Genomic DNA, 56,130 nt, shown 5'->3' with positions numbered 1-56,130 from the left:
TCTCGCGGTCGCTAAGAAGCTTGTGAAGGTTCATGGGGATCTCTCTGATTGATGTCTGACCGAAGAGGGCCAACCTCCACCGTGGGGGCGGACCAACCTCTTCGTCGCAGCTAAACGTGATCTGGGTAACCGAGTGGAACCGGTTCCACTTTTGTACCAGTCAGTGTTAGGCTGTGTCAACAGATGTCGGTGAACACCACCGGCCGCAAGGAGGAGCATTGAAGAAGGCGCCCACTATCCGCGACGTGGCGGCCGCGGCGGGGGTCTCGGTGTCCGTGGTTTCGCGGGTGCTGAACCCGGAGTCCGGCCCGGTCGCACCGGCCAAGCGCGAACAGGTGCTGAGTGTCATCAGTGAGCTCGGGTACCGTCCCCGCGCCGCGGCCCGTGAACTCAGCGCCGGCCATGCCCTCACCGTCGGCCTGGTGGTCACGGACCTCGCCAACCCGTTCTTCGCCCAACTGGCGGACCGCGTGGTGTGGGAGGCCCGCAGCCACGGCGTGCAGGTGGTGGTCATGACCACGCAGGAGGACCCGCACCTTGAGGCCGAATCCCTGGACACGCTCCTGGACCGTTCGGTGGGTGGCGTCATCGCCACGCCAACCGGCGGAAACGTCGAGAAATGGGACCGCCTGCGGGACCTCGGGGTGAACGTGGTTTTCGTGGACCGCGCCATTGCGGAACTCAGCGACGTCGACGTCGTCAGCATCGAAAACTCCGACTCGGCCCGGCGGGCAACGGATCACCTCATAGCCCTCGGCCACGAGCGGATCGCCCTCATCACCGGCCCCGCCAGCACGTCCACCGGGCGTTCCCGGATCGGCGGCTACCGGGCTGCCCTCGAAAGCGCTTCAATAAGCCCCGACCCCATGCTGGTCCGGGACGTTCCCTTCCGCGGAGACGGCGGGGGCGACGCCGTCGGGTCCCTCCTAGCGTCCCCGGATGCCCCCACCGGGCTGATCGTCGCCAATACCGCACAGGTGCAGAGCTCGGTCAGGCGCCTCGTCCAGATGGGCGTGCGGATACCCGACGACCTCTCGGTTATCGTCTTTGACGACAACCCGTGGACCGAACTGACAAGCCCCCCGCTCACCGCCATCCGGCAGCCGATCGGCATGCTCGCGCTGCATTCCCTGGAACTCGTCCTCGGACGAATGCAGGGCCGGCTTCCCGCCGGCGCCAGGACCATCGAAGTGATGGCGGACTTCGTGCCGCGCAGCAGTTGCGCGGCACCGGCCCGCCTCGCCACCAGCAAGTCCGCAACCAGATAAGGAAAAGGAAAACCCATGACCGTAGTTGTCACCGCCATGTTCACGCCCAAGGAAGGTGCCTTCGACGACGTCGTGGCCGCCCTCTCCCCCGCCATCGCGGAGGTCCACGAGGAGCCGGGCTGCGAACTGTACGCCATCCACGAAGCCCCGAACGGCCAGATCGTCATGATCGAAAAGTGGGAAAGTGCTGAGCTCCTCGATGCCCATGGCGCCGGCGACCCCGTCAAGCGCCTGAACGCCTCCCTTGAGGGACTCCTGGCGGAACCGGTCGAGGTTACGCGGCTGGCCGCAATCCCCGCCGGCACCAGCGCGCAAGGCGCGCTCTGACCTGAAGGCTCAGGCCTGAAGACACGACGGCGGCCCCTTGCCTGCGCAGGTCAGGCGGGGGACGCCGTCGATCCCCTGACCACCAGCTCGGGGTCCACGAGCTCCGTCCGGACCGGCAGTTCCGGATCCTTCATGCGGTCCAGCAGGGCCTTCGCAGCCCCGGCACCCACCTCGCCGTTTCGGCCGTCGACGGTGGTCAGGCGCAGCAGGTTCGTCGACGCGAGCGGCGAATTGTCGTAGCCGATCAGGGAAAGATCCTCCGGGATGCGCCGCCCCCGGTCGCGTGCCGCGGCCGCCACACCCATCGCCATCACGTCGTTGGCCGCAAAAATCGCCGTGATCGCGGGGTTCTGGTCCAGCACTCTCAGCGCGCCGTCGTAGCCGTCCGGCTCCATCGTCTGCCCGTGGCCCTGCACCGCGTGCGGCCGCAGCCCGTGTTCGCGCATCGCGGCCTCAAACCCCTGCGCCCGCAGACGGGCGGCGCCGCCCCCGCCGGTCACATGCCCGATTTCCCGGTGCCCGAGCCCGATCAAGTGCTCGGTGGCCAGGCGGCCGCCGGCCTCGTCGTCGTTGGCGACGATATCCGCCCCCGGGACCACGACGTCCCGGTTGCCCGCCACCACCGCAGGAACGTCGACGGCAGCGAACATCTCCTCCGTGGGCTCGGTGGCGATCACTATGCCGTCCACCCGCAAAGACATCAGGCCGTCCACGGGAGTCCGGTCCAGGTGGGCGTTGAACGACGGGTCCGCGACGGCCACACGGAAGCCCAGCGGGGCAAGTTCGTCGTGCAGCCCGCCCAGCAGGCCGACGAACCAGAGGTTCCGGTAGTCGTCCAGGACGACGCCGATGGTCCGGGACCGGTTGCCGGCCAGGGTCGCTGCCGCCCGGCTCGGGCGGTAGTTCAGCCTTTCGATGGCCTCCTCGACGGCGGCCCGGCGGGCGGCGGAGACGCCGGGCGCACCGCGCAGGACCAGCGAGACCAGGGATTTCGACACCCCGGCCGCGGAGGCAACGTCGTAAATGTTCGGGCGCTTGCTGGTCTCCTGGGTCACTCTGCAATTGTCGCCCATGCACTGACCGTTAGGGATATTGACAGGACAAAGTTCCGCCCCTATCGTCTTTATGGAGCGCTCCATTTTGCGCCCACGTCACAGCGGCCAGTCCCGCAAAGCCCGTTTCAAAGGAGAAAACCAATGCCCAAAGATCTCGGCGTAGCCGTCATCGGGGCGGGCATGGCCGGCAAGGCCCACGCCGCCGCCTTCCGCACCGCCTCAGCCCTGTACAACCCGGTCCTGCCGCCAATCCGGCTGGTTTCCATCGGCGACGTGAACCAGGAGTTCGGTTCGCTCGCGGCACGGCGTTTCGGCTACGAGCGCAACGACACCTCCTGGCAGGCCATCGCCGAGTCCGATGACATCGACGTAGTCAGCGTCGTCATTGCCAACTCGCTGCACCGGGAAGTGGTGGAGGGCCTCCTTGCCGCCGGCAAGCATGTATTGTGCGAGAAGCCGCTGAGCGACACCCTGGAAGACGCCCGGGCCATGGCCGACGCCGCCCGCAGCGCCTCCTCGATCGCCCGCATAGGGTTCACCTTCCGCCGCACCCCTGGCATCGCCTACATCCGCGACCTCATCCGGTACGGCACCCTGGGCAAGGTACTGCACTTCAGCGGCCGCTACTGGACGGACTACGGCTTCAGCCCGGACGCGCCCATGAGTTGGCGCTACAAGGGCGGCCCCGGCTCGGGTGCGCTGGCCGACGTCGGAAGCCACCTGGCGTACGTTTCGGAGTTTCTCTGCGGCGACATCAAGTCCATCAGCGGCGGCCGCCTCAGCACGGCCATCGACAAGCGGCCGCTGCCGCTGGGCGCCGTCATCGGACACGACCACGCCGCCGTGAGCGACACCTATGAGGCCGTGGAGAACGACGACTACGCAGCCTTTTCCGCCGAGTTCGAAAACGGCGCCGGCAGCTTCGAAGTGTCCCGCGTGGCAGCCGGCCACGCGAACAGCCTTAACTTCGAGGTGTTCTGCGAGAACGGCTCCGCGAAGTTCGACCAGCGCCGCCCCGGCGAGATCCAGCTCTTCCTCAACGACGGCTCCGGCCACGAGAGCGGCTACCGCCAGGTCATCCTCGGACCGGGACACCCTTACATCGCCGGCGGCCTTGCCATGGACGCCCCCGAGGTCGGCTTCGGCCAGAACGACGCGTTCGCCTACCAGTCGCGTGCGTTCCTCGAAGAGGTCGCCGGCCTCAGCGAAGCGGAATCCCTGCCGCGCTGCGCCACCTTCGACGAAGGCGTCCGCAACATGGAACTGCTCGCCGCCGTCACCGAATCCGCCCTGAACAACGGAAAGATGATCACGCTATGAAGCTCGGCGTCTACAACGCAATCCTGCACGACCGCCCCCTGCCCGAGGCCCTGAAGGTCGTCGCAGACCTGGGCCTGACCGGCATCGAAATCAACTCCGGCGGGTTCCTGCCGGCGGTGCACGTTCCCACCTTCGACGACATCCTCGAAAGTGACGCCGCGCGCGATGACTACCTGGCGATCTTCGAGGGCACCGGCGTCTCCATCGCGGGGCTGAACTGCAACGGCAACCCGCTGCACCCCAACCGCGCCATCGGCGACAAGCACGCCGAGGACATCCGCCGCTCCATCCGCCTGGCCCACCGCCTCGGACAGAACCGCGTGGTCACCATGTCCGGCCTCCCCGGCGGGGAGCCCGGCGCCACCGTGCCGAACTGGATCGTCAACGCCTGGAACTCCGCGGCGCTGGACGTCCTTGACTACCAATGGGGCGTCGCCGCCAAGTTCTGGAAGGAAACCGACCGGCTCACCGCCGACCTCGACGTCAAGGTCGCCCTGGAACTGCACCCGCAGAACCTCGTCTTCAACCCCGCCGACGTGTACAAGCTGGTCGAACTGACCGGCGCCACTCACGTGGGCGTCGAGCTCGACGCCTCCCACCTGTTCTGGCAGCAGATGGACCCGGTGGCCGTGGTCCGCGAACTCGGCCCACTGGTCTTCCACGCAGCCGCCAAAGACGTGCGCGTCAACAAGGACACCGCCGCCATCTACGGTGTCCTCGACAACCGCTTCCGCCGGCTCTCCCCCGGGGAAAACCGCACCAACCTCGGCGGCGACGAGTGGGCCAACGAATGGCCCAAGCCGGCAGCCTGGGACTTCGTCGCCCTCGGCAAGGGCCACGACACCGCCTACTGGACCGAGTTCCTGCGCGCCCTCCACGAGGTGGACCCCGACATGCTCGTCAACATCGAACACGAAGACGTGGAACTGGGCCGCATCGAAGGGCTCGAAGTCGCCTCGAAGGTCCTGAAGGATGCGGACGCAGCCTTGGCTGCCACGCTGGTCAGTCACTAGCCCCACCCGCAACACACAGGCACCACCACGGAAGCCTGCCGGCACCAGCCGGCAGGCTTCCTCCGCTGTCCGGAGCCGCACGGCCCGTCAGGGCCGCACTGAAACGGCCTCGAGAATGACCAGCTGATCGTCTCGCACGCCCGGAAGGGCGCCTTCATGGGGCTGCTCAACCCGGGCGAGCGGCTTCCGCCGGAATCGGTCATTGCCGAGCATCTGGGCGTCTCGCCACTTACCCTCCGCCAGTCCCTCGCGGTGCTGCGGAGCAAGAGGCTCCTTGGCACCCGCCGCGGGCGCGGCGGTGGAAGTTATGTGGCGGGAGTGCTGCCGGTCCGGGAGGCGGAGATCGCCCAGCAACTGCGCCGGCACAAGAGCGACGACCTGCGGGACCTCATTGATTTGGCGGCCGCCACGGCCGGCTCGGCAGCCCGGCTCGCGTCCAAGCGCTCCGATGAGCAGGACGTGCGGCGCCTCCGGAAGCTCGCCCAGCGGTTCGCCTCCAGCTCCGAGCCCCACATGTGCACGAGGCACTCCTGGACGCCATCGCGCAGGGGAGCCCGGCGAAGCAGAGAACATCGCAATCGTACACTTCGAACGGGAAGGTGCCCTGATCAGCAACCAGCGCCTGGCCATCCTCACCTCGGACCTGGCGGCCAGCGGTGAATCCCATCAACGAGGTCCTGCAGTCGACGGCCCGGGCGTTGGGCCAGAGCCTCGCGAGCGTGTTCGCCTAGCCGAAGCCACCACGGACATTCTTGCGTCGCCGGGGACATCGAGGACCAAACTCGAGTCCCTCAGGCCCGTCGTCGAGGACATCGTCCTCAAGCAGGCGGGCCTGGTGAACAGCCCCGGGGTGTCCGTCACCTCGGGGCTGTTCACCGAGGCCGACGCGTGGCACCAATGGTGGAGTCTCGTCGGGGGGAAGCTGGTGTTCATCCCCCACAGTCTCAACCCCGCGTCCATCAACTACTACGACTACACCGAAAGGACCTGGTATGAGCGGCCACTCGCGTCCGGCCCGCCCGAGCTCATCGGCCCCTATATCGATTTCGGCGGCGCAGACATGAAAATCGTCACCCCGTCACGGCCGGTGCTGCACGAACAGCGGCCCGTGGCGGTGGCGGGGGCGGGGGCTAGCGGATGCCCTGGTCGGAGAACTTCACGACGTCCGCCGCGTTGGACTTGTCGACGATGGTGGGCCCGGTGAGCACGGGCTGCCCGCCGCCGAGCTTGAAGCCGCCCCGCTTGGCCTGCCACAGGGCGTCCACGGAACCGTAACCCTGGAGCCACGGCTGCTGGTCCACCGTAAACAGGACGGTGCCGTCCGCGATCTTCTGGGCGAGTTCCTTGTTCAAGTCAAAGGAGGCGACCTTCGCCGGGCTGCCCGCAGTTGCGACGGACTTCAGCAGGGTGAGCGTGACGGGTGCCCCCAGGCCGATGATGACGTCGGCCTCTTTGGCTGCCTGGAGCTTGGCCGTTGCAGTCGATTCCACGGACGTCATGTCGGCGCCGTTCACGTACAGGATCTCGGTCCCCGGGACCTTGGACTTCACGCCGGCGCAGCGCGCTTCGAGCCCGACGTGCCCCTGGGCCTGGATCACACAGATGGGGTGCTTGAAGTTCTCAGCCGCCAGCTTCTCACCCACCGCCTGGCCGGCCAGTTGTTCGTTGGAGCCGAAGTGTGTGAAGGCCCCGAGCTCCTTGGAGACGTCCTCACCTGCGTTCAGGCTCACGATGGGGATGCCGGCGTCAGAGGCCTTCTTGAGGGAATCCTTCAGCGCACCGGGCGTGGCCAGGGTGACGGCGATTCCGTCCACCTTCTGGTCCACTGCCTGCTGGATCAGCTGCGCCTGGCGGCCCGCCTCGGGATCATTCGTGTAGAGGAGCTCCACGTTGTCCTTGGCGGCGGCCTCCTCGGCGCCCTTCCGCACGGTGTCCCAGAAGGTGTCACCTGCCGGAGCGTGCGTGATCAGGGCAATTTTCATGCGCGGAGTCGAGGCGGCCTGGCCCCCGCCGCCCCCGCTGTTGGCTTCCGGCGCCCGTCCGCCCTGGGTGGAGCATGCCGTCAAAGCCAGCATCGGGATTGCAACCGCGGCCACCGCTGCGCGGCGCCAAAAAAACTTCTTCACTGGTGATCTCCTTCGATCGTGTCCAGATGATCAGGGAAGCCACACCCCCGTGTCTTTCCGGTCGGAAAAAGGGATGTGACCGAGCGCACTTGGAGCGCTCCATTACTCGAGAATAGGAGCGGGAGTTTGTCCTGTCAATAGTTCTATTCGGCCCGGACGGGCACCTGTAGCCGCCCCTACCGCTGGAAGACGCCGGTCAGCGTTGCCGTGCCCAGCAGGTGACGGGCGAGTTCGGAGCCCAGGCCTGCAGGCTTCGCCCCTGCCGCGCCCGGCAGTTCGTCCACATCCAGCGCATAGACCGTGACGATGTAGCGGTGCCGGCCGTGCCCGGGCGGCGGGGCCGCCCCCAGGTAGCCGCGGAAGCCGCCGTCGTTCTTCAGCTGCACCGCGCCGGGCGGGAGCTGCGGGGCGCCCTCGGCCCCGGCGCCCTCCGCCAGCGACGTGACATCCGCCGGGATGTTGAGGACCGCCCAGTGCCAGAACCCGCCGGCGCCCGGCGCGTCCGGGTCAAACGCGGTCACGGCGTAGCTCCTGGTCCCATCCGGCGCCCCGGTCCAGCTCAGCTGGGGGGACTCGTCGGCGCCGCCCGCATGCATCCTGCCGCTTCGCTGCGGCGGCGGAAGGGTCCCGCCATCCTCGAAGGACCGGCTGGTGAGTCCGAACGCGGGGACGTCCGGCAGGTTTGAAAACGGGCCTGGCGCTGTCATGGATGCTCCTCAGATGGTGGGAACTTCGGCTTCCTCTGCTGCTGCTTCGATGTGGTTGAGCTCCGCCCGCGTGGGTGGATTGGCGCCGGCACGCGACACGGTCACCGCTGCGGCGCGGGAGGCGTGGGCCAGGAGGGCGGTGAGCCCCTCGGCCGGGAGCGCCCGCAGGTCCGACCGGTTCTGGGCGCCGGCCAGGCCGCGGTCCACCACCCCGGAAAGCAGCGCGGCCATGAAGGAATCCCCTGCGCCAACGGTGTCCGCCACCTCCACGCGGGGCGCGGCGAACTCCGCCTCGCCCGCGGCAGTGATTCCCCACGGCCCGGCAGCGCCGCGCGTCACCACCACCATGGCCGGCCCCTCGGCGCCGCCAAGCTGTAGCCAGCGCCGCGCGGACTCCAGCGGGTCCACGCCGGGATAGAGCCAGGCGAGGTCCTCGTCGGAGGCCTTGACGATGTCCGAGAGGGTCACGAACTTTTCCGCCTGCCGGCGGGCGTATTCGGCGTCCGTAATGATGCTGGGGCGGCAGTTGGGGTCGAAACTGATGGTCACCGCCGGGTGGGCATGTTCGACGGCAGCCAGCACCTCCGCGGCGCCGGGCGCCAGCATGGTGGCGATGGAGCCGGTGTGCAGCAGCGTGGTCCCCTGCAGCATGAACGGCAGCCGTTCCGCCAGGCCGGGGAGCTCCCAGGCGAGGTCGAACGTGTAGGTGGCGGCGCCGTCGTCGTCCACCAGCGCGGTGGCGACGCTGGTGGGCAGTCCGTCCGGGGCCTGCGGGAGCATGACCGAACTCGCCCGCAGGTGGGCGGCAACGGACTCACCGTAGGCGTCCCGGCCGTACCGGCCGACGAACTGCACCGGGTGCCCCAGGCGGGCGAGCCCGACGGCGACGTTAAGCGGACTGCCGCCCACATGGGCTTCGATTCCGGAGCTGCGCTGGACCACGTCAACGAGGCCCTCGCCGATAACAGTGAGCATGGTCATACTCTGCCAGAGAACGCCGCCCGGCGCCCGGGTCCTTCCAAAGAAGTTGTCCGGAAGCTAGGCTGCTAAGCCTTCTTTCCCGGCAGCGCGAGTTTGAAGACCTTCGCCCAGGAGGATCCCACCTGCTTCAGCAGGGGCCCGGTGGTGTACGGGAGGCCGTAGCGCTGGCAGATTTCCTGCACCTTCGGCGCCACTTCCCCGTATCGGTTGGACGGCAGGTCCGGGAAAAGGTGGTGCTCGATCTGGTGGGACAGGTTCCCGGTCATGATGTGCATGAACTTGGAGCCGGAGATGTTGGCCGAGCCGATCATCTGGCGGACATACCAGTCGCCGCGGGTTTCGCCCTCGACCATTTCCTCGGTGAAGGTGTCCGTCCCTTCGGGGAAGTGTCCGCAGAAGATCACGGCGTGGGCCCACACGTTGCGCACCGCGTTGGCGGTGAGCGTCCCCATGAGCGCCTGCTTGCCCGAGCCGGTCAGCATGGCCACGGCCGGGGTGGCGGCATAGTCCTTGGTGAACTGCTTGAGGGCCTTGACGCCGAGGGCCTTCAGGTCCCGGACCATGGCTTCCTTGGACTTCTTGCCCTCCTGGTATTCGACGAGCTCCAGGTCGTAGACCGCGATGCCCCATTCGAAAATCGGCGCCAGGATCGCGTTGTACAGCGGATTACCCAGGTTGCGCGGGGTCCACGGCTGGTCCTCGTCCATGCGCAGCAGGTTGTATCCGACGTCGTTGTCCTTGCCCACCACGTTGGTCCAGCGGTGATGCAGGTCGTTGTGGGTGTGCTGCCACGAACGCGCCGGGGTCACGAAGTCCCATTCCCACGTGGTGGAGTGGATATCCGGATCGCGCATCCAGTCCCACTGGCCGTGGAGGATGTTGTGGCCGATCTCCATGTTTTCCAGGATCTTGGCGAGGCTGAGCAGGCTGGTTCCCGTGACCCAGGCGGCCTTGTTCCGGCTCACCAGCAGCGTCGCGCGTCCCGCGATCTCCAGCCCGCGCTGGATCTTGATCACCCTCCGGATGTAGGCGGCGTCGGAGGCACCGCGCTTGGCGAGGATCTCATCCTTGATGGCGTCCAGCTCGCGGCCGAGCTCTGCCACCTGCTCGTCGGAAAGGTGTGCGGCGGCGGGCGGGCGCACGGTGGGCCGGCCGGAGGCGGCCAGTGCCCCCGGTCGCGGTTTGGCAGCCGGCTTGTCCGTGGAGACGCCGGCGGTGGACTTCGTAGTCGCGGCTGTGCGATCGGATATTGCTGTCATGCTTGTGATGCTCCTCAGATGTCGAGGTTAACGGGTCCGGCGGCTGCCGAAACGCACGTCTGGATTAGTTGGCCCGGATCACCGTGGACTTCGCCGGTGCGCAGGTCCCGGACCTGCCCTGCGCGCAGGGGCAGCAGGCAGCTGTGGCAGATGCCCATGCGGCAGCCGCTGGGCATGAGGACCCCGGCGTCTTCGCCGACGTCAAGAAGGGGGGTATCGCCGTCGGCTTCAACCTCGCGGTCGGAGGCCTCAAAGGTGACCAGACCGCCGTCGTGCCCCTCCCCGGCCAGCAGGCTGGTGTTGAAGCGTTCGATGATGAGGTTGACCGGGTCCGCCGCGAAGGGGCCGGTGGCTCCTTCTGCGCGGGCTGACCTGGAGTCTTTGGGATGGGCAGCCGCTTCGGCGGCCCACAGTGCTTCTGCGTCATCGAGGAACCCTTCCGGGCCGCAGGCGTAGGCAGCGCGGCGGCGCCAGTCGGGGCACAGGCTGTCCAGTCCGGCGGCCGAGCCGAAGTCCATCCGGCCACGCTCCCCGGTAAACCAGTGGGTGACACGGAAGTTGGGAAACTGGTCCGCGAGCTCGGAAAGCTCCTCACGGAAAATGCTGTCCTCCGGCCTGCGGGCGGAATGGATCAGCACCACATCGGCGTCGGGGCGGTGCGGCACCAGTGTGCGGACCATGGACATCACGGGGGTGATGCCACTGCCAGCGGTGAGCATCAGGAGAGGCCGCGGATGTTCGGGGAGGACGAAGTCGCCCTGCGGCGGCGCCAGGAACAGCACGTCCCCGGGCCGGGTGTTGCGGACCAGGACGCCGGACACGGCACCCATGTCGCTCACGGTGATGGCGGGATCCTCCCCTGCCGGAGCGCTGAGCGAATAGGACCGCCAGTGCCGGACGCCGTCGAGCTCCACGCCGATCCGTGCCCACTGGCCGGCTTTATGGGCCTTCCAGCCGCGCCCGGGCCGGAAATGGATAGTGGCTGAGTCCGGCGTTTCGGGGACCACTTTGGTGACCACCCCGCGCAGCTGCCGGGCGGAGAACACCGGGTCAAAGAGCGCAAGGATGTCCTCAGGCGCAAGGGGGGTGGTCAGAACAGACGCCGCGCGCGCCAATTTGCGGAGCCGGATCATGCTGTCCGCTTCCTGCCGGGCTCACCCATGTGTATCTCCTAGTGAAACCCATGATCGAAATATGTTGACTATCCCCCAACTACAAGAGTCCACCATGCCGGTGCCACTAGCAACCGGCGTCCGCATCGCGGGGCGCTGGACCACGCGGGACAGGCGTGGCTCGTTGCGGGCCATGTGCAATATTCCTCCGTTGTGACGTCTACGGGCTTTTGCGGTAGATGATAAGCATACTGACCGCCGGAGTGCATGCACTCCCTGAGCCCACGTCAATGCAACGAACGGACGTCGGTGTAGTTCCCGCCCCTAGAGCTGCAGCAGCTCCTGCACCAGCTCGCGGCACTTGCGGTAGGACGGCGCCTTTGGGTCGATCAGCGAGAAGTGGTCGCCCGGGACCTTGACCACCTGGACTGGCGCCCCGGCCGCGCGGGCGGCGGTGGCGTAGGCCTCCGACTGGCTCATCGGTACGGTGTCATCGTCAAGCCCGTGGACCGCGTACACCGGAATGGCGAGCGGCACGGCGCTCATCGGGTCGGCGTACCTATGGCGCTTGGGATACCTCTCGGCGGAACCGCCCAGGAAGTTGCTGACTGCGCCGTTGCTGAGGTCGAGCCATTCCGCCTGGGCGAGGTGGAGCAGCCCGGACTGGCTGACCACGCCAGCCAGGTGGACGGCCTCACCGTTAAGGTTGCGGTCGACCTGCCGGTCGGCGTCCGCCGCGCCGAGTCCCGCAAGCCGGTCCCGGCCGGCCGCCCAGACGGCCAGGTGCCCGCCAGCGGAGTGCCCCAGCGCCACCACGCGGTTCAGGTCGAGGTCGTGCTCGCCGGCCACATCACGGAGCTTGTCGATCCCGGCGAGGACATCCTCGAAAGTCCGTGGCCACCCGCCGCCGTTGCCGGCCCGGCGGTACTCGAGGTTCCAGGCCACGATGCCGTGCGCCGCGAGGTCTTTCGCCAGCGGTTCGCCCAGTTCAGCGCCGTACTGTGAGCGCCAGTAGCCGCCGTGGATCACCACAACGATGCCGCGCGTCGATGGCTGCTTGCCGTTGCGTGAGGCGGGTGTTTCCGGCAGGAAGAGCTCGCCCCACTGGCTGGGGTGGTCACCGTAGTGGTACTTCTGCCGCTTCACTGCATCCTCCTAGGATCCTTCGAACGGGGCGCCGGGCCCCTCCTTGCCGCCTCCCGCGCGCCCGGGGGTCCGGGGTAGCAGGGCACAGCGGCGCACAACAGCCATGCTCCGAGCCTACATGGACGCCGCTCCCATGGGGCAGAAGGGACTGCAGTGGCGGGGGTGTCACCTCCCCGCTGTCACACCGCCTTGATAGTTTGGATCCATGGCAAGCAACTGGGATCGCCTGGACGTCACTCAGCGCGACTCCGTGCAGGAAAGCGTGGAACTCTATGAGCGCGTCCGGCCTGCCCTGAAGCTTGTCACCCGGGAAGTCCTGCAGATACTGCGGACCATGCTCAAGGACACTGAGGTCACGCCGCTCTTCGTCACAGGCCGGACCAAGTCGGTCGACTCTTTCCGCGAGAAGATCGCCCGGACCGAGGAACCGCTGGAAGAGGGCGGCCCGAGGCTGCTGAAGTTCCCGGACCCGTTCCGCACCCTCAACGACATGGTGGGCGTGCGCGTCATCACCAAGCTGCCGGCGGAGAACGCCCTGGTGGCCAACCTGATCAAGCGCCAGCGGCACCTATTCGACTGCCGCGGGGACAGGGAAAAGGACATTGGCTCGATCGAGTCCGGAACCTACGGCTACTCCAGCCGGCACCTGATCCTGCGCACCATCCAGAACGACGTCGTGAAAAACTACCAGCAGGTCTTCAACGCCGAAGCCCCGCCCAACGGCAGCTACTTCTTCGAATGCCAGATACGCACCGTGTTCGCGCACGCGTGGAGCGAGATCGAGCACGACATACGGTTCAAGGCCGAGGACCCGCGGGCATGGACGCCGCACTTCGACCGCCAGTTCACGGCCACCGCCGCCATGCTGGAGACGGTGGAGACCGCCTTCGCCGACCTGCATGAACGCTACGAGGAGGTCCGCAGCTACTGGGACGTGGACGGAGAGGGCGCCGCGCAGCTCACTCCCAACCGCATCCGCGACGTCTGGCGTACCCTGCTCCCGCACGTAGACCGTAAAGTGGATGACGACTGGGGATGGGCAGCCGAACTTTTGGCGGCCCACGGACTGAGGCAGACCGTCCAGCTTGCCGGACTGCTCAGCGCCAACCGGATCACCGAGGTCCGCAGGGCCCTGGACCACCGCTACTCCCCCGGCCCGGACCGCCTGCTGGATGACCTCCTGCTGTGGCAGTACGGCACCAAACACATTGACCTCACCGCCGAGGCGCCCGACGCCGTCCCGCACCCCCGGCGCGACAGCCTCCTGCGGCGGCTGAAGCAGATCGAGCGCTACCGCCAGACCAAGAAATAGAGTCCCATGAAGCCCGAACAGCTCCAGTCCGTCCGGGCCACGCTCCGCTCCCCGCGGCGCCTCAAGACCGAGGCCCTCGCCGGACTGGTGGTGGCCCTCGCCCTCATTCCGGAAGCCATCGCATTCTCCGTGATCGCCGGGGTGGACCCCCGGATCGGGCTGTTCGCTTCCTTCACCATGGCCGTCACCATCTCCTTCGTTGGCGGCCGGCCCGCCATGATCTCGGCCGCAACAGGCGCTGTGGCGCTGGTGATCGCGCCGCTGATGCGCAGCCACGGGCTGGACCACCTGATCGCCGCGGTGATCCTCGCCGGGATCTTCCAGATCCTGCTCGCAGTCCTGGGCGTCACCCGGCTCATGCGGTTCATCCCGCGCTCGGTGATGGTGGGCTTCGTGAACGCGCTGGCCATCCTCGTGTTCATGGCCCAACTGCCGGAACTGATCGGGGTTCCCTGGCCCGTGTATCCGCTGGTCGCCGCGGGCCTGCTGATCGTCGTCGGCCTGCGCCGGATCACGACGGCGGTGCCGTCACCTTTGGTGGCCATCGTCCTCCTGACGGTCCTCGCGGTGCTCGCCGGGATCAACGTCCCCACCGTCCAGGACAAGGGCCAACTGCCGGAAAGCCTGCCCATGCTGTTCATCCCTCAGGTGCCTCTGACGTGGGAAACCTTCCAGACCATCGCACCCTTTTCGCTGTCCATGGCGCTCGTGGGGCTGCTGGAATCCCTGCTGACTTCCAAGCTGGTGGACGACATCACCGATACGCGCTCCAACAAGACCCGCGAATCCTGGGGACAGGGCGTGGCAAATATCATCACCGGGTTCCTGGGCGGCATGGGTGGCTGCGCCGTGATCGGGCAAACCATGATCAACGTCAAGGGTTCCGGCGCGCGGAGCCGGGTGTCCACGTTCCTGGCGGGCGTCTTCCTGCTGGTCCTGGTGGTCGCCCTTGGCGACATCGTGGGCCTCATCCCCATGGCCGCCCTCGTTGCGGTGATGATCTTCATCTCGGCCATCACCTTCGAATGGCACTCGGTTGCGCCCGCCACCCTGAAGCGCATGCCCAAGTCGGAGACCGCCGTCATGCTGATCACCGTGGGCACGGTGGTGGTCACTCACAACCTGGCGATCGGCGTCGGCGTCGGGGTGCTGGCGGCGATGGCGATGTTCGCCCGCCGGGTGGCCCATTTCGCCACCGTGGAGCGGACAGAAGTGGAGCTGAACGGCCGGACTGCAGCCACCTACACGGTGGACGGCGAACTGTTCTTCGCCTCCTCCAACGACCTCTACACGCAGTTCAACTACGCCCGCGACGCGGAGCCTGACATCGACAAGGTGGTGATCGATCTGCACGCCTCGCACCTGTGGGATGCCTCCACCATCGCCGTACTGGACGCCGTCACGGAGAAGTACCGCAGGCACGGCCGTGAGGTGGAACTGATTGGCCTTAACTCCGCCAGCGTCCAGATGCGGGAACGTCTGGCGGGGAAGCTCAACGCGGCGGAGTGAGCATTATCACTTCATGACGCCCCCTGCCCCTACCTCACGCGGATCGGCCCACCTGGAAGCGACACGGAGCCGTTACCTGAATGTGACATTCGGAAAACCCTCCCGTACGGTGGAAAACGTGCCTTCTTCACCGACGAGGCACTCCCGCGCTGATTGCCTAACTCTGCCGCAGCCCGAGGAACCATTCGAAGACCCATGTCCGGCAGAGACGGGGAAACCACTTTTCGGCCCGCTTGAAGCGGGCCTTGGGGTGAAGCCGCACAGCTCCTGACCACGCTCAGGACCGCGGCCGGGTGCCTCCCATCCGAATCCGACAGCTCACCTCGCAGGCATCGGGAGAGGCTTCTTCATGTCGTTCCGCTTTATTTCTGGCCGCCGTGCTGCGGTCATCCTTGCAGCATCCGGCCTCGCCTTCACCGGCAGCGTCGCAGCCAACGCCGCCAACGCTCCGGCCCAGCAGGCCAAGGCTCCCGCCGCCGCCCCCGCGACGGCCGGCCAGGTCCAGGCTCCCCTGAACGCCGCCTCCAGCGTCAAGATCGCCTTTGAGCGCCCCGCGGTCAAGTCGGCTCCCGCTCCGGTGGCAGCGCCCATCGTCGAACGGCCGGCCGCGAAGAAGGCTGCGGCACCTGCCGCGGCACCTGTCACTGCCGCCCCGGCTGCTGCGCCCGCAAAGACTGCAGCAGCGCCGGCCGCAGCCGCCGCACCCGCACCTGCACCGAAGGTCACCGTCAAAGCCGCGGCTCCCGCGCCGAAGGCCCCCGTCAAGGCCGCCGCAGGCATCAACGCCACCATGCTGGCCTCCGCCTACGCCCAGATCGGCATCACGCAGGACTGCACCGCCATGGTGGAGAAGGCCCTCGGTGCCGCCGGCATCCGTGTTGGTGACCTCGCGCCGATGCAGTTCCTGAGCCACGGCAGGGTCGTCTCCACCCCGCAGCCCGGTGACATGATTGTGCAGTCCGGCCACGTGGCCATCTACGCGGGCGGCGGCAAGGTCATCAGCGGCGGCATGAACGGCATCAACGCCACCATGGCCCACCCGCTGTCCTGGCTCACGGCCACCGGTCCCGTCACGTTCGTGCGCGCGGCCTAGCAGAGCTGAGAGACCGCCGTGTTCCGCTGCCTTGGGGGCGGCGGAAAACGGCCCCAAGGTGCTCCCACCTTTCTATAAGGAGCAGGGAACACACTGGCTGTGCCTGATGAAGACCGCAGACTCCGGCTGCGAGTCAGGATCGCCGGGTCCGGATTGTCCCCCATGCATTCCGGGCCCGGTGCCTGCTTTTAACATCCGGTGCCTGGCTTAACACGACAGAACTTCGGCAGCAACTCCGGCTCAGCCCCTGACCGTGCGGTTCCGCCCCTGTGACTTGGCTTCATAGAGGGCGACGTCGGCAGCCGCGATGACCTCGTCGAGGTCGGCGGTTTTCGAATTGTAGGTGGAAATGCCGTAGCTGACGGTCGGCATCCGCAGCAGTTCGGGAATGTGCTGCTCTGCCAGCCTCCTGCTGATTTCACTCGCAATGATTTCCGCGCTCTTGGGGCCTGCGCCAGGGAGCAGGAGGATGAACTCCTCGCCGCCGTAGCGCCCGGCAAGGTCCGTGGACCGGACCGATGCGCCGCATGCCTCGGCAAAGGCCCGTAGAGCAAGGTCGCCCGCCGCGTGGCCGAAGGTATCGTTGACTGACTTGAAGTGGTCCAGGTCTGCCAGGATCAGCGACCCGCCGCTGTTGGCAGCCTTGCTGCGTTCCAACTCCCCGGCCGCCGCCGCTAAGAAGGCACCGCGGTTCAGGAGTCCAGTCAGCCCGTCCTGGGTGGCTACCGTGCGCAGCGCCCGGGTCTGCTGCTCGGTGCTCAGCCCCGCCATGCTGAAAGAAACCACCACCAGCAGCACCATCGTGACCATCGTCGTCACCGCGGACCCGAAGTATGTGACAAAGACGGGACCATCTTGCCCCTGAATGAGGAATACAACCAGCCGGCAGAAATAGAAAACCGCTACGCCGCCCGCAGCTATGGCCATGGGGATCCTGACCCGGGAGTACCCGGGTTCCAGCCGCCACAGCTCGTGCGAAGCCAAGCCAATCAGCACAGCCATGGACGCCAGGAACACGGCTCCACCGGCCCATGTATTGGATCCCGGATTGTCGGCCGCGGCGGCGGCGACGGTGATGGCCGGCAGCGCGACGGACAGCCAGATGTTGTGCTTCAGGTTGCGGAGGGAACGCGCACCGGCCCAGACCCCTGCCGCACCTGACACCAGCAGGAAGTCGCCCAGCGGATTGGCCCAGACCTGGTGGGGCGTGCCGTTGAGAAGCAACGACGCCGATCCCGAGAGGAACAGGAGCAGGGCGGCACACCACCACGCGCTGTAGGGCGAGCGGGTGCTGCGGAAGGTTGAAAAGTAGAACAGCAGCGCCAGCACCAGGGCCATCGCCGCGAAGGCAATCCGCAGTGTTGCCGTGTCTAGGATCATTCCGTCCCCTTGAATCCGATCCAGTGCACTCCAGTATCGCACCGGGAGCGCCCGGGGTCCCGCTGTACCGCTGAGAAATTTGCCAGCACGACACATTTGTCTGACATCAGTCATGAATTGGGCGGTGAGGATGTCCGGTGCCAGCATTATTGAATGCTTGAGGCAACAAAAAACCCCGCAACCGCTCCCTCTGCCACGGAGGCCGGCGATGCATCCCTCAACCCGGCCCTCGCTGCGGAAGCGAAAATTGCCCGCGTCGCCGTGACCGTCTTCCCCCTTCTGGTGCTCGCAGCCGGCATCGCCGGGTTCCTGCTTCCCGGCGCCTTCAAGCCGCTTGGCCCGGCGGTCCCGTACCTGCTGGGAATCATCATGTTCTGCATGGGCCTGACCCTGACTCCGCCGGACTTCGCCGCGGTTGCCCGCAGGCCCTGGGCCGTGGTGCTGGGCATCGTGGCCCACTACGTGATCATGCCCGGGGCCGGATGGGCGATCGCCACCCTCCTTCACCTGGAGCCCTCGCTGGCAGTAGGCCTGATCCTGGTGGGCTGCGCGCCCTCCGGCACCGCCTCCAACGTGATGGCGTTCCTGGCCAAGGGCGATGTGGCCCTGTCCGTCGCCGTCGCCAGCGTATCCACGCTCATCGCCCCGGTGGTCACCCCCGTCCTGGTGCTGTTCCTGGCCGGTTCCTTCCTCACCATCGACGCCGGCGGCATGGTGCTGGACATCGTCAAGACCGTGCTGCTGCCGGTGATCGCGGGCCTGCTGGCCCGGCTGTTCCTCAAGAAGCTCGTCGCGAAGGCGCTGCCGGCGCTCCCCTGGGCATCCGCCGTCGTTATCTCCCTGATCGTGGCTGTGGTGGTGGCGGGAAGCGCCAGCAAGATCCTGGCGGCCGGCGGCATCGTGTTCCTGGCCGTGGTGCTGCACAACGGATTCGGCCTTGGCCTCGGCTACCTGGCCGGCAAGCTCGGCCGCCTGGACGACAAGGCACGCAGGGCCCTCGCGTTCGAGGTCGGCATGCAGAACTCCGGCCTGGCGGCAACGCTCGCCACCGCCCACTTCACCCCCCTGGCCGCCCTGCCGTCAGCAGTTTTCTCGCTCTGGCACAACATCTCGGGCGCAATTGTCGCCGCCTGGCTGGCCCGGAAGCCCCTCCAGGAGAAACAGGAAGCCTAAACCGCAGCGTTAACCGCGAGTTCCCTGGCGGCCGGTTCACCGGAGTCAGCAGGGGCAAATCCGCTCGCGGGCCGCGGCAGCCCGTAGTGCTCACGCAGGGTGTGCCCCGTGTACTGCCGGCGAAACAGTCCGCGGGACCGCAGGATCGGGATGACGTGGTCCACGAAGGCGTCCAAGCCCGAAGGCAGCACCGGCGGCATGATGTTGAAGCCGTCGGCCGCGCCCTTCTCGAACCACTCCTGGATGGCATCCGCCACCTGCTCCGGCGTTCCGGAGAAGGTGCGGTGCCCGCGGCCGCCGCCGAGCCTGCCGATGAGCTGCCGGACGGTGAGCCGCTCGCGCCGGGCGAGCTCCACAATCAAGGTGTACCGGCTCTTGGCCCCCTCAATCGCATCCTCGGAGGGGAGGTCCTCGGGCAGTTGCGCATCAAGCGGCAGGGACTCGGGCGAGACGCGGAGGACTCCGGCCAGCTGCTTCCGTGCATGCTCAGGATGGATGAGCTCATCGAGCTGCTTATCCAGCCGCCGCGCCTCGTGCTCCGTGGAGCCGATGACCGGAACAATGCCGGGCAGAATCTTGATGTGTTCCGGGTTGCGGCCCACGGCGGCCGTCTTCCGCTTCAGGTCGGCATAGAAGCGCTGCGCCTCGGCCAGTGTCTGCTGCGCGGTGAACACCGCCTCGGCATAGCGGGCAGCGAAGTCCTTGCCGTCTTCGGAAGAGCCGGCCTGCACGATCACCGGGTGGCCCTGAGGTGAACGCGGCACGTCCAGGGGACCCTGAATCTGGAAGTAGCGGCCGGAGTGGTTGACGGCGTGGACGCGGGAGCTCTCACCCCAGACCCCGGCCGCCTTGTCCCCCACCGCGGCGTCGTCTTCCCAGCTGTCCCAGAGCTTCCTGGCGGCGTCCAGGAACTCGGCGGCGCGCTCGTAACGCCGCCAATGTGCTGGCTGGTCCTCCAGCGAGAAGTTCCGCGCTGCGGCCTCACCGGCCGTTGTCACCACGTTCCAGCCGGCCCGGCCACCGCTGATGTGGTCCAGCGAAGCGAACCTGCGTGCCAGGTTGTAGGGATCGTTGTAGGTGGTGGAGGCGGTGCCGATCAGCCCAATCCGTTTGGTCACGGCGGCGATGGCACTGAGCAGGACCGTCGGCTCGAGCGTCCCGTAGGGGCGCTGGCGCACGTCGCCGTGCAGCACGGGCGAGTCGGCAAAGAAGATCGAGTCGAAAGTGCCGCGTTCCGCGGTACGGGCGAGCTGCTGGAAGTGGGCCACCTGCGTTCCGGCGAAGCTGTCGCTTTCGGGCAGCCGCCACGACGCCTCATGGTGTCCGGTGCTCATCAGGAAGGCATTCAGGTGGAGCTGGCGTGCGCCGCCGGCCTTGGCAGTGGTGCGTTCAGGCATGATTTGGTTCCTTGGGTTGGGAGGGCGGGCGGTTCAAGCGGTCCGGGATCCGACGGCGGTCCGCCAGCGGGAGAAATGGCGTTCGACGCCGACCAGCAGGTAGTTGACCAGCAGGCCGAGGAGGGACACGGTCAGGATGCCCGCGTACATGTCCGGGATGAGGAAGCTCATCTGCGAATTGACGATCAGGTAGCCCAGGCCAGCCTTGGCGCCGACCATCTCGGCTGCGATCAGGACGAGGATGGAGGATGTGCCGGCCATCCGGATGCCCGTGAAGATGGTGGGCACGGCGGACGGAAGGATCACCTTCTGGAAGAGCTGGAAGTTGGACAGTCCCAGTGAGCGGGCGGCCCGGATCAGCAGCGGGTCGACCGTCCGGACGCCGGCAATGGTGTTCAGCAGCACCGGGAAGAATGCCGCGTAGGCCACGATGCTGATCTTCGAGGTCTCGCCGATGCCGAGCAGCAGCGTGAACACGGGGAGCAGGGCCAGCGCCGCCGTGTTCCTGAAGACTTCCAGCAGCGGGTTGAGGAAGCGGTCAAGGGCTCCGTACCAGGCCACGAGCAGGCCGAGGGCCACGGCCGTGACGACGGCGATGCCGAAGCCGCTGGCGGACCGGCTCAGGCTGGCGGCGAGATGGTTTTGCAGCTGGCCGTTTCCGATGAGTGTGCCCAGTGCCTCGAGCACTTCGTGCAGGGGTGGAAGGAAAACCCTCGTCGATGCCGGAGCGAGGTAGGTGGGTCCCAGTTCCCAGAGCAGCAGGAACAGGATGATCGCACCGGCACCCCACACAGCTTTGCCGCCCTGCAGGGCATACCTGCGCAGCGTGGCCGCCGGGGACTTGCCGGGACCGGGACGCAGCGCCGGATTTCGCTCCGTCGTAGCCTCCCCGGCCGCCGCCGCGGACCCGGACTGGGTTTCCGTTTTCGTTTCCTTGGTCAGTGTTGGCGTGCTCATCAGGCTGCCTTTCCGGTGGTGATGGTCCTGGTTTCGTCCGGTGCCGTTCCGTCGGGCTGGATCTTCGCGTGGCCGGCTTCCTGGGCGCGGCGTACCTCGTCATGCAGCAGGGACCAAACCTTGTGCCGGTGTTCCACGAATGCCGGGTTGGAGCGGACGTCCTCGTCACCGGAGCGGTCTCCAAGGTCGATGTCCACGATTTCCTTCAGCCGCCCCGGCCGGGAGCTGAGCACGGCCACCCGCTGGCCCAGGTACACGGCCTCGTCGATGCCGTGGGTGATGAAAATGATGGTCTTGCCCGTGGCGGCCCAGATCCGGAGCAGTTCGGTCTGCAGCTGCTCGCGAGTTTGGGCGTCCAATGCGGCGAACGGTTCATCCATCAGCAGGATGTCCGGCTCATAGGCCAGGCTGCGGGCGATGGCCACGCGCTGCTTCATGCCGCCGGACAGTTCATGGGGGTAACGGTCTCCAAATCCGCCGAGGCCAACAAGCTCGAGGTATTCGCGTGCCTTCTCGGCCCGCTCCTTGCGGCTGTAGCGCTTCCCGTCGCTGCCCACGCCTTCCAGCCCGAAGGACACGTTCGCCGCCGCGGTGCGCCAGGGAAACAGCGCATACTGCTGAAAGACGACGGCGCGGTCCCGGCCCGGGCCTGCCACTTCCCGGCCGTCCACCAGCACCTGGCCGGTGTCCGGCTTGGTGAGTCCGGCCAGGAGGTCCAGGAGTGTGGTCTTGCCGGAGCCGCTGGGGCCCACCAGGGTGATGAATTCGCCTGCGGAAACGTCGAGGGAGATGCCGTCCAGGGCGGTCATGACCGCCCCATCCGGGTTGTCCTTGCTGGGCCGCACCGTAAACTTCTTGGTGATGTTTTGAAGGCTGATTTTCGGTATCGGCCCGGTTCCGGAGGTCATGGTGTGCTTCCCTTCATCAGGTCGTTCAAGGCGTTTGTTGTCCACCATGAGAGCAGAGATGGACCACCGCCTGAAGGGCGCGGTCACGAAGGGAAACGGGGCGTAACCTGCCGCGGGGGCCGCGTTTTGGGGCTTCGGGACGCGCGGGGACTCGCGGGGAAACAGGGCGTAACGGCGGGCGTCTTCCGGTGACATCGGATGACGCATGGCGGCAGGAACGGACCGCGGAGGCGGCTGATGTTGCGCCTGGCTACGGACCATGACGTACCGGCGTCGTCCGTGCCGTGCACGGTAGGCGGGCTGGGGCCAGGCCCGATTGTTACGCGGCTGCCGGTACCCGGTTCTGGATCACCGGGCTCCTAGAAGACCGGGATCTGCTCGGCAAAAACACCGGCGGCGGACAACACCTCGTTCAGCAGCAGCGCACCGTAGCCAAACAGGGCATTCCCGCTGAGTCGCTTCCACGGGGCCGGCTGGCCGGCGGCCTGGGCATAGCCGGCGATCCGGTCGATGAGCAGCGCGACGGCCTGTTCGGCCTTCACCGATTCGGAGATGACCACCTGCGCGATGCCGCGCCTGGCCAGCTCCGCGATGGCCTGGTCCTCTTCCTCCGAGACGGGGAGGACGCCCACGATGACGCCGTCGGCACCGCCGGCCAGCATGAATTGCCGCCACGACTGGCCGAGCAGGATGACCGGCTGGTAGCCGTGCCGCGGAAGTATCGCGGCGGCGGCTGCGGCGAGCGCACGGTCCGGCGGCCATTCCAGGTCCTCAATGGCGATGGCCACCAGATCCGTCCGGCCGCGGCGCATGCCGCGCGCTGCCTGATTGGGCACGTAGCCAAGATCGTCGACGGCGGCCATGACGCGCTCCTGCGTGGACTGGCTGATCCGCGTGGTGCCTCCGCTCCTGCCGGACAGCACGTAGGACACCGTCGTCAGTGAGACCCCGGCCCGTTCGGCAACGTCCCGGATGGTGGGCGATATGCTTCTCACTGTTTCTCCTGTCCTTGCAGTGCACAGCTTCTGTTTGGAAGTGGTGTATCACTCCGTGTGCGGGTGTATTGCCTGGCCTTCGAGCCGCTCCGCGTCCCACGGCGGTTCGGCGGCCATGTCCACGCCTGTTCCGGACGCGGACCTGGGCCCGACGCTCACGTTGGCGGCGGGAATGTGTGCCGGCCGGCTGATGCCCTCGCGGACACTCTCGACAGTTTCGTCGCCGAGCAGGGGGCCCGTGTAGCTGATGCTGAGCTGCCCGCCCCGCACCTGAGTGCTGTAGTTCCCGAGCGCGTCGGAGACGATGCCCTCCCGGTCCACCGCGGCAGAAACGGCTCCGGGGTCCGCTGTGGCAACGTTGAAGCGCAGGTCATGCACCAGGACGGGCAGGACATAGAAGTTCTTCACGCCGAGCTTGCCGGTGTCCTCCTCGGTGACTGCCCGCACAATGGTGCGTCCGTCGTCGGGAGTGGCAGTTGACGGAAGGGCCACGATGACCTCGGGGACCATCTGCTGCAGCACGGCGGGCTCGAGCACGTCAGGCGAGACGGCGGACAGCGCGGTGCCCCGTGCCGCGGCGGCCGCGTCCAGCCGCTTGCGGATACCGGCGACGTCGGCATCCAGCCCGGTGTGCACCGCGATCACCACCCTGCGCCGGACCATCAGGCCGTCGTAGCTGACGGTGGGCCGGCCGTTGCCCAGATCCTGCCCTTCCTCGGCCTGTGCGAGGACCCGGTCCGCTGTGTTGGCGGGGCTGCTCGTGGGCGGGGCGGGTGCCGGGTTGGCTGCCGGACTGGCCTGGCCGCCGCCGGTGCAGCCGGCCAGGGAGAAGGCCAGCAGCACCGCCGGTGCGATCAGCAGCGTCCGTCTCATGTCACGTCCCCGCCGGGTAGGCCAGCTTGTACTTCGACGCGTAGTACCCCTCGGGCCGGGTTTCCAGCACGGGCTTGTCGGCATTGATGGGGTCGTTGTTCCGCAGGTCGCCCACGGAGAACTGGACCATCATGTCGTGGTCCTCGTGGACGAGGTTGTGGCAGTGGACCATATACCGGCCGCCCAGGTGCTTGCCGGTGTCGAACTGCATGAGGACCGTGACCGACTCGTTCTCGCCCGCGTAGAAGACGTCCTTCGGACCGCCTTCCCACGCGAACGGTTTGCCGCCGTTGGTGTTGCGGCCGATGATCTTGCCGTCGATCAGATGGATGTGGACCGGATGGAACCAGCCGCCGGACTCGTTGACGATGGTCCACTGCTCCACCTGGTTGCGCTGCGGGTTGCCGAAGCACCGGGTGAAGTTGGATTTTTCCACGTCGTCCCAGGTTTCACCGTTGATGGTCCATTCGCCGCCCTCCCGCTGAACCCGGAGGATCCTCTTGGCGACGGCCATGTCCGGGGTCAGGGCCATGGTGTCCAGCCCGCCGGTGGCCCGGCTGGGGTGCGGGCCGGGGTCCAGCGTGGTGGGGATGGAGGATATTGAGCGGGACCCTGGCTGGGCGGCGGAATCGGCCACCACCTGGAACTTCATGACCTTGCCGGTGTTGGCGAAGTTCACGTTGTTCTTGTTGCTCAGGTTCCGCAGCTCCACAGACTGGCCCGGCTTGTACTTCCGGAAGTCGATCAGCACCTCGTAGCGTTCGGCTGTCCCCTGCCGCCAGGAGGACACCGCCTGCACCTTCGGGGTCATTCCGGCGTCGGTGCCCACCACGTGGAACGGATCGCCGTTGGACAGGGCGAAGCGGTAGGAGCGGGTGATCGAGCCGACCAGGAACCGGAACCGGTATATCCGCGGCTTGACCTTCATGGTGGGCCACGGAACCCCGTTGACCATGATGATGTCGCCCCACAGCCCGGCGTGACCGTTGTCGTTGTAGCCGAGGGACCCGTCGGCGTTGAGCATCACGTCCGAGACCAGGATGGGCACGTCGAACTCGCCCTGCGGCAATTGTGCCTGCTCACCCGCACTGGTGATGGCGTAGGTGGACGCGAGCCCCGAGTACACGCCCTGAGCGGTCAGCATGTGGTTGTGGTCGTGGTACCAGAGCGTCCGCGCCGCCTGCCAGTTTGGATAGTGGTAGTTCTTCACCTTGCCGGGTGCAGTGCGGTCGTTGGCGTACCCGTCATACTGGGGCAGCGACGCCGAGCCGTGCAAGTGGGTAACCGTGTTGAAGGTGTTCGGGTAGAGCAGGCCCGTCGCGGGCAGGCGGTTACTGATCCTCAGCTCGGAGCGGGTGCCCTGCTGCACGCGGATGGTGGGGCCCGGGAAAACGCCGTTGTACCCCGCCAGGGTGGTGCTGAGCCCCCGTGCGATCTGGGCCTTGCCCAGTTTCTGGTTCAGTGCATATTTCGCAAACGGCGTGCCGTCCCCGTCCCGGCCCGTGGCGTAGGGGAGCAGTTCCGGCGGCCGCCGGAAGACGGTGGTGAACGGAACCGGCATGTTCGCCGGGGCGAGCCTGCTTGGCGTGACAACCGTTGTCTCATTGTCGTCTGCACCCCGGCGGCCGGGCACACCCGCGATGGCCGGCCCTGCGGTTGATGCTGTGGCGGCGACGGCGCCGCCCAACAGGCTTAGTTTCAACACGTCCCTCCGTGTTGCTGCCATGACGTCCTCCCAGCTGGTTGTGATGGCCTTTAGCGACAGCGTTGGCGCTGGCCTTGTGTGGAACCACAGTCATGGTGCGCCCCGGGACTCCAGAAAACCTTGGGAAGCGGCGTCCTCGGGCTTCTGTCCCACCTGAATGGGTGGGAGGGGGCGGGACCCCCTAAGTATGGCCGCCGCAGGCGCCGCGGATCCGACCGGTTCCCGGCTATTCCCAACGGCCCGGCGGCAGACTGCCACCAGAAGCAAAGGAGCGTGGTCTCATGCAGGAGGAAGGTTTTAGACGCCAGATCATGGGCGTGATCAGCCACGTCCTCAGTGACGAGGGCACGGACATGGACGTCCGGATGGCGCTGCTGCGGCGTCTTGGCGAGAACCCCGGAAGCCCGGAGCAGGCCCTGCTGGCACACCTCCGTGACTGCAGGCGACCGGGCACGGGCCCTGATCAGGGATCAGCCGCTCCAGGTCCCGTTTGACGTCATGAGACCTCGTCAGCGGCCGACCCCGCCGTGCGGTTGGTCCTCCTGTTGATCAGCCAGGTGACCAGCCACAGCACCACGCCGACCCCCATCAGTCCGCCGGCGATCTGGTACTGGACGGCATCCCTGCCTACCCACGGACCGGCCAGGAACGCGCACAGCAGGGCCGCGACAATAGGCAGCGGTCCGGGCGAGGTGAAGAACACCTCCCGGGTGTGGTCCCGTTTGCCGCGGAGGACAATGCAGGCCACGTTCACCACGGTGAACACGCACAGCAGCAGGAATGCGGTCGTACCGGACAGGTTCGCGACGATGTTGCTCTCCGGATCGCTGGTCACGTACCAGATCAGCCCCAGAGCGAGGACGGTGGAGAACGCGATGCCGGCCCACGGCGTGCGGCGGCCCGGCAGCACCTTGCCGAGCGGCCGCGGCAGCACGTCCTGCCGGGCCATGCCGTAAATGAGGCGGCTGGCCATCAGCATGTTGATCAGCGCCGTGTTCGCGACGGCGAAGACGGCGAGGAACGGGAAGATCTTGTCGATCGGGAAGTCCGGTGAGCCCTTGTGCACCACTTCGAGGAGCGCCGCGCCCTCGGCCTCCCTGATCCCTGCGAGTTCCGTGGGTGAGAGCACGCTGACCACGGAGACGGCAACCAGCATGTAGAGGATCACCGCGATGCCCAGCCCGGTCAGCATGGTCCGCGGGAAGATCCGCTCGGGGTTGTGGGTCTCCTCAACCATGTTCACGGAGTCCTCGAAGCCCACCATCGCAAAGAACGCGATCGAGGTGGCCGCCGTGACGGCGAGGAAGAGGCCCTTGTCCTGGCCGTCGGTGAAGACAGTGATTTCTTCGATGTTGCCGCCGCCCTGCGCCATCACATAGAACCCGACGCCGATCACGATGCAGAGGGCGATCATCTCCACGAGCGTGAGCACCACGTTGAATTTCACGCTCTCCCCCACGCCGCGCAGGTTGATCAGCGCCAGCAGCAGCATGAAGCCGAGCGCCACCGCGGTGATCACCCCCTGTCCGGGGTCGCCCATCCAGCCGTTGATCTCCAGGCCCCCGAAAAAGTTCTGCGCAAGCACGTTGGCGGAAGTCGAGGCGCTGGTGATGCCGGAACAGACGACGGCGAACGCCACCAGGAAGGTGACGAAGTGGATGCCATATGCCTTGTGCGTATACAGCGCTGCGCCTGCCGCCTGCGGGTATTGCGTGACCAGCTCCAGGTAGGAGAAAGCGGTCAGCGTCGCGACGACGAAGGCCAGCAGGAACGGCAGCCAGACAATGCCGCCCACCGTGCCGGCCATGGTACCGGTGACCGCATACACGCCCGCGCCGAGGATGTCGCCGACGATGAAGAGGAGCAGGAGCTTTGGCCCGAGGACCCGCTTCAGTTCTGGTGCGTCGCCTTCGGGGGTTGCGTCGAACACTTCATGGGACGTGGTGCTCATTGCCTCACTGTGAACCTGCGCAACACAGTTTTGCAAGACCGCCAGCTTGGCAGCAGCAGTTACCGCTTGCCCTTCTTCCGCGAGCCGCGGCCCCGCCCCTTGTCCGGGTTGGGTGCGTACCGCTGGGCGACTTTCGGCTTCTTGCCGCCGGCCCCGGTGCCGCGAAGGTCCGGCTTGGGCGCCTTCTTCGGTTTCTCCTGCTGCGCGGACGGCTGCCGCGAGCTCTGTGCCGTGCGGCCGCGGACAATGCCGATGAACTCCTCGATGACCTCGTCCGTGGCGTCGCTGGGCCACGCGAGCGCGATCTGTGTCTCCGGCGCCCCGGTGAGGCGGCGGGCCACCGTGTCCTTGGTGTTGAAATGCCGCGCCACGGACATGGGAAGTATCAGCAGGCCGGCGCCGGACGCCACCACCTGCAGGGCCATTTCCGGCCCGCCCAGTTCATCGGCGTCGAGGAAGTTTTCCTCGGCAAGGTCCTCCAGCGCCACGTCCTCGAACACGGTGATTTCGTGTCCCTTGGGCGCCACCACCACGGGCTGCTCCGCATAAAGGGGGATAACGTTCAACCCTTCGCGTTCCACCGGCAGGCGGACAAAGCTCAGGTCCGCCGAACCGTCATGCAACACGGAAAGCTGCGTGCCGCCGTCGGACATGAACGAGTGCAGCGGAACGTCCGGCATCCGTTCCTCCCAGCGCCGGATCCACTTCCCTGGCGTCACGCCGGGGACGTAGGCAAAGCGGAGCTCTCGCGGGGACTCCGGCAGAGCCGGGTCCAGGGTGGGTTCATCTTCAGCGGGCACACCTTCACAGTACTGCGGACATCCTTGACTGCGGGCATCCTTGGTCAGGGGAGGCGGCACAGCCGGATACCCTTAATGCATGACCTCCGCTAACTCCCAGTCCATGAAGCCGGCCACCGTTGCCAAGAAGCTCGGCATCTACCTGCCGGCGACGCCCCAGGAGTTCCAGGATTCAACCATCACGCGCGCGGAGTTCGCCGAGCTGCAGTCCAACCCGCCGGAGTGGCTGGCTGAACTGCGCCGCAACGGCCCGCACCCCCGCCCGGTGGTGGCGCAGAAGCTCAACATCTCCATCAGCGGCCTTGCCCGCGGCGGGGTCGAGGAGGCGCTGACGACGGCGGAAATCACCGCGCTGCTGCAGGCTCCCCCAGCGTGGCTGGTCGCCGAGCGCGCCACGCAGGCTGCCGTCCGCACGGAGGCGCAGCGGGTCAAGGACGAGGCCGCCAAGAAGGCAGCAAAGAACGCCCGCCAGGGCTGATTTCCGGCCCCACCCTTGGGGAAACCCGGAAATCTGAACCCCCCTTGCTGGGGGCATTTGGGGGTATGCACCCCTCTGCGGGGTACACGTCCCCCTCATGGGTGACCGCCGGAAAAAGCCAGCCCTGACTTGGGCAATTCACCTTCTTCCCCCTCACGGGCCCCTCCATGTGGGGGACCCGAAATGTGCGGCCAACCCGGTGCCGCGGAGCGTCGGTGCAAGCCGAATCGCACAGCGTTTCCCCAAGGGGCCTTATTGATTCTGTGATTGTGCGTGAAGGTCGCGCACCTCGGATCGATGAGGTCATCATGAAATCAGCACAACGCGAGCCGGGAGCGCACACTTCTCGCCTTCCCGGCGTCCGCAGGGCCGGCGTCTTCGCCACCGTCTCCGCGGTCATCTGCTCAACCTCCATGTTCGCCATTCCCGCCGCCAATGCGGCCGTGCCCGCTTTCCCGGACAACATCGTTGTCTTCCCCGACCGCGACTTCGTCACGATCGAGGGCTACCAGGACCACATCGGCGAGACCGCAACGGTGAAAGTCACGCGGCCCGGTGTCGGTGTGGTCGGCTCCGCTGTAGGCACCGTGGCCGAAGGGGACGTGGCCTTCGAAATCAACCACCCCGGCGGCTACTGCTGGGGCGCAGGAACCGGGCTGAACATCACTCCGGATATCCGCCCCGGCGACGTCGTCTCAATTGAGTTCGGCGCCGCCCCCGCCGATGAAACCACCGTCCAGGACACCTACGTCACAGGGGATGCCGTACTCAACGGCACCACGCTCACCGTCAAGGGGCACATCGGAGCCGGTGTCAACCCCGCGCAGATGGAACAGCGGATCATTGAGCCGGCGCTGAAGGACACCACAGTGGCACGCCGAGACATCCGCGCCGTCCCCGGCCCGCTCGCGCCGGCCCCCAAGGGTGGCTACTCCTCCAGCCTGGTAGTCAGCGGGGACACCTTCACCGCCACCTACAACTTCGACGACGCCGCCACTGCAAAAATCGCTGCGGACGCCGGCCTCGGTGAACGCGCCATGGCCTGGCAGTTCGAGGACGCCGATGCCAATCGCCAGGGCTTGACCATCGCTGAATACGGCGAGCCCGGCGGCCCCGGCATGGGCGGCTGCCCCAACGGCCCGCTGCAGTCCGGACCTCAGGCGCCCACGGACATCACGGCCGCCAAGGTTGCGGGCGGGCTGAAGCTGAACTGGAAGCCTGCCACGGCTACCCCCGGAACTCCGGCCATCACCGGCTACCGTGCCATTGCAGTCGGCAAGACCGTATCCGGCAATGAGCAGGTGGAGATCGGCAAGCGCATCTCGGGCCAGGCAGCCACCGGCACCACGATCACCGGCCTCTCCGCCAATGAGGATTACGACGTGTACGTCGTCGGCGTCAGCAGCGTCGGTGAGACCTACCCTGCAGCGCATGCCATCCCTGTCACGGACAGCACGGCCCCGACGGTATCGGCCACGCCCAACGGCGGCACTTCCCCCGTGGCCCAGCGGGTTACCCTCACCGCCAACGAGGCGGGCAGCGACATCTACTACACCGTCGACGGTTCCGATCCGGTCCTCTCCGGCGGCGTCCTCGGCACCACAGCCAGCCGCTACACCGCTCCGATGAACATCGCCACGAACACAACGCTGCGGTTTGCCGCGTTCGACCCGTCCGGCAACGTCTCCACCATCAGCGAGGCCATCTTCAAGGTCACCAACGATCCGGTGCCTGCCGCTCCCGCCTTCTCGGGCGCACCCGTCGTGGGCCAGGGCACGGCAACCCTGTCCTGGACCGCCCCGAACCCCGGCGCAGCTGGGCTGACCATCACCGGCTACTCCGTTCAGGCCTACACCGCTGACGGCACACCATTCGGCGCAGCCAAGACGGCAGCCGGCACCGCAACGTCCATGGTCTACGGCGGACTCGCGGGCGACACTGCCTACCAGTTCACGATCAAGGCCAGCAACGCCAACGGCAGCAGCCCCGAATCGGCCAAGACCGCCGCCGTCACCTCACAGGGCGCCGTCGTAGCTGTGGCCGGCCCGGACCAGAACATTGCCCGCCGCACCACGGCCACCACCGTCACCCTGGACGGCACAGGATCCACTGCTGCCGGCGCTACCTACCAGTGGACGCAGGTCCTGACCGGGCCAACCGATCCGGACAAGGTCACGCTCACCGGGGCCACCACGCTCAAGCCGACGTTCAGCCTTCCGGTCTTCCAGTCCCCGATGACCAACAGCCCCCTCACGTTCAAGCTGACGGTCACTGCTGGCACAACCGTCAAAACGGATGAGGTCAAGGTTGTACCGGTTACAGACCGCGTGACCATCGGCGTCGCCCAATGGAGGACCGGCGATCTCAGGATTGACGGCACCAGCTCCGTTGTCGGCGGAACCGTCACCCTCCGCGCCGGCGGCCCGACCGGCCGGCTCCTGGGCCAGGCAGCCGTCACCGCAGCTGCGGCACCGGCAACCGGGGGCGTCTACACCCTGCGGCTCCGGAACGCGGCCGCCGGCACCACCAACCCCGGCCCTGTGTGGATTGAATCCACGCTCGGCGGCACCGCAGGCCCCAAAGCGGTAGCCAACAAGTAGGTCCTTAACCCACCGAAGTCCGGTGGCCGGCGGCATCAGCCACCTGCCACCGGACTTCGGTGTGTTCGGGGTTCGCTAGATTCCAGGTGGCCTAGGAGCTGGTGGCGTCCTGCACCTCGCCCACCAGTTCCTCGATGATGTCCTCGAGGAACAGCACACCGGTGGTGGTGCCCCGCGCGTCGAACACCCTGGCAACGTGGGCGCCGGTCCGGCGCATGGTGGCGAGGGCGTCCTCAAGCTCGCTGCCGCGGAAGGTCGAGGCCAGCCGGCGGATGCGTTTCTCCGGCACGGGCCGGGTGAACTTCTCCGCCGTGGTGAGGTCCAGGACGTCCTTCAGGTGCAGGTAACCGGAGGGGTCGCCGTCGTCGTCGGTCAGGATGTACCGGGAGTAGCCGTGCTCGGCCACGGCCCGCTGGATGTCTGCCGGCGTCGCGGACGCCGGCAGCAGCACCATCTCGGCGATGGGGACCTCGACGTCGGCCACGGTCTTTTCGGTGAACTCGAAGGCCGCGGTGAGGGCGCCGGTGTTGTCGGTCAGGACGCCTTCCCTGGTGGACTGCTCCACGATGTTGGCCACCTCGTCCAGGGTGTAGGCGCTGGTGGCCTCGTCCTTGGGCTGCACCCGGAACAGGCGCAGGATCGAGTTGGCGATGCCGTTCAGGGTCCAGATGACCGGCTTGAAGATGCGCGCCACCATCACCAGCGGTGGGGCGAGGATGAGCGCCGCGCGGGTGGGGACCGAGAACGAGATGTTCTTGGGGACCATCTCGCCGAGGACCACGTGCAGGAAGGTCACCAAGAGCAGCGCCGCCACGAAGGCGATGATTCCGATCGCTTCCCCGGAGAGGGACGTCAGGCCCAGAGGGATTTCCAGCAGGTGGTGGATCGCCGGTTCGGAGACGTTCAGGATCACGAGCGAGCAGACGGTGATGCCGAGCTGGCTGGTGGCCAGCATGAGCGTGGCATGCTCCATCGCCCACAGAGTGGTTTTCGCCGCCTTGCTGCCCGCCTCCGCCTTCGGCTCGATTTGTGAACGCCGGGCGGAGATGACGGCGAACTCGGCGCCGACGAAGAAGCCGTTGACCACCAGCAATACGGCGAGCCAGATGATGCCCGGAAGATACTCACTCATGGGTCAGCTCCTGTGTGAGGCTGTCGATAATCCTGTCATGCGCGCTCCTGGGCGGCTCTGCTGATTCCTCCGGCGTGAATTTCAGGCGCCCCACGTGGGTGCCGGCCACCCGCTCCACACGGAGCGTGCCGCCGTCGATCTCCACCTCGTCGCCGAGCTCCGGGATGCGGTCCAGCCGGTCCGCGACGAAACCGGCCACGGTGTCGTAATCCTCGCCGTCAGGGACGGCGATGCCGGTCCGGTCCAGGAGCTCATCCGGACGCAGCGAGGCATCGAAGGTAATGGACCGTCCGGTCCGGACCACGCCCACGCGGGCGCGGTCGTGCTCGTCCTCCAGCTCGCCGACGATCTCCTCCACCAGATCCTCCAGGGTGACGATGCCGGCCGTTCCGCCGTGCTCGTCGGACACGATGGCCACCTGGAGGCCCTGCTTGCGCAGCAGCACCAGGAGGGAGTCGACGCCCATGGACTCGGGGACCATGAGCGGTTCGATCATCAGGTCAGCCGCGTGGACACTGTCGCGTTCCTCAAGGTCCACGGCGAAGGCGTGTTTGACGTGGAGCACGCCGAGTACGTCGTCCCGGTCGCGGCCGATAACGGGAAACCGCGAATAGCCGGTGGAGCTGGCCAGTGCGATGATCTGCTCGGCGGTGTCGTCCGTGTTCACGGCGGTCATCCGCACGCGCGGGGTCAGAACGTCGGCGGCGCTGTGCTCGGAGAAGCGCAGCGTGCGGTGCAGCAGGGCGGCATGGTCCAGGTCGAGGACGCCTTCCAGTGCGGAGCGGCGCACCAGCGAACTCAGTTCCTCAGCGCTGCGGGCACCTGAGAGTTCCTCCTTGGGCTCGATGCCGAAGGACCTGATGATGGCGTTCGCAGTGTTGTTAAACAGGAGGATGACGGGCTTGAACACCGCAGTGAACAGGGCCTGGAACGGAACCACCACCTTGGCGGTGGCCAGTGGCAGCGCCAGCGCGAAGTTCTTGGGAACCAGCTCGCCGATCACCATAGAGAAGATGGTGGCGATGAAAATCGCAACGACGGCGCCCACCCCGGGCACGAGGCCTTCCGGGAACCCGGCCGCCGTCAGCGGACCGCTCAGCAGCTTGCTGATGGCAGGTTCGAAGGTGTAACCGGTCAGGAGGGTGGTGAGGGTGATGCCCAGCTGCGCACCGGAAAGGTGCGTCGAGGTCATCTTCAGGGCGCTGATAGTGGGGGCAAGGCGTTTCTCACCACGGGCCTGGCGCGCTTCCAGATCGTTGCGGTCAAGATTGACCAGTGCAAACTCGGACGCGACGAAGAATCCGGTGCCGACTGTCAGGATCAGGCCGATCCCGATCATGATCCATTCGTTCATTGGGGGCGCCCCTCTCCTGTGCTAACCGGCGTGCCGGTCAAATCAGTGAGGGGCCAGGGCATATGTGAAGGAGGGTCGTCCATAGTGCACTCAACTATATCGGGTGTTTCTTAGCGAGCGCCTACCGGGATCCCGGCGAGCAGCTGGCCGAGCACCAGCTCGTAGTGCTCCGCGCTGCCGTAGCGGCTCATCGGCCCGGCCACGGAGGCGGTAAGGGGGAACGCCTGTGCCACGCCTGGATCTGCGAGATCCTCGGCAAGCGACTCCCCCGTACGGCCGGCCCGCGCCACGACGAACGACGCCCAGCCGTAGTTCAGGCCAAGGATGCCGCTGAGGGTCGCTACGGCCGCGTCGCCGGTGATCCCGCCGCGGGCCAGGATCCGCAGCGCCCACTCGCCGATCGGGAGGGCGTTGGGTCCCGGCACCGGATGTGCGAAGAGAGCAGTCACTGCCCACCGGTGGCGGCTGAGCATGTCCCGGTGGTTCCGCGCGAACCCGCCCAGGTCCTCGATCCAGCTGGCGCTGTCCGACGGCGGCTCCATGCGCCCCAGCACCCGGTTCAGCAGTGCGTCCACCAGCTCGTCCTTCGTGCTGAAGTAGCGGTACAGCGCCATGGGCGAGGACTCGAGCTCTGTGGCGACTGCACGGACGGTCAGCGTCTCGATCCCGCCTGCCGCAACCCGCTCGGCCACATCCAGGATCTCCTCGACCGTGAGCGAGTTGCGGGCCCGCCGGCTGCGGGATGTAGAACTTGAAGGCACGGATCCAGCTTTCTTTCGGGCTATTGCGTACAGTGTACACTAGACGTAACGTACAACGTACACAATCCGCTTTGCCCTAGGAGATTCCGATGTCGTGGTTTCGCTGGTTACCCTCATTCCTTGGTTTTCCTGTAGGCGGCTGGCTGGCGTTCCAGCTGGTAGGTTCGGCCACCAGCCCGCCAACCGCGGCACTGGCGGGTGCTGTTGCCGGCACCCTCATCGGCACTGCCCAGTGGCTGGCCCTGCGGCCCGCTGTCAGCTGGCACTGGATAGGCGTGAGCACCATCGGCATGGGCGTCGGTGGTGCCCTCGCTGCCGCCGTCACGGGATCTGCCACGACAGTAGGCGCCCTGGCCGTGACCGGCCTCATCGCCGGAGCTGCTGTGGGTTTGGGCCAGGGCATTGCATTCCGCCGCGGATGGCGAGTCGCTGTTCTGTGGACGGTGACCGTAGGCGCCTCCTGGATGCTCGGCTGGACTGTAACCTCCCATGTCATCGTCGACGCCGACCGGGGCTACGCCGCATTCGGCTCCAGTGGCGCGTTGGCGGTCACTCTCATCACCGGTCTTGCCCTCCGCCGGATTCTCGGCCCCCGACGCGAGCGGCCGGTTACCCCGGCGGTGAGCGCCGCCGTCGGACGATTGCGTGACGGACCTTCCGCCGCCGGGACCCAGCGGTGAATGCCACCGTCGCGGCCGGCATCATGCTCATTGTCCTTCCGGTCGCCTTCAATGCAGCATTCGCCGCCCTGGCCGCAAAGTTCGATTATCCGGACATCCTCCGCAGGCCCACACAGGAAGTCCTGCTCCGCTTCCGCGACGGCGGGCCAGGTCTGGTGCTGCTCTGGTGGTCGTTTGCACTGACGGCAGTGCTGCTGGCGCCGGCCGCGGTCCTGCTGTCCGGTGCACTGGCCGGCGCGGATACGACGCTGCTGGCGCTGGGTTCCGCGGTGGGCGTGCTGGCCGCCGTCGTGCAATTCCTGGGGCTCATCCGCTGGCCGTTCCTGGTGCCCTACCTTGCCCGCACGGCCACCGATCCTGACGCCACCGCAGCCCGCAAAGAAGCCGTCGACGTCGTCTTCCAGTCCTTCAACCGCTATCTGGGCGTAGCCGTCGGTGAGCACCTGGGCTACCTGCTCAGCGGCGCGTGGAGCATCCTGGCCGGCGTGGCCATGATCCAGAGCACTGCCGTTCCGGCCTGGCTCGGGATCGTGGGCATCATTGCCGGCGCGGTGCTGGCGGTGTGCTCACTGGAATTCGTGGGCTCGTTCGAACCCGGCGGCTGGAAGCTGGCCGCGGCGCTGACGCCGGCGACCTACATCGCATGGTCATTGTGGCTGGTGGCAGCCGGTGTGTTCCTGCTGCTGTGACGAAAAGCGGCGGCACTAATCCCTGAATTTTTGCGCCAGGTCGGCAGCCCATGGCCGGATTCCGTGGTGGAACAGCATGCCCTCGGGCAGTCCCTGAACGCTCGCAACGGAACCGGAGATGTCTATGGTTATTTTGGCGTCTGCCATTGGGGCGTTGGTGATATGCAGGTCGCCGTAGGATTTAGGGAGCACGGGATCCAGCCACAGGCCGCCGCGGGCTACGTCGGCGTAATAGCCCATGAGACTCTTCACGAGCTGAATGGGTGTGGTTGCGGCCCAGGCCTGTGGTGAGCAAGCAGTGGGATAGGGGATAGGTTCGTCGAATTGCTCCCGGCTGAATCCGCAGAACAACTCGGGCAACCGGCCCTCGGAGTACTCCGCGGCCTCAAAAAGAGCAGTGGAGATGCGCTGGGCCTGCTCGACGAGGCCGTAGCGGAGGAGGCCGGCCGCGATGATCGCATTGTCGTGGGGCCACACGGATCCGTTGTGGTAGCTGGCGGGGTTGTAGGCGCCCATGTCGCTGGCCAGGGTTCTTACGCCCCAGCCGCTGAACATTTCCGGGGACATCAGCCGTTCGGCCACCAAAGGAGCTTTGTCCGCGTCGACGATGCCGAACAACAGGCATTGGCCCATGTTGGATGCGCATGCGTCGACCGGCTGCTTGTGCCCGTCGAGGGCGATGGCGTAGTAGCCGCGGTCGGGCAACCAAAACTGTTCGTTGAACTGCTTCTTTAACTGCGCCCCGAGATCCCGGTACTCGCCCGCTAGCTTCATGTCGCCGGCGTCGCGGGCTATCCAGGAGCGGGCCATGTACGCGCTGTAGACGTAAGCCTGCACCTCGCACAGGGCGATTGGCGGCTCCGCCATCCTGCCGTCGGCGAAGTTGATGCCGTCCCACGAGTCCTTCCAGCCTTGGTTGATGAGTCCGCGGTCGTTGAGTCGCTCATACTCGACGAAGCCGTCACCGTCCTTGTCCCCGTAATGGCGGATCCAGTCCAGCGCACGGTCGACGTGGGGCAGCAGGTTGGAGATGGTCTCTGCGGCGAATCCCCAGCGGCTGATTTCGCCGAACAGGGCCACGAACAGCGGGGTGGCGTCGACACTGCCGAAGTAGGCCTGCTTTCCGCCGAGAGCCAGTCCGCTGGAGACATCGAGCCTGACCTCATGGAGGATCTTCCCCGGTTCCTCCTCGCTCATTTCATCCACAATTCGCCCCTGACGATCGGCGAGAGTTTGAATGGTACCGAAAGCCAGCGACGGGTCAACGGGGAGAGCCATGAGGGACGCCCAGAGCGAGTCCCGGCCAAACAGGGCCATGAACCATGGGGCGCCAGCGGCGACGACGATGCGGTCCGGGTGGTCGGGGTCCTCAATGCGCAGCGCACCCAGGTCGTCGTAGCTTCGCCGGAGGGTTCGTTCGATGGAAGGGTTCCCCATCTTCAGCACGGGAATCTTGGCCACCCACTCTTGGCGGCGCCTGTCGCGGGGCGATATTTCGCCTTCATTGGGCCGGACGAAGCGTGCGGCGTAGTCGTTTCCGCCGTCGGTAGGGACGACGCTGATGGTGGTGCTCCACTGTGCGTGCGGCGGGATCGCGAAGTTGTAGGCCAGCCCCTCCTGGGCGATGTCGGCGCCCTCGGCCGTTACCACTACGCCTTTCCGGACGTGCTCCCAGGCGGCGCGGATGGTTAACGAGTCGCCCTGCGCTTTGCGGGACTCTTTCCAGCGGCGCTGGATGCGTGCCTCTTTCACCTCGAAGAGGTCCGCGAAGTCCGCCTCGACCCGGAGGGTAAGGACGCACTCGGCAATGGCTGCCGAGTAGTTTTGGACGGTGATCCGCTCCAGGATGCCGGCGCCTACCTCACGGAGGCGTTCGACGATCAGCGGGCTGTCGGCGTGTCCGTCGGGCCGGGGGACACGGCCGACAAACACGGCACGGTAGGGTTCCTTCGTCTTCGCCCCGAGCGGCTCCAGTGGGGCGCCATTAATGAGTACCCGCCAGCAGGACAGTATCCGGGTGTCCTCGACAAAAACGCCGTGGGGGTACTCGGTGCGAATATCGCCGTTAGCCGCAGAGATGCAAAATGATGAGCCCTCCACAAGAGTGACCGAGCCCGGCCCCGGCGACCCTGCAGCAGTGTCCGCATTCCATCCAGCCATCCGGGCTCCTACAGAATTGACCTGAACGCCACATCGAAGGGCTGCCCGCGCATGGAACCGCTCGGATGCGACGGCCGACCCTCGTTCAATGAAGCTACGCCGCTGGGCCGCGTGATTCCAGCCCTCGCCCGCCGCCGTCCTACAATACGAGCGAAGGCACTTCGCGAGCAGGAGCAGTGATGGCCGAGGCAACAAAAGACGCCGTGATGACCGAACTGGCCGCGCTCGAGGATCCAAAGATGCGGGAGGCGAACCAGCGGCGCGGCGACGACCACGGCGTGAACCTGTCCGCGTTGCGCGCGGTCGCGAAGCGGCTGAAGACGCAGCACGAGCTGGCCCGTGAATTGTGGGCCACGGATGACACCGCCGCCCGGTTGCTGTCATTGCTGATCTGCCGGCCGAAGGCCTTCGAGCAGCAGGAACTGGACGCCATGCTGCGCCAGGCGCGCGCACCCAAGGTGCATGACTGGCTGGTGAACTACGTGGTGAAGAAGAGCCCGCACGCCGAAGAGCTCCGCACCGCCTGGACTGACGATCCCGACCAGGTGGTCGCGAGTGCCGGCTGGGCCCTGACCACGGAGCGGGTCGCAAAGAAGCCCGAGGGGCTCAACCTGCCAGGGCTGCTGGACACCATCGAGGCGGAAATGAAAGACGCCCCTGACCGGTTGCAGTGGGCGATGAACCACACCTTGGCGCAGATCGGCATCGAGCACGCAGGCCACCGGGCCCGGGCCATCGACATCGGCGAACGGTTGGAAGTCCTGAAGGATTACCCGACCCCGCCCAACTGCACCTCGCCTTCGCGCCGAGCTGGATCAAAGAGATGGTGAGCCGGCGTGAGGCCTGAGGCACCCGCCTAGGCCTGCCCTGCGAAGACGGGCTGAGCTCAGCCTCTGACACGCAAACCCCCACAAGCGGGAGCCGGCCCTATCCGGTCCGGGTTACCCCGCCTGGTCCGCATACTCAACGGCCTTCTCGCCGACTTGCGCCAGGTAGGCCTCGGACTGGTTGTAGGACCAGATAGCATCGGCCCAGCCCTGGTTCGAGGTGAGGTCCCGGCCGCCGGCACACAGGTAGCCCGCAGCGCTGAGGGCCGCGTCGTCGATATTGTGCGGATCGGCCACCCCGTCACCGTTGGCGTCCCGCCCTGCCAGCTTCCACGTAGAGGGAATGAACTGCATGGGCCCCACGGCGCGGTCCCAAAGGGCGTCGCCGTCGAGAGCACCGTCGTCGGTATCGGCGATGGCGGCGAAGCCGTCGCCGTTGAGGCCGGGGCCGACGATCGGACGGCTCACGTCTCCCGAAGCCGTGAGATGGCCCCCGCCGAGGGCGCCGTGCGCGGATTCGACAAACCCGACGGCGGCTACCGTGTTCCAGCCGATCCCGCACGCCGGCGCATCGGCATTCGCCATGCTGACTGCGGCCACGTACGCCCGAAGGGCTCGTGCAGGAATCCCGGCCTGCGCAGCGGCCCGGGCCAGCCAGCCCGGCTCAACGGTCCTGGTGATGTTCACGGCATGCGTACTGCCCCCTGCCAGCGGCACGAACTTCCCCGCCGCCTGCGGCGGAGCCGGTAGGGCCGCGCGCACTCCTGCGCCGGGCGCGCCTGCATTGGTCGCGCCCAGGAGCCAGAACGCGCCCGCGGTGATGGCGCAGAACGCGAAAAGGCTGAGAACCGCGAGGCGTTTCAGACGAAGCACGCAACAGCCTAACCCGTCGGCGGCCCGCGATTTGCACACCCGCGACAAAGAGGGACCACGGCCCTGTTGCGCACGTCACACCGCACTGCTATCGTGTCTCCGCCTAATGGCAAGCACTTCCCACGGAATGGGAAAATCGGCGCGCGATGCGCAGGCAGGAAGAACATGACTGACGAACTACACATCGAGGGCAACGCCCTCCCCCTCCGCGGCATCCGCGTGCTCGAACTGGGCAGCTTTATCGCCGCCCCGTTTGCCGCCCGCCTCTTCGGTGACTTCGGTGCTGAGGTCATCAAGATCGAAAAGCCCCGGGGCGGCGACGAACTGCGCGACTGGCGCAAGACCCGCGGCACCACCTCCATGCTGTTCCGCACCATCGGCCGCAACAAGAAGTCCGTGGCCCTGGACCTCCGCTCCGAGGCGGGCCGCGAGGCGGTCAAGAAGATTGCCGCCCAGTGCGACGTGGTCATCGAGAACTTCCGCCCCGGCACCCTTGAGAAGTGGGGCCTCGGCCCGGATGTGCTGCAGGAACTCAACCCCGAGGTGGTCATGGTCCGGATCTCCGGCTACGGCCAGACCGGACCATACAAAAACCGGGCCGGATTCGGCAGCTCCGCTGAGTCGTTTGCCGGCCTGCGCTACATCACGGGTGAGCCGGACCGCCCGGCCGGCCGTGCGGCGGCCAGCATGGGTGACACCGTCGCCGGGCTCTACGGCGTCATCGGTGCCCTCATGCTCATGCTCCAGAAGGCCCGCGGACTGGAGGCCGGAACTTCCCAGGTGGTCGACGTCGCCCTCTATGAAGGGGTCTTCAGCCTGCTCGAATCGCTGGTCCCGGACTATGACGCTTACGGCATGATCCGGCAGCGCACCGGCGGCGCGCTGCCCGGCGTCGTACCTACCGGCTCCTACCTCTGCCAGGACGAACTCGAGGTGGTCATCGGCGGCAACTCCAATTCCGTCTTCGTCCGGCTCATGCGGGCCATCGGCCGCGACGACCTCGCCGAGGACGCCACCCTGCTCGCCACACAGGCGCGCGGCGCCCGGGAGGAAGAGCTCAACGGAGCCATCTCCGCCTGGACCGGCAGCATGCCCCTCACCGAGGTCCTCGACAAGCTGGACGACGCCGGCGTGCCCGCCGGTCCCGTCTACGACGCCCCCAGCATCGCCGTCGACCGCCACTACCTGGCCCGCGACATGATCCAGACCCACGAGGTGGTCATCGAGGACGAGCCCGAACTGATCCGGTTCCCCGGCGTCGTGCCGAAGATCCCGGGTCACGAGGGCCGCGTCAAATGGGTCGGCCCCGAACTCGGCCAGCACACCGCCGAGGTCCTGCAGGAGCTCGCCGGCATGAATGCAGACGAGATCGCCGGCCTCGGACTGCAGGAGGCACGCTGAACATGAAGGTCGAAATCACTGACGTGTTTCTGCGGGACGGACTCCAGGACGAGCCTGTCATCGTTTCGACGGCGCACAAACTCGAGATCGCCGAGGCGCTCGTCGACGCCGGCCTGAAGCGCATCGAGGTCGCCTCCTTCGTGAACCCCAAGCGGGTTCCGCAGATGGCCGACGCCGCCGAGGTAGTCGCGTCGCTGCCGGCAGTTCCGGGTGTCACGTACACCAGCCTGGCGCTCAACGGCCGCGGCATTCAGCGGGCTGTCGAGGCGGGAGCCACCGACATTCAGGTGGTTACCTCCGCAAGTCAGGCGCACAGCAACGCCAACGCCGGCCAGGCCATCGAGGACGCGCTGGCCAGCCTCGGCGCGGCCGTGGCCGGGTTCCCGGAAATCCGGTTCTTCGCCGGCATCTCCACCGCCTTCACGTGCCCGTTCGAGGGCGCAATCGACCCGGCCTACCTGCTGCGCGTGGTGCGTGCGTTCATGGGCATGGGCATCACCGACGTCGGGCTGGCCGACACGCTGGGCACCACGCCCACCGAACAGGTGATGGCCAGCCTGCACCACGTCAGCGACGCCGAACCGGACCTCACGTACTACCTGCACCTGCATAACGCTCACAGCCAGGCGCTGGCCACCGCGAGCGCCGCAGTGGAGACCGGCGTCGTGCGTTTCGATGCCGCCCTCGGCGGCTACGGCGGTTGCCCGTTCGCCCCCGGGGCACACGGCAACATCGCCACGGAGGAGCTTGTCCGGCACCTCCACGACGCCGGACACCAGACCGGCATCGACGAGGACCGACTCGCCGAGGCTGTACGGCTCGCCCGCGACGTCGTCGCCCATTCCCCGGCGGCCGGCGTTCTCGATCCCGCCCGCTAAACCCTTTTCCTGCTTCAACTCCCGTCCAGAGGCCGCCGCGGCGGTCTTCCCACCAAACGTTTTGGGGACAATGATGTCTACAAATTCACGTACCACCGACCTCACCATCGAACCTACGGACCGGCCAATGCGCGAGAAGAGCCACGATCGTGTGCGGCTCAGGATCGCCAGCATTCCGGCCCCGCTCTACCTCGTCCTCGCCGGGCTGGTCCTGACAGCGGCAATCACGGGCAACCTTCCGGACACCATGGTGGTTGGCTTCGCCACCACCATCCTGCTCGGCGGGCTCTTCATCTGGATCGGCAACCTGTTCCCGGTGGTCCGCGACTTCGGGCTGCCCACAATCCTGTGCACGTTCGCTCCGGCCACGCTGGCTTTCCTCGGACTGATGCCCGGGAACCTCGTCACCGTGGTGCAGAACTTCATCGACGGACACGGATTCCTGGACTTCTTCGTCGTCGGCATCATCGCAGGCTCCATCCTCGGCATGCCCCGCGCCCTCCTGCTGAAGGCCGGCCCGCGCTTCGCGGTCCCCGTCGTGGGCTGCCTGATCGCCACCTTCGTCCTGGTCGGGCTCATCGCGGCCCTCACGGGGTTCGGATTTATCGAAGGCATCCTCTTTGTCGCCGCGCCCATCATGGCCGGCGGCCTGGGCGTCGGGGCCCTGCCCATGTCCGAGATGTACGCCTCGGCCACTGGCGGTGACTCCGCCACCTTCATGGGCGACCTGATGTCCGCCGTCGTCATGGCCAACGTTGTATGCATCCTCATCGCTGGCATCTACAACGGCCTGGGCAAGCGCAAGAAGCAGCTCTTCGTCGGCTTCAACGGCCACGGCCAGCTCATGCGGATCAAGGGCCGCTCCGACAAGCTCACCCTGCCGCCCAAGCGCGACGCCTCCTCGTTCATCGCCCTCGGCAAGGGCCTTCTCATCGCCGGCAGCCTCTTCGTCTTCGGCAACCTGATGGCCGCATTCCTCCCCGGCCTGCACCCCTACGCCTGGGCCATCATTGCGGCAGCCGCCGTCAAGATCTTCGGGCTGCTCCCCCAGGACGTGGAGGACTCCACGGCGGACTGGGGTGACCTGATCGGCGCCGTGCTGGTCCCCGCCCTCCTGGTGGGCGTCAGCCTGACCTACATCGACATCACCGATGTCCTCGCCTCGCTGAGCAACCCCCTGTTCATCCTCCTGACCATCTGCACCGTCGTCATCGCGACCCTGACCTCCGGCGTTCTCGGCTGGCTCGTGAAGTTCAACTTCGTCGAAGCCTCCATCACGCCCGGTCTGGTCATGGCGGACACCGGGGGCAGCGGCGACGTCTCCGTCCTGAGCGCGGCGAACCGCATGCACCTGATGCCGTTTGCGGCGCTCACCAACCGCCTCGGCGGGGCGCTGGTGCTCTTCGTGACGTCGCTGATCGTTCCCTTCCTCACCTAAGAAAGGTCCATCGTGACAGACAACATCCTGGCCGTCGGCGGCCGCTCCCCGCAGATCTCTGGCGACGCGTGGGTGGCGCCCACCGCCACGGTCGTCGGATCCGCCAGCATCGGCGCCGAAACGGGTATCTTTTACGGCGCCGTCATCCGGGCGGACATGGAGGACATCAGCCTTGGCGAGGGCAGCAACGTCCAGGACACCGCCGTCGTGCACGCGGACCCCGGCTACCCTGCACGCGTGGGCAGCCACGTCAGCGTGGGGCACGGCGCGGTGCTGCACGGCTGCACGGTGGGCGACGGGGCACTCGTCGGCATGAATGCCACGGTCCTGAACGGCGCCATCATCGGCGCCGGCGCCCTGGTGGCGGCCAACGCGCTGGTCCTCGAGGGCACCGAGGTGCCGCCGGGCTCGCTCGTGGCGGGCGTGCCGGCCAAGGTGCGCCGGGCCCTCACCCCGGAGGAGATCGAGCATTGCCGGCAGAACGCCGCAACGTACGCCGCACTTACGCTGAGGCACCGGGACGCCACCACCGTGGCGCATCCGGCCTGACCAGTTCCCACCCCACGAGCGCAAGGACTGCCAATGACCACCACCTCAACCACCTCCCGGCAAAGCACCGCGGCGCCCACACTTCCTGATGAGGGTCACGTCTCGGCGGCCGTCGCCGATGTCCTGGCGGAACGCGCGGGACACCTGTTCGGGCTGATGGGCAACGGCAACGCCCACCTCATCAGCCGGCTCACACGCCGCGGCTTCCCCTTCACGTCGGCGCGCCACGAGGCCGCCACCGTTGCCATGGCCGATGCCTACCATCGCGCCACCGGAGGCGTGGCGGCGGCCACCACCACCTACGGCGCCGGCTTCACCAATGCCTACACAACGCTCGCCGAAGCCCGGCTGGCCCGCATTCCGCTGGTGTTCGTCGTCGGAGATGCCCCGGCCAGGGGCCGCCGGCCGTTCGACATCGACCAGGCCAAGGCGGCCGAAGCCGCCGGCGTCACCACGCTGGTGGCGCATCCGGACAACGCCGCCGCAATAACCCACCGAGCCTTCGACCTCGCTTTGCAGACCGTCCAGCCGGTAGTCCTCGCCATTCCCTACGACCTCGCCACCGCTCCCCTGCAGGCCCCGGTGCCGCTTGAACCCCTTCCGGCCAAACCCGCGTGGCCGGCGGCAGCCGGCGATCTGGACCGGGTGGCGGAACAGCTCGCCTCGGCCCAGCGGCCGCTCATCCTGGCCGGGCGTGGCGTGCTTCTGGCCGGTGCAACAGCCCTGCTGCGGGAAGTGGGCGACCGGCTCGGCGCCCTCTTCATGACCTCCGTGATGGCCGCCAACGCGTTCCGCAGTGAGTGGGACCTCGGCATCGCCGGCGGCTTCACCCGCAGCCACCGCCTCGACGTCGCCCGCCAGGCGGACCTCATCCTGGTGGTCGGGGCAAGCCTCAACACTTTCCAGACCCGTTACGGAACACTGTTCCCGGCAGACGCCAGGATCATCCGCCTCGACAACGGACCCGACGCCGGGCAGAACGCCGGCGCCGAATACATCCGGGCGGACATCCTGCCGTTCGCTGAGGGACTGCTGGAAAGGGTGCCGGCCGCCGCATCGCGGACCTGGCGGGATGCTGTCCCCGAAGTGTCGGGACCGGATTTCCGTTCGTCCAGCCCGGTGGAGGACCCTGTCGAGTTCGGGGCGGACGGTCGGCTTAACCCGCGCGCCGTCGTCGCTGCCCTGGACCGGATCCTGCCGGCCGAACGATCCGTGGTCATGGACGGCGGGCACTTCATCGGCTGGGCGCCGATGTACCTCTCCGTCCCGGACCCGCACGCCATGGTACTGGTGGGGACCGCCTTCCAGTCCATCGGGCTCGGCTTCGGCTCTGCCGCGGGCGTCTCCGTTGCCCGCCCCGAACGCACCACGGTCCTGGTCAGCGGTGACGGCGGCGGCCTGATGGGGCTGTCCGACTTCGAGACGTTCCTCCGGGCCACCCGCAGGGGTGTCGTCGTCGTGCTCAATGACTCGGCGTACGGGGCCGAACTGCATCAGTACGCCGCAAAGGGGCTGCACAGCCAGGCGATGCTGATCGACGAAGTGGACTTTGCCGCCGTCGGACGTGCACTGGGTGCCGACGGTATCAAGGCCCACACCCTTGCCGACCTGGGGCAGCTTGAGAGCTGGCTGGCCACGCACGACGACGGCGTGTTCGTTCTGGACGTGGCGATATCGCAGAAGGTGATTGCCGAGTTCATGACGGAGTCGCTGGCCGCCAAGGGCTGAGCCCGCGTCATAAGCTGGCCACATGCCGCCTACTGAACAGAACGGAAACAACCGCACGCTGGAGCGTGCCGCCGCGATCCTAGACGCGGTGGGCCGGTCCGCTGTATCAGCCAGTGAGCTGTCCCGGCGGACCGGCCTGTCCCTGTCCACCGCACACCGGCTGGCCCTGCAGATGGTAGATTACGGCTTCCTCCGCAGGACTGAGAGCGGCACCTTCCGCCTGGGGCAGCGGTTCGTCCGCTCGGCCCTGGAGAACGCCGCCCTGCCCGTACTCCACGAACTCCGTGACACCACCGGCGAAAGTGCACAACTCTGGGTCCGGCGGGGTGACGAAAGGGTCTGCCTCCTCAGCGCGGACAGCCGGCACGAACTGCGCGCCACCCTGCCGCCGGGTTCGCGGCTCCCCCTGCCCGCTGGCTCCAGCGGCCGGCTCCTCGCCGCCGATGACGAAGTGCTGGCGGAGCTGGCTTCGGCGGGCTGGATCGAATCGGTCGGCTCCCGCACGCCCGGCCTCGGGTCCATCAGCGCACCCGTGCAGACAGAGGAAGGAATCATCGCTGCGGTCTGCCTCGCCATGCCCCTGGCCCGGGTCACCGGCTCGCCAGGCCAGGACCACGGCGCCGTCGTTGTGCAGGCAGCACGGAGGATTGCAGAGGCAGTGCGGGAAGGGGGCTAGGTTCCGAGGCTTGACAGAGATTTGACCTCAAGGTCTAATTTTCGCAGAGCACCGAACATGATGCACGCGAGACCATGCGCGTGGAGAGGCTTCCATCAGAGCCCGTGGGGGCGGTGCACCAGCGGCCTACAGGCCGCCCATGCAGGCGTCGTCCGATTGGACGCTGCGTACGCAGCGATTCCGGAGCGCTCCTTGCCGCCGATTCGCTCGCGGCCCAAAACTCTGAGCAGCCCAGTAATTTTTCAAATGCCAAAGGACATCCATGCCCAGCACCACCACCATCGACATCCATGTAGAAGACCGCCAGATCCTCGACGAAAGGCTCGATGCAGCCGTCAAGGATCTCCAGGAAGCGGCCATGCTCACCGGAACGCACGGCATCATCGTCACGCGCAACAGGCCCGGGAGCTACACCGCCACGCTTTCCGAGCAGGTTCCATTCGGCATGACCCGCGAAATTATCCTCTAAACTTTGGGGACCTTAACCCGTCCCCGGTTACCGGGAATACCTGGCGGCGCCCATTCGTTGAGTCCTGCGAAATGTGCGCCGTCCGGCGCGCAGCCGAAGGAGTAAAAACCATGGCAACTGACTACGACGCCCCTCGCGTAGCCCAAGAGGACCAGTCGGCCAACGAATCCCTGGAGGCCATCCAGTCCCGGCAGGGCGGATCCCAGACTGCCCTGCTTGATGTCGAAGAGGCCGACACCGCCGAAGGCATCGACCTTCCCGGCGCCGACCTGTCCCACGAAGAGCTGCTGATCCAGGTCGTTCCGGTGCAGGAGGACGAGTTCACCTGCATGTCCTGCTTCCTGGTCCACCACCGCAGCCAGCTCGCGCGGGAGAAGGACGGCAAGAAGTACTGCTCGGAGTGCGAGGGCTAGTTCTGGAGGACTAGTACTCCAGGGCCAGCACTGAGAAGATAGCGCTGTGCTGGCCCGGCTCCGATCGTCCTGGACCGCCGTCGTTCCCGTCGTCGGCCTGATCGTGCTGGCCGTGACCTGGGGAGTTTCTCCCGGGCCGGTATTGGCCACCGCCATCGCGGCGGTACTGATGGGAGCCGTCCTAGCGGCGGTGCATCACGCCGAAGTCGTGGCTGAGCGCGTCGGCGAACCCTTCGGTTCCCTCGTGCTTGCGGTCGCCGTCACCGTCATCGAGGTGGCCCTCATCGTCACGCTGATCGCGTCCGGCGGCGAGGGAAGCCATTCGCTGGCACGGGACACTGTCTTCGCCGCCGTCATGATCACGGCCAACGGCATCGTCGGTATTGCGCTGCTGGTGGGCGCCCGCAGATACGGCATCCCTCGGTTCAACCCGGAGGGAGCGGGTGCCGCCCTGGCCGTGGTCACCACGCTGGCTACACTGACGCTGGTCCTGCCGACCTTCACGTCATCGCGGCCCGGACCTGAGTTTTCACCCCTGCAGCTGGGCTTCGCGGCCGTGGCCTCGCTGTCGCTTTACGGCGTGTTTGTGCTGACCCAGACCGTCCGCCACCGCCATTTTTTCCTTCCTGTGCTGTCACCCGGGGACGGCGACGACGACCTGCACGGCCCCACACCCACCAACCGCGCCACCTACACCAGCCTGGCGTTGCTGTGCGCGGCGCTGGTCGCCGTCGTCGGACTGGCCAAAACTGTTTCCCCGGTGATCGAAGCGGGCGTCAGCCGCGCCGGGATCCCGGAGTCCTTCGTGGGCGTGATCATCGCCCTCCTGGTCCTGCTGCCGGAGGGCCTCGCTGCTTCCCGGGCCGCCTCGCGGAACAGGATCCAGATCAGCCTTAACCTGGCCTACGGCTCGGCTATAGCCAGCATCGGCCTGACGATTCCCGCCATCGCCATCGCCAGCATCTGGCTTCCTGGACCGCTGACGCTGGGGCTTGGCGGCACGCAGATAGTCCTGTTCCTGCTGACTGTCATCGTGGGAACACTCACGGTTGTGCCCGGCCGCGCCACCCGGCTGCAGGGAGCGATCCACCTGGTGCTGTTCGCCGCGTTCCTCTTCCTCGCCATGTTCCCGTAGGCACTTCGATATCATGGCTTCATGACTTCCTCTTCAGGGAGCGACGAAGACCTCCTGCTCGAGCGGCAGCTCTGCTTCGCGCTGGCCGTCGCTTCGCGCACCGTCATCGGCGCCTACCGGCCCGTGTTGCAGGAGCTGAACCTGACCCACCCGCAGTACCTGGTGATGCTCGCGCTGTGGGAGAAGAGCCCGCGTTCCGTCAAGGAAATCAGCGACACCCTTCTCCTGGTCCCGGCCACCCTGTCGCCGCTGCTCAAGCGGCTCGAAGCCTTGGGATATGTGACCCGCCGCCGCGTTCCCGGCGATGAACGCTCCCTCGCCGTCGGCCTGACCCCCGAAGGAACCGCTCTCCGCGGCAAGGCGTTAGGCGTGCCCGGCACCATGCTCGCCAAGCTCGGCCTCACCCGCGCCCAGGCCGAAAACATCCACGTGGCCATGACGCAGCTCATCGAATCAGCCCAGACGGACCACACGCCCGTTGACCCCAACGTGGAAGCAGACTCCAACCTGGAAGACGAAGCAACGGCCTAGGCGGGGCTCGCCGCCGGAGTTTTTGTGCAGATGATGGGCGCCAAACGGCCCGCAAGCCGCGATACGTGGACAAAAAACTCCGAACTTCGACGACCGCCGGCCCTCCCCGGCCGAAATGTGGCACCGAAAAGGTAGAATTTCCTGGCATGAGGACAGTCGCAGATAAGCTTGAGAATCCTGATGATGTCCGTACCCGTATTGTGGTCGCCGCTTACGACTTGTTTTCCCACCGGGGAATCCGTGATGTCGGCGTCGATGAGCTGATCCGTGTATCAGGCGTCGCCAAGGCGACATTTTACCGGCATTTCCCGTCGAAGGACGACGTGGCGTTGGCTTTTTTGAAGCGCCGCGACGAGCTGTGGATGCTCGGGTCCGTGGTCCCGGAAGCCCGAAGCAGGGCCGATAACCCTGAGGACCAGTTGCTGGCCATCTTCGATGTTTATGACGAGTGGTTCCGGGACGATGATTTCGAAGCGTGTTCCTTTGTGAAGGTGCTGCTGGAAATGGGGGCAACGCATCCCCTGGGGCAGGCGAGCATCGAGTACCTGGGCCGGATCCGGCAACAGGTGCGGCTCCTCGCCGACGAAGCAGGCCTGGAGGACTCCGAGTCATTCGCCCTGTCCTGGCACATCCTCATGAAGGGCTCGATCATTGCCGCCGCCGAAGGTGACAGGGGGGCGGCTGGCCGTGCCCGGCACATGGCCAGCGGACTGATTGCCGACCACCGGCCCAAGAGCCTGCCGGAATAGGTCTTAGCCAGAGCCGAGCGCGGTCGCTGGGTCAGCGGAGGTCGAAGCGGTCGAGCTCCATGACCTTCACCCACGCCGCGACGAAGTCGTTGACGAATTTCTCCCTGGCGTCGTCGCTCGCGTAAACCTCGGCCAGCGCCCGTAGCTGGGAGTTGGAGCCGAAGACCAGGTCCACCGGGGTTGCGGTCCACTTCAGCTCGCCCGTAGCCACATCGCTGATCTCGTAGACGTTCTCCTCCGCCTCCGAAGCCTTCCAGCGGGTGCCCGGCGCGAGCAGGTTGACGAAGAAGTCGTTCGTCAGGACTTGAGGCCGGTCGGTGAGCACACCATGCGTCGAGCCGCCCACGTTGCCGCCGAGGGCCCGCATGCCGCCGATGAGCGCGGTCAGCTCCGGTGCGGAGAGATCCAGCAGGTAAGCCTTATCAAGCAGGAGGGTTTCGGGCGGAAGCTTCTCGCCGGGGCGCACGTAGTTGCGGAACCCGTCCGCCCGCGGCTGCAGGTACTGGAAGGACTCGACGTCGGTCTGGTCCTGGGAGGCGTCGGCCCGGCCCGGCCGGAACGGCACAGAAATGTTGAAGCCGGCGTCGCTCGAAGCTTTTTCCACGGCGGCGCAGCCGCCGAGGACGATCAGGTCCGCCAGCGAAACCTTGCTGCCACCGTTCCGGCCACTGTTGAACTGCTGCTGCACCCCCTCGATGGCGCGCAGCGCAGCCTCCAGCTCTGCGGGCTGGTTGACCTCCCAGCCGCGCTGGGGCTCCAGGCGGATGCGGCCGCCGTTGGCGCCGCCGCGCTTGTCGGTCTTGCGGAAGGTGGAAGCCGCGGCCCATGCCGTGGTGACGAGCTGGGAGACCGAGAGGCCCGAGTCGAGGAGCTGGGCCTTGAGGGCCGCGATGTCCTCTTCGCCGATCAGCTCGTGGTCCGCCGGCGGGATCGGGTCCTGCCAGAGCTGCGGTTCCGGGACCCAGGGTCCGAGCAGGTGCGGGCCCACCGGCCCCATGTCGCGGTGCAGCAGCTTGTACCAGGCCTTGGCGAAGGCCATCGCGAACTCGTCCGGGTTTTCCAGGAAACGGCGCCCGATTTTCTCGTAGGCCGGATCGAAGCGCAGAGACAGGTCCGTCGTCAGCATGGTCGGCCGGTGCTTCTTCTCCGGATCGTGCGCATCCGGGATGATCTGCGGGGCGTCCTTGGCCACCCACTGGTTGGCGCCCGCCGGGCTCTTGGTGAGCTCCCACTCGTACTCGAACAGGATCTCCAGGAAGCGGTTGCTCCACTCCGTCGGCCGGTCGGTCCAGGTGACCTCGAGCCCGGAGGTGATGGTGTCGCCTCCCTTGCCGCTGCCGTGCGTGCTGATCCAGCCCAGACCCTGTTCCTCCAGGTTCGCGGCCTCGGGCTCGGGGCCCACGTGCGCATCGGCATCACCGGCGCCGTGGGTCTTGCCGAACGTATGCCCGCCGGCGATCAGTGCGAAGGTCTCCTCGTCGTTCATCGCCATCCGTTTGAAGGTCTCGCGGATGAATTCTGCAGCAAGCTTGGGATCCGGGTTGCCCATCGGACCCTCGGGATTGACGTAGATCAGGCCCATCTCGGTGGAGCCGACGTCCTCCGCCATGCTGCCCTCGCCGATGTAGCGCTCGTCGCCCAGCCAGGTGTCCTCGGGTCCCCAGAAGATCTGCTCGGGCTCCCACACATCCTCACGTCCGAAGGCGAACCCGAAGGTCTTGAAGCCCATTGACTCCAGGGCGACGTTGCCCGCGAGGACCAGCAGGTCGGCCCACGAGACCTTCTGGCCGTACTTCTGCTTCACCGGCCACAGCAGCCGCCGGGCCTTGTCCAGGTTCGCGTTATCCGGCCAGCTGTTCAGGGGGGCGAAGCGCTGGCTGCCCTCCCCCGCACCGCCGCGGCCATCGTGGACGCGGTAGGTGCCGGCAGCGTGCCAGCTCAGCCTGATCATCAGGCCGCCGTAGTGGCCGAAATCCGCCGGCCACCAGTCCTGCGAAGTGGTCAGGACCTCAACGATGTCCTGCTTCAGCGCCTCGACGTCGAGTTTCTGGAACTCCTCCCGGTAACTGAAGCCGGGGGCGAGCGGGTTGCCTGCCGGGTGGTTCGCATGGAGCACCGAGAGATCAAGTTGGTTTGGCCACCAGTCCGCGTTCGTCCGCGGCCGGTGCGCCTTCGGCTGCGGCGAGTCGATCGCCGGGTTCTCGCTCTCGCTGCCGTGCGAGGTCGCGCTGTCATGGGCAACCGGACAGCCACCTTCAACCTTGCGGTCCAGACCTTGGGCACTTCCCGGCGTGGGAACCGGAGGATGGTCCTGGCGATCGGTCATGTGCTTCCTTCCATATGGCCGAGGCCGCGGTCGGACTCGGGCAGCCGGTCTAACCCTCCTATTTGACCATGGGCGGGTGGCGCGGTGAGAGCCCCTCTGCCCTCAAACTCCTGTACGGCGCGGAGGGGAAAGGTCCTGCCCCTCTCGGGCACAATGGAAGGCATGACCCTCACGACTTTCGCCCTCATCCGCCATGGCCAGACAGACTGGAATGCGCAGCGCCGGCTGCAGGGATCCAGCGATATTCCGCTGAACGACGTCGGCCGCGGCCAGGCGCGCGACGCCGTCGCCGTTTTGTCCGGGCAGGCGTGGGACACGGTGGTGTCCTCACCGCTGAGCCGTGCTGCGGAAACCGCAGACCTGATCGCCGCCGGCCTCGGCCTCAGGGTGGCCCGGCATGTGCCGGAGCTCGCCGAGCGCAGCTTCGGGCCCGCGGAGGGTCTGCAGGCAGGCCCGGAACTGGAGGCACTGCGCATCCCCGGCGGCTTCCGCGGGGCGGAAAGCGACGACGAAGCGGGCTCCCGGGGCCTGGCCGCCCTGGAGGCGCTGGCCGAGGAGTTCCGCGGACGCCGCGTTTTGGTCGTCGCCCACGGCACGCTCCTCCGCCTGACCCTGAGCCGTGCCATCGGGAGCACCCTGGCAAGCATCGACAACGCGGTACTCAACCTCGCCCACCACCACACCGTCGACGGCTGGGAGCTCGAGTACTTCAACGGCGAGCGGGTAGTGGAGGCGGCCCGCAGCTAGGAAAATTGCTGCTGTCTCTGTCCCCGGGGGCCCGACAGGACTACCTTTCTCCTATGGGCCGGGTGAGCAAAGGCGCTCTGGACCGGCAAAGAGTTTCTACTCAACGAGGAGTGGGGCCGGGATATGAAGCCACGAACCATAATTGTGGGGATCATCGTTTTGCTGCTGGTCGCTGGCGGGGCGGCATTCCTTTACTTCAACAATTTGAGAAGCCAGGCCGCCGACTACAACCCGCAGATTACGCCGGCGGATTTCACAACGAAAATAACCAATAAGTACTTCGCACTTCCGGTCGGCAAGAAAATGACCTACGAGGCCGGCGGCGAAAGGGTTCAAATTGAGATCCTGCCGGAGACGAGGGTCATTGAGGGCGTCGAAACCGTCATCTATCTGGACAGGGTATTCAAGGGCGGGCAGCTCGTCGAGGAGACCAGGGACTACCTGGCACAGCACAAGAACGGCGATGTGTGGTATTTCGGCGAGGACGTGGACAACTACAAGGACGGCAAACTGCAGGATCATGCCGGCAGCTTCATCCACGGGCAGGATGGGGCAAAGGCCGGCATCTGGATGAAGGCCGAACAGCGCGTGGGCGACACCTACCGGCAGGAGTACTACCTGGGGCATGCGGAAGATATGCGCGACACCATCGCCACAGGCCAGACCGTCACAACGAAGATGGGCACCTACAAGGACTGCGTGAAGGTGGACGACTGGACGCCGCTGGAGTCCAACTCGCGGGAGCACAAGTACTACTGCCCTGAGGTCAGCTCGCTGGTCCTGGTCGAGGAACCAGGCGGCAAACGCTCAGAACTCACGAACATTAACCTGCCCTAGGGGGAAGCAGCGTGAGAGCCAGGGCCGGCATCCGGCCCTGGCTTTCACGGTTTCCTGCTACGTGTTATCTGCTACTGCCGCGCGTCGTCGATGCCGTCGGTTTCGATGTGTTCCTTTCGGACCTCTTCCTCGACGGTGACTTCATCGGTGACCGTCTCCTTGTCGAGGCGGACCCGCTCGACCGGTACGGTTTCCTTCTCGATCACGGGGCGCTCCTCGTGGAGGGTCACCTCGTGCTCCTCCTCGCTGATGTCCGGCCCTGACAAGGCGGCACCGCGGTTGGCCTCCGTGATGGGTTCGCGCTCGATCCGGACCTCTTCGCGCTGGACCGGGACAGTCTTGGTGACGTTCTCCGTGGTCACGTACTTACGAAGCCTGGCCCGCCCGGCGGCCTGCGTTTCCGTGCCGACGTTCAGGCGCTCCTCCGAGCGGGTCATGGCGTCATCCGTGGTGGGCCCGGACGTGTCACGTCCAACCGTCCCGGTGGCGTCAGCCGTCCCGGTCCGGGTGTCGCTGTATGCGGCACTGCCCGTATCGGCATACCCTGCGTCTCCTCGGGTTCCCGTACCCCCGTAGTTCTGGTGGTCGTCGAGGCCATAGTGGCCGAAGAGCCGGTCCTCTTCCGACGGCTCAAGGTGGCCGTCCGTGTCCACCCTGGGCGCGTCCTTGACCTGGTCCTTGGTGTAGGGAACCACAACGTCGCTGCCTTCAAGACGTGCGCCCTGCAACGGGACAAAGGACTCGGAGGTGCCGAACAGTCCGGTCTTGACCGTGACCCAGGTCGGCTGGCCATCCGTGTCGTTGGCATAGACCTGGCCCACTGACCCGATCTTGTCCCCGTCCGCGGAAAGAACGTTTCCGTTGCCCTGCAGCAGGTCATCAATGTGTTCCGTGGTGAGCATGAAGTCTCCTTGGATCTTAGATGCTTGGGGTTCGCAGCGCCTCCCTGCAGGACGCTGCACCCCCATACGATAAGCATGCTTAGCAGTGCATTGGCAAGTATGCTTATCAATTTTCTGCATTATGGCGTGCGGCCTTGCGGAGGAAATAGCAAGTGTGCTTACTATTTCCGGGTAATCAGGATTGCTGCCGATCCAGCACCGCTGGTTCTTCATCCTCAAGGAAAGAGAGCAACGATGACCGAGAACGCATACGGCACTGGCGTGCCCGCTCCCGGCCTGGGCACCACCGGCGCGGGCACCATCGACTACACAGGCACCGCCGACGACTACCGGGGCGACGCCTCGAAGAAGGACGTGGCCAAGGATGAGGCCGCGAATGTTGCGGGGCAGGCTGCCGGCGCTGCCCAGAACGTGGCCGGCACTGCGAAGGCGGAGGCGAAGAACGTCGCGCATGAGGCGAAGAACAGCGCCAAGGACCTGCTGCACCAGGCGAAGTCGGACCTGACCAGCCAGGCGGGCACGCAGCAGACGAAGGCCGCCGAGGGCATCCGCACCATCTCCTCGCAGTTGCGCACCATGGCCGACGCGCCGGACCAGCAGGGCGTGGCCTCGGACCTGATCCGGCAGGCCGCGGACCGCTCCGAGTCGGTGGCCTCGTGGCTGGACAACCGGGACCCGGGCTCACTGCTGGACGAAGTGAAGTCCTTCGCCCGCCAGCGCCCCGGCACCTTCCTGCTCCTGGCAGCCGGCGCGGGCCTGCTTGCCGGGCGCCTGGGCCGCAGCCTGCAGGCCGGTCCCCCCGCGACGGGAACCGCAGCTGGCACCGCTTCGCCGCGACCGGGCCGGCCCGCCGCAACGGAGAACACCGTCACGGCCGGAGTACGCGACCCCTTCTTTGACCAGGCCAGCCTCGGCGAACCCGCCTTCGGGGAGCCGAGCATCTCGGGCACGGGACCCGCTTCCACGCAGTCACTTCCGACCGGTTCGTCGGCAGGGGCACTGCGGGACATTGACGATCCCTACGTTGAGGGTGGGGGTCGTCCCCTGTGAGCAGCCAGATACCTGATCTCCCTCCCACGGAGGCGCACGCGAAGGCCGACACCACTTCCCTCGGTGACCTCCTCGGCGAGGTCACCCGGGACCTGTCCACCCTGATCCGGCAGGAAATCGAACTCGCCAAAGCCGAACTCAGACAGTCCGGGACCCGCGCCGGCAAAGGCGGCGGCATGCTCGCCGGCGCCGGCGTCGCCGGGCACTTCGTGCTCCTGTTCCTCTCCATCGCCCTCTGGTACGCCCTCGGCGAACTCATGGGCCTGGGCTGGTCCGCCGTCGTCGTCGCCGTCCTCTGGGGCATCATCGCCGCGATCCTCGCCTCCATCGGACGCAAGGAACTCAAAGCCATCAAGGGCATGCCCCAGACCATGGAGACA

The 56,130-nt window shown here is 66.8% G+C and carries 53 protein-coding genes, 1 pseudogene and 1 riboswitch (1 of these 55 only partly in view); of the genes and pseudogenes, 30 read left to right on the top strand and 24 right to left on the bottom strand.

Going from position 1 to position 56,130, the window contains the following annotated elements; genetic code table 11:
- Nucleotides 1-34, bottom strand: partial view of an NAD(P)H-dependent oxidoreductase gene (locus tag DBZ45_RS12330; RefSeq protein ID WP_111904194.1) — the start only. It extends 1,319 nt beyond the left edge of the window; the window shows 34 of its 1,353 coding nt (coding positions 1-34); the start codon lies at nucleotides 32-34; its stop codon lies off the left edge, out of view.
- A 184-nt stretch (nucleotides 35-218) separates the two neighbouring features.
- On the opposite strand from DBZ45_RS12330, the gene DBZ45_RS12325 reads away from it, so the two are divergent.
- Nucleotides 219-1,268 (top strand): LacI family DNA-binding transcriptional regulator, encoded by a 1,050-nt coding sequence (locus DBZ45_RS12325; RefSeq protein ID WP_111904193.1) that lies wholly within the window; start codon nucleotides 219-221, stop codon nucleotides 1,266-1,268.
- Between the two features lie 15 nt (nucleotides 1,269-1,283).
- The gene (locus DBZ45_RS12320) at nucleotides 1,284-1,595 is read left to right on the top strand and encodes a putative quinol monooxygenase (protein ID WP_111904192.1); all 312 of its coding nucleotides are present in this window, start codon (nucleotides 1,284-1,286) and stop codon (nucleotides 1,593-1,595) included.
- A 50-nt stretch (nucleotides 1,596-1,645) separates the two neighbouring features.
- Here the strand turns inward: DBZ45_RS12320 and DBZ45_RS12315 are convergent, their stop codons facing one another.
- Nucleotides 1,646-2,650, bottom strand: coding sequence for a LacI family DNA-binding transcriptional regulator (locus tag DBZ45_RS12315; RefSeq protein WP_111904218.1), 1,005 nt, complete (start codon nucleotides 2,648-2,650; stop codon nucleotides 1,646-1,648).
- A 141-nt stretch (nucleotides 2,651-2,791) separates the two neighbouring features.
- On the opposite strand from DBZ45_RS12315, the gene DBZ45_RS12310 reads away from it, so the two are divergent.
- The 3 genes from DBZ45_RS12310 to DBZ45_RS23660 all read left to right on the top strand — a co-directional run bounded on the left by DBZ45_RS12310 (nucleotide 2,792) and on the right by DBZ45_RS23660 (nucleotide 5,643).
- Complete coding sequence (locus tag DBZ45_RS12310) at nucleotides 2,792-3,970, top strand: Gfo/Idh/MocA family protein (RefSeq protein ID WP_111904191.1); 1,179 nt, start codon at nucleotides 2,792-2,794, stop codon at nucleotides 3,968-3,970.
- Nucleotides 3,967-4,983, top strand: a complete 1,017-nt coding sequence (locus DBZ45_RS12305; RefSeq protein ID WP_111904190.1) for a sugar phosphate isomerase/epimerase family protein — start codon at nucleotides 3,967-3,969, stop codon at nucleotides 4,981-4,983. The genes DBZ45_RS12310 and DBZ45_RS12305 overlap by 4 nt, the downstream gene beginning before the upstream one ends.
- Before the next feature lie 156 nt (nucleotides 4,984-5,139).
- Nucleotides 5,140-5,643 (top strand): GntR family transcriptional regulator, encoded by a 504-nt coding sequence (locus DBZ45_RS23660; RefSeq protein ID WP_111904189.1) that lies wholly within the window; start codon nucleotides 5,140-5,142, stop codon nucleotides 5,641-5,643.
- Nucleotides 5,644-6,113: 470 nt separating this feature from the next.
- On the opposite strand, the gene DBZ45_RS12295 is transcribed toward DBZ45_RS23660, so the two are convergent.
- From DBZ45_RS12295 to DBZ45_RS12270, 6 genes are all read right to left on the bottom strand, one after another.
- Nucleotides 6,114-7,109, bottom strand: a complete 996-nt coding sequence (locus tag DBZ45_RS12295; RefSeq protein ID WP_111904188.1) for a substrate-binding domain-containing protein — start codon at nucleotides 7,107-7,109, stop codon at nucleotides 6,114-6,116.
- A 176-nt stretch (nucleotides 7,110-7,285) separates the two neighbouring features.
- Nucleotides 7,286-7,816, bottom strand: coding sequence for a YbhB/YbcL family Raf kinase inhibitor-like protein (locus tag DBZ45_RS12290; RefSeq protein ID WP_111904187.1), 531 nt, complete (start codon nucleotides 7,814-7,816; stop codon nucleotides 7,286-7,288).
- A gap of 9 nt (nucleotides 7,817-7,825) precedes the next feature.
- The gene (locus tag DBZ45_RS12285; protein ID WP_111904217.1) at nucleotides 7,826-8,791 is read right to left on the bottom strand and encodes a carbohydrate kinase family protein; all 966 of its coding nucleotides are present in this window, start codon (nucleotides 8,789-8,791) and stop codon (nucleotides 7,826-7,828) included.
- Between the two features lie 71 nt (nucleotides 8,792-8,862).
- Nucleotides 8,863-10,056, bottom strand: a complete 1,194-nt coding sequence (locus tag DBZ45_RS12280; RefSeq protein ID WP_111904186.1) for a fatty acid desaturase family protein — start codon at nucleotides 10,054-10,056, stop codon at nucleotides 8,863-8,865.
- Nucleotides 10,057-10,070: 14 nt separating this feature from the next.
- Complete coding sequence (locus DBZ45_RS12275; protein WP_111904185.1) at nucleotides 10,071-11,189, bottom strand: ferredoxin reductase; 1,119 nt, start codon at nucleotides 11,187-11,189, stop codon at nucleotides 10,071-10,073.
- Nucleotides 11,190-11,492: 303 nt separating this feature from the next.
- Nucleotides 11,493-12,314, bottom strand: coding sequence for an alpha/beta hydrolase (locus tag DBZ45_RS12270; protein ID WP_111904184.1), 822 nt, complete (start codon nucleotides 12,312-12,314; stop codon nucleotides 11,493-11,495).
- Between the two features lie 205 nt (nucleotides 12,315-12,519).
- Here DBZ45_RS12270 and DBZ45_RS12265 point away from each other — a divergent pair, with 205 nt between their 5' ends.
- The 3 genes from DBZ45_RS12265 to DBZ45_RS12255 all read left to right on the top strand — a co-directional run bounded on the left by DBZ45_RS12265 (nucleotide 12,520) and on the right by DBZ45_RS12255 (nucleotide 16,228).
- The gene (locus tag DBZ45_RS12265) at nucleotides 12,520-13,626 is read left to right on the top strand and encodes a GTP pyrophosphokinase (protein WP_111904183.1); all 1,107 of its coding nucleotides are present in this window, start codon (nucleotides 12,520-12,522) and stop codon (nucleotides 13,624-13,626) included.
- 6 nt (nucleotides 13,627-13,632) lie between these two features.
- A complete protein-coding gene (locus DBZ45_RS12260) occupies nucleotides 13,633-15,135 on the top strand; it encodes a SulP family inorganic anion transporter (protein ID WP_111904182.1) in 1,503 nt (500 codons plus the stop codon).
- A 180-nt stretch (nucleotides 15,136-15,315) separates the two neighbouring features.
- Nucleotides 15,316-15,481: riboswitch (cyclic di-AMP (ydaO/yuaA leader) on the top strand.
- Nucleotides 15,482-15,484: 3 nt separating this feature from the next.
- Nucleotides 15,485-16,228, top strand: a complete 744-nt coding sequence (locus DBZ45_RS12255) for an NlpC/P60 family protein (protein ID WP_111904181.1) — start codon at nucleotides 15,485-15,487, stop codon at nucleotides 16,226-16,228.
- Between the two features lie 240 nt (nucleotides 16,229-16,468).
- Here the strand turns inward: DBZ45_RS12255 and DBZ45_RS12250 are convergent, their stop codons facing one another.
- Nucleotides 16,469-17,608 (bottom strand): GGDEF domain-containing protein, encoded by a 1,140-nt coding sequence (locus DBZ45_RS12250; RefSeq protein WP_111904180.1) that lies wholly within the window; start codon nucleotides 17,606-17,608, stop codon nucleotides 16,469-16,471.
- A gap of 153 nt (nucleotides 17,609-17,761) precedes the next feature.
- Here DBZ45_RS12250 and DBZ45_RS12245 point away from each other — a divergent pair, with 153 nt between their 5' ends.
- Nucleotides 17,762-18,781, top strand: coding sequence for a bile acid:sodium symporter family protein (locus DBZ45_RS12245; protein WP_111904179.1), 1,020 nt, complete (start codon nucleotides 17,762-17,764; stop codon nucleotides 18,779-18,781).
- On the opposite strand, the gene DBZ45_RS12240 is transcribed toward DBZ45_RS12245, so the two are convergent.
- From DBZ45_RS12240 to DBZ45_RS12215, 6 genes are all read right to left on the bottom strand, one after another.
- Nucleotides 18,778-20,178: an LLM class flavin-dependent oxidoreductase gene (locus DBZ45_RS12240; protein ID WP_111904178.1), complete on the bottom strand. Its 1,401-nt coding sequence runs from the start codon at nucleotides 20,176-20,178 to the stop codon at nucleotides 18,778-18,780. The genes DBZ45_RS12245 and DBZ45_RS12240 overlap by 4 nt on opposite strands.
- A gap of 33 nt (nucleotides 20,179-20,211) precedes the next feature.
- A complete protein-coding gene (locus DBZ45_RS12235; RefSeq protein ID WP_111904177.1) occupies nucleotides 20,212-21,135 on the bottom strand; it encodes an ABC transporter permease in 924 nt (307 codons plus the stop codon).
- Nucleotides 21,135-22,043, bottom strand: coding sequence for an ABC transporter ATP-binding protein (locus tag DBZ45_RS12230; RefSeq protein ID WP_111904216.1), 909 nt, complete (start codon nucleotides 22,041-22,043; stop codon nucleotides 21,135-21,137). The genes DBZ45_RS12235 and DBZ45_RS12230 overlap by 1 nt, the downstream gene beginning before the upstream one ends.
- A 359-nt stretch (nucleotides 22,044-22,402) precedes the next feature.
- Nucleotides 22,403-23,038: a LacI family DNA-binding transcriptional regulator gene (locus DBZ45_RS12225; RefSeq protein ID WP_111904176.1), complete on the bottom strand. Its 636-nt coding sequence runs from the start codon at nucleotides 23,036-23,038 to the stop codon at nucleotides 22,403-22,405.
- Between the two features lie 48 nt (nucleotides 23,039-23,086).
- Nucleotides 23,087-23,911 carry a hypothetical protein gene (locus DBZ45_RS12220; protein ID WP_111904175.1) on the bottom strand — a complete coding sequence of 275 codons (825 nt, stop codon included), beginning with the start codon at nucleotides 23,909-23,911 and terminating at the stop codon, nucleotides 23,087-23,089.
- 1 nt (nucleotide 23,912) lies between these two features.
- Nucleotides 23,913-25,637, bottom strand: coding sequence for a multicopper oxidase family protein (locus tag DBZ45_RS12215; protein ID WP_223257045.1), 1,725 nt, complete (start codon nucleotides 25,635-25,637; stop codon nucleotides 23,913-23,915).
- A gap of 260 nt (nucleotides 25,638-25,897) precedes the next feature.
- On the opposite strand from DBZ45_RS12215, the gene DBZ45_RS12210 reads away from it, so the two are divergent.
- On the top strand, nucleotides 25,898-26,110 hold the full coding sequence (locus DBZ45_RS12210) for a hypothetical protein (protein WP_111904173.1): 213 nt from the start codon (nucleotides 25,898-25,900) through the stop codon (nucleotides 26,108-26,110).
- Between the two features lie 2 nt (nucleotides 26,111-26,112).
- On the opposite strand, the gene DBZ45_RS12205 is transcribed toward DBZ45_RS12210, so the two are convergent.
- Entirely contained in the window at nucleotides 26,113-27,567 is a 1,455-nt protein-coding gene (locus tag DBZ45_RS12205) for an APC family permease (protein ID WP_111904172.1), read from the bottom strand.
- Between the two features lie 59 nt (nucleotides 27,568-27,626).
- The gene (locus DBZ45_RS12200; protein WP_190243110.1) at nucleotides 27,627-28,367 is read right to left on the bottom strand and encodes a LysR family transcriptional regulator substrate-binding protein; all 741 of its coding nucleotides are present in this window, start codon (nucleotides 28,365-28,367) and stop codon (nucleotides 27,627-27,629) included.
- A 79-nt stretch (nucleotides 28,368-28,446) separates the two neighbouring features.
- On the opposite strand from DBZ45_RS12200, the gene DBZ45_RS12195 reads away from it, so the two are divergent.
- Both DBZ45_RS12195 and DBZ45_RS12190 read left to right on the top strand, forming a co-directional pair.
- Nucleotides 28,447-28,845 carry a DUF5997 family protein gene (locus DBZ45_RS12195; protein ID WP_111904171.1) on the top strand — a complete coding sequence of 133 codons (399 nt, stop codon included), beginning with the start codon at nucleotides 28,447-28,449 and terminating at the stop codon, nucleotides 28,843-28,845.
- A 308-nt stretch (nucleotides 28,846-29,153) separates the two neighbouring features.
- The gene (locus tag DBZ45_RS12190; protein WP_111904170.1) at nucleotides 29,154-31,445 is read left to right on the top strand and encodes a chitobiase/beta-hexosaminidase C-terminal domain-containing protein; all 2,292 of its coding nucleotides are present in this window, start codon (nucleotides 29,154-29,156) and stop codon (nucleotides 31,443-31,445) included.
- Between the two features lie 91 nt (nucleotides 31,446-31,536).
- On the opposite strand, the gene DBZ45_RS12185 is transcribed toward DBZ45_RS12190, so the two are convergent.
- The 3 genes from DBZ45_RS12185 to DBZ45_RS12175 form a co-directional block, all read right to left on the bottom strand.
- Complete coding sequence (locus DBZ45_RS12185; RefSeq protein ID WP_111904169.1) at nucleotides 31,537-32,577, bottom strand: hemolysin family protein; 1,041 nt, start codon at nucleotides 32,575-32,577, stop codon at nucleotides 31,537-31,539.
- Entirely contained in the window at nucleotides 32,570-33,931 is a 1,362-nt protein-coding gene (locus DBZ45_RS12180) for a hemolysin family protein (protein ID WP_111904168.1), read from the bottom strand. The genes DBZ45_RS12185 and DBZ45_RS12180 overlap by 8 nt, the downstream gene beginning before the upstream one ends.
- A 110-nt stretch (nucleotides 33,932-34,041) precedes the next feature.
- Entirely contained in the window at nucleotides 34,042-34,692 is a 651-nt protein-coding gene (locus tag DBZ45_RS12175) for a TetR/AcrR family transcriptional regulator (protein WP_111904167.1), read from the bottom strand.
- Between the two features lie 89 nt (nucleotides 34,693-34,781).
- On the opposite strand from DBZ45_RS12175, the gene DBZ45_RS12170 reads away from it, so the two are divergent.
- A complete protein-coding gene (locus DBZ45_RS12170) occupies nucleotides 34,782-35,372 on the top strand; it encodes a hypothetical protein (protein WP_111904166.1) in 591 nt (196 codons plus the stop codon).
- On the top strand, nucleotides 35,369-36,061 hold the full coding sequence (locus tag DBZ45_RS12165; protein WP_223257044.1) for a DUF4386 domain-containing protein: 693 nt from the start codon (nucleotides 35,369-35,371) through the stop codon (nucleotides 36,059-36,061). The genes DBZ45_RS12170 and DBZ45_RS12165 overlap by 4 nt, the downstream gene beginning before the upstream one ends.
- A gap of 15 nt (nucleotides 36,062-36,076) precedes the next feature.
- Here DBZ45_RS12165 and DBZ45_RS12160 read toward each other — a convergent pair whose 3' ends face one another.
- Nucleotides 36,077-38,221: an amylo-alpha-1,6-glucosidase gene (locus tag DBZ45_RS12160; RefSeq protein ID WP_111904165.1), complete on the bottom strand. Its 2,145-nt coding sequence runs from the start codon at nucleotides 38,219-38,221 to the stop codon at nucleotides 36,077-36,079.
- A 179-nt stretch (nucleotides 38,222-38,400) separates the two neighbouring features.
- Between DBZ45_RS12160 and DBZ45_RS12155 the strand changes: the two are divergent.
- Nucleotides 38,401-39,068: pseudogene (locus DBZ45_RS12155) on the top strand (DNA alkylation repair protein).
- Nucleotides 39,069-39,162: 94 nt separating this feature from the next.
- Here DBZ45_RS12155 and DBZ45_RS12150 read toward each other — a convergent pair.
- Nucleotides 39,163-39,921, bottom strand: a complete 759-nt coding sequence (locus DBZ45_RS12150) for a lytic transglycosylase domain-containing protein (protein WP_111904164.1) — start codon at nucleotides 39,919-39,921, stop codon at nucleotides 39,163-39,165.
- A 165-nt stretch (nucleotides 39,922-40,086) separates the two neighbouring features.
- Here DBZ45_RS12150 and DBZ45_RS12145 point away from each other — a divergent pair, with 165 nt between their 5' ends.
- The 11 genes from DBZ45_RS12145 (at nucleotide 40,087) to DBZ45_RS12095 (ending at nucleotide 49,888) form a co-directional block, all read left to right on the top strand.
- Nucleotides 40,087-41,322: a CaiB/BaiF CoA transferase family protein gene (locus DBZ45_RS12145; RefSeq protein WP_111904163.1), complete on the top strand. Its 1,236-nt coding sequence runs from the start codon at nucleotides 40,087-40,089 to the stop codon at nucleotides 41,320-41,322.
- Nucleotides 41,323-41,324: 2 nt separating this feature from the next.
- Nucleotides 41,325-42,200 (top strand): hydroxymethylglutaryl-CoA lyase, encoded by an 876-nt coding sequence (locus DBZ45_RS12140; RefSeq protein ID WP_111904162.1) that lies wholly within the window; start codon nucleotides 41,325-41,327, stop codon nucleotides 42,198-42,200.
- Nucleotides 42,201-42,273: 73 nt separating this feature from the next.
- Entirely contained in the window at nucleotides 42,274-43,638 is a 1,365-nt protein-coding gene (locus tag DBZ45_RS12135; protein WP_223257042.1) for a 2-hydroxycarboxylate transporter family protein, read from the top strand.
- A gap of 12 nt (nucleotides 43,639-43,650) precedes the next feature.
- The gene (locus DBZ45_RS12130; protein WP_111904161.1) at nucleotides 43,651-44,187 is read left to right on the top strand and encodes a gamma carbonic anhydrase family protein; all 537 of its coding nucleotides are present in this window, start codon (nucleotides 43,651-43,653) and stop codon (nucleotides 44,185-44,187) included.
- 33 nt (nucleotides 44,188-44,220) lie between these two features.
- Nucleotides 44,221-45,915 (top strand): thiamine pyrophosphate-binding protein, encoded by a 1,695-nt coding sequence (locus DBZ45_RS12125; RefSeq protein WP_111904160.1) that lies wholly within the window; start codon nucleotides 44,221-44,223, stop codon nucleotides 45,913-45,915.
- A 22-nt stretch (nucleotides 45,916-45,937) separates the two neighbouring features.
- Entirely contained in the window at nucleotides 45,938-46,591 is a 654-nt protein-coding gene (locus tag DBZ45_RS12120) for an IclR family transcriptional regulator (protein WP_111904159.1), read from the top strand.
- 262 nt (nucleotides 46,592-46,853) lie between these two features.
- Complete coding sequence (locus DBZ45_RS12115; RefSeq protein WP_111904158.1) at nucleotides 46,854-47,060, top strand: hypothetical protein; 207 nt, start codon at nucleotides 46,854-46,856, stop codon at nucleotides 47,058-47,060.
- Between the two features lie 110 nt (nucleotides 47,061-47,170).
- On the top strand, nucleotides 47,171-47,473 hold the full coding sequence (locus DBZ45_RS12110) for a DUF4193 domain-containing protein (RefSeq protein WP_111904157.1): 303 nt from the start codon (nucleotides 47,171-47,173) through the stop codon (nucleotides 47,471-47,473).
- Nucleotides 47,474-47,519: 46 nt separating this feature from the next.
- Nucleotides 47,520-48,608, top strand: coding sequence for a calcium:proton antiporter (locus DBZ45_RS12105; RefSeq protein WP_111904156.1), 1,089 nt, complete (start codon nucleotides 47,520-47,522; stop codon nucleotides 48,606-48,608).
- Between the two features lie 21 nt (nucleotides 48,609-48,629).
- Entirely contained in the window at nucleotides 48,630-49,139 is a 510-nt protein-coding gene (locus tag DBZ45_RS12100; protein WP_111904155.1) for a MarR family winged helix-turn-helix transcriptional regulator, read from the top strand.
- Between the two features lie 146 nt (nucleotides 49,140-49,285).
- Complete coding sequence (locus DBZ45_RS12095) at nucleotides 49,286-49,888, top strand: TetR/AcrR family transcriptional regulator (RefSeq protein WP_111904154.1); 603 nt, start codon at nucleotides 49,286-49,288, stop codon at nucleotides 49,886-49,888.
- A gap of 31 nt (nucleotides 49,889-49,919) precedes the next feature.
- Here the strand turns inward: DBZ45_RS12095 and katG are convergent, their stop codons facing one another.
- On the bottom strand, nucleotides 49,920-52,214 hold the full coding sequence (gene katG / locus DBZ45_RS12090; protein ID WP_111904153.1) for a catalase/peroxidase HPI: 2,295 nt from the start codon (nucleotides 52,212-52,214) through the stop codon (nucleotides 49,920-49,922).
- A gap of 162 nt (nucleotides 52,215-52,376) precedes the next feature.
- Between katG and DBZ45_RS12085 the strand changes: the two genes are divergently transcribed.
- Together DBZ45_RS12085 and DBZ45_RS12080 are read left to right on the top strand one after the other, a co-directional pair.
- Entirely contained in the window at nucleotides 52,377-52,961 is a 585-nt protein-coding gene (locus tag DBZ45_RS12085) for a histidine phosphatase family protein (protein ID WP_111904152.1), read from the top strand.
- Between the two features lie 123 nt (nucleotides 52,962-53,084).
- Nucleotides 53,085-53,798 carry a hypothetical protein gene (locus tag DBZ45_RS12080; protein ID WP_111904151.1) on the top strand — a complete coding sequence of 238 codons (714 nt, stop codon included), beginning with the start codon at nucleotides 53,085-53,087 and terminating at the stop codon, nucleotides 53,796-53,798.
- 71 nt (nucleotides 53,799-53,869) lie between these two features.
- On the opposite strand, the gene DBZ45_RS12075 is transcribed toward DBZ45_RS12080, so the two are convergent.
- On the bottom strand, nucleotides 53,870-54,700 hold the full coding sequence (locus DBZ45_RS12075) for a DUF2382 domain-containing protein (RefSeq protein WP_111904150.1): 831 nt from the start codon (nucleotides 54,698-54,700) through the stop codon (nucleotides 53,870-53,872).
- A gap of 234 nt (nucleotides 54,701-54,934) precedes the next feature.
- Between DBZ45_RS12075 and DBZ45_RS23240 the strand changes: the two genes are divergently transcribed.
- Nucleotides 54,935-55,750 (top strand): hypothetical protein, encoded by an 816-nt coding sequence (locus tag DBZ45_RS23240; RefSeq protein ID WP_223257041.1) that lies wholly within the window; start codon nucleotides 54,935-54,937, stop codon nucleotides 55,748-55,750.
- The coding region (locus DBZ45_RS12065; RefSeq protein ID WP_111904149.1) for a phage holin family protein at nucleotides 55,747-56,130 on the top strand (384 nt) is incomplete at its 3' end. The genes DBZ45_RS23240 and DBZ45_RS12065, both read left to right, overlap by 4 nt.

This window comes from Arthrobacter globiformis (genome assembly GCF_003261175.1).
Lineage (GTDB): Bacteria > Actinomycetota > Actinomycetes > Actinomycetales > Micrococcaceae > Arthrobacter > Arthrobacter globiformis_A.
Note: the sequence above shows the minus strand (reverse complement) of the source record. Positions and strands in the feature narration are given on the sequence as shown.

Coding starts and splice junctions, on each gene's coding strand:
- DBZ45_RS12160 (WP_111904165.1), bottom strand. CDS start 38,221: ATGGCTGGATGGAATGCGGACACTGCTGCAGGGTCGCCGGGGCCGGGC.
- DBZ45_RS12085 (WP_111904152.1), top strand. CDS start 52,377: ATGACCCTCACGACTTTCGCCCTCATCCGCCATGGCCAGACAGACTGG.
- DBZ45_RS12320 (WP_111904192.1), top strand. CDS start 1,284: ATGACCGTAGTTGTCACCGCCATGTTCACGCCCAAGGAAGGTGCCTTC.
- DBZ45_RS12285 (WP_111904217.1), bottom strand. CDS start 8,791: ATGCTCACTGTTATCGGCGAGGGCCTCGTTGACGTGGTCCAGCGCAGC.
- DBZ45_RS12280 (WP_111904186.1), bottom strand. CDS start 10,056: ATGACAGCAATATCCGATCGCACAGCCGCGACTACGAAGTCCACCGCC.
- DBZ45_RS12125 (WP_111904160.1), top strand. CDS start 44,221: ATGACCACCACCTCAACCACCTCCCGGCAAAGCACCGCGGCGCCCACA.
- DBZ45_RS12260 (WP_111904182.1), top strand. CDS start 13,633: ATGAAGCCCGAACAGCTCCAGTCCGTCCGGGCCACGCTCCGCTCCCCG.
- DBZ45_RS23240 (WP_223257041.1), top strand. CDS start 54,935: ATGACCGAGAACGCATACGGCACTGGCGTGCCCGCTCCCGGCCTGGGC.
- DBZ45_RS12275 (WP_111904185.1), bottom strand. CDS start 11,189: ATGATCCGGCTCCGCAAATTGGCGCGCGCGGCGTCTGTTCTGACCACC.
- DBZ45_RS12245 (WP_111904179.1), top strand. CDS start 17,762: ATGCTTGAGGCAACAAAAAACCCCGCAACCGCTCCCTCTGCCACGGAG.
- DBZ45_RS12265 (WP_111904183.1), top strand. CDS start 12,520: ATGGCAAGCAACTGGGATCGCCTGGACGTCACTCAGCGCGACTCCGTG.
- DBZ45_RS12195 (WP_111904171.1), top strand. CDS start 28,447: ATGACCTCCGCTAACTCCCAGTCCATGAAGCCGGCCACCGTTGCCAAG.
- DBZ45_RS12100 (WP_111904155.1), top strand. CDS start 48,630: ATGACTTCCTCTTCAGGGAGCGACGAAGACCTCCTGCTCGAGCGGCAG.
- DBZ45_RS12220 (WP_111904175.1), bottom strand. CDS start 23,911: ATGAGACGGACGCTGCTGATCGCACCGGCGGTGCTGCTGGCCTTCTCC.
- DBZ45_RS12305 (WP_111904190.1), top strand. CDS start 3,967: ATGAAGCTCGGCGTCTACAACGCAATCCTGCACGACCGCCCCCTGCCC.
- DBZ45_RS12240 (WP_111904178.1), bottom strand. CDS start 20,178: ATGCCTGAACGCACCACTGCCAAGGCCGGCGGCGCACGCCAGCTCCAC.
- DBZ45_RS12250 (WP_111904180.1), bottom strand. CDS start 17,608: ATGATCCTAGACACGGCAACACTGCGGATTGCCTTCGCGGCGATGGCC.
- DBZ45_RS12135 (WP_223257042.1), top strand. CDS start 42,274: ATGTCTACAAATTCACGTACCACCGACCTCACCATCGAACCTACGGAC.
- DBZ45_RS23660 (WP_111904189.1), top strand. CDS start 5,140: ATGGGGCTGCTCAACCCGGGCGAGCGGCTTCCGCCGGAATCGGTCATT.
- DBZ45_RS12180 (WP_111904168.1), bottom strand. CDS start 33,931: ATGAACGAATGGATCATGATCGGGATCGGCCTGATCCTGACAGTCGGC.
- DBZ45_RS12210 (WP_111904173.1), top strand. CDS start 25,898: ATGCAGGAGGAAGGTTTTAGACGCCAGATCATGGGCGTGATCAGCCAC.
- DBZ45_RS12095 (WP_111904154.1), top strand. CDS start 49,286: ATGAGGACAGTCGCAGATAAGCTTGAGAATCCTGATGATGTCCGTACC.
- DBZ45_RS12310 (WP_111904191.1), top strand. CDS start 2,792: ATGCCCAAAGATCTCGGCGTAGCCGTCATCGGGGCGGGCATGGCCGGC.
- DBZ45_RS12230 (WP_111904216.1), bottom strand. CDS start 22,043: ATGACCTCCGGAACCGGGCCGATACCGAAAATCAGCCTTCAAAACATC.
- DBZ45_RS12145 (WP_111904163.1), top strand. CDS start 40,087: ATGACTGACGAACTACACATCGAGGGCAACGCCCTCCCCCTCCGCGGC.
- DBZ45_RS12205 (WP_111904172.1), bottom strand. CDS start 27,567: ATGAGCACCACGTCCCATGAAGTGTTCGACGCAACCCCCGAAGGCGAC.
- DBZ45_RS12185 (WP_111904169.1), bottom strand. CDS start 32,577: ATGAGTGAGTATCTTCCGGGCATCATCTGGCTCGCCGTATTGCTGGTG.
- DBZ45_RS12170 (WP_111904166.1), top strand. CDS start 34,782: ATGTCGTGGTTTCGCTGGTTACCCTCATTCCTTGGTTTTCCTGTAGGC.
- DBZ45_RS12235 (WP_111904177.1), bottom strand. CDS start 21,135: ATGAGCACGCCAACACTGACCAAGGAAACGAAAACGGAAACCCAGTCC.
- DBZ45_RS12115 (WP_111904158.1), top strand. CDS start 46,854: ATGCCCAGCACCACCACCATCGACATCCATGTAGAAGACCGCCAGATC.
- DBZ45_RS12190 (WP_111904170.1), top strand. CDS start 29,154: ATGAAATCAGCACAACGCGAGCCGGGAGCGCACACTTCTCGCCTTCCC.
- DBZ45_RS12080 (WP_111904151.1), top strand. CDS start 53,085: ATGAAGCCACGAACCATAATTGTGGGGATCATCGTTTTGCTGCTGGTC.
- DBZ45_RS12140 (WP_111904162.1), top strand. CDS start 41,325: ATGAAGGTCGAAATCACTGACGTGTTTCTGCGGGACGGACTCCAGGAC.
- katG (WP_111904153.1), bottom strand. CDS start 52,214: ATGACCGATCGCCAGGACCATCCTCCGGTTCCCACGCCGGGAAGTGCC.
- DBZ45_RS12290 (WP_111904187.1), bottom strand. CDS start 7,816: ATGACAGCGCCAGGCCCGTTTTCAAACCTGCCGGACGTCCCCGCGTTC.
- DBZ45_RS12215 (WP_223257045.1), bottom strand. CDS start 25,637: ATGGCAGCAACACGGAGGGACGTGTTGAAACTAAGCCTGTTGGGCGGC.
- DBZ45_RS12075 (WP_111904150.1), bottom strand. CDS start 54,700: ATGCTCACCACGGAACACATTGATGACCTGCTGCAGGGCAACGGAAAC.
- DBZ45_RS12110 (WP_111904157.1), top strand. CDS start 47,171: ATGGCAACTGACTACGACGCCCCTCGCGTAGCCCAAGAGGACCAGTCG.
- DBZ45_RS12120 (WP_111904159.1), top strand. CDS start 45,938: ATGCCGCCTACTGAACAGAACGGAAACAACCGCACGCTGGAGCGTGCC.
- DBZ45_RS12255 (WP_111904181.1), top strand. CDS start 15,485: ATGTCGTTCCGCTTTATTTCTGGCCGCCGTGCTGCGGTCATCCTTGCA.